This window comes from Lachnoclostridium sp. An118 (assembly GCF_002160985.1).
GTDB lineage: Bacteria > Bacillota > Clostridia > Lachnospirales > Lachnospiraceae > Claveliimonas > Claveliimonas stercoravium.
Map to the genome: position 1 here is coordinate 1 of NZ_NFLQ01000011.1, position 57671 is coordinate 57671.

Annotated in this window: 53 protein-coding genes and 5 pseudogenes (1 of these 58 running past the window's edge); 48 read left to right on the forward strand and 10 right to left on the reverse strand. The window is 53.3% G+C overall.

The window, feature by feature from the left end; all coding sequences use genetic code 11:
* Window positions 1-241 (forward strand): annotated as a pseudogene (tnpA, locus tag B5E62_RS10270) (IS200/IS605-like element ISEnfa200 family transposase); the annotation flags it as partial.
* A 141-nt stretch (window positions 242-382) separates the two neighbouring features.
* Here tnpA and B5E62_RS10275 read toward each other — a convergent pair.
* On the reverse strand, window positions 383-994 hold the full coding sequence (locus B5E62_RS10275; protein ID WP_087174487.1) for a DUF624 domain-containing protein: 612 nt from the start codon (window positions 992-994) through the stop codon (window positions 383-385).
* 307 nt (window positions 995-1301) lie between these two features.
* Between B5E62_RS10275 and B5E62_RS10280 the strand changes: the two genes are divergently transcribed.
* The 17 genes from B5E62_RS10280 to B5E62_RS10360 all read left to right on the forward strand — a co-directional run bounded on the left by B5E62_RS10280 (window position 1302) and on the right by B5E62_RS10360 (window position 18558).
* The gene (locus B5E62_RS10280; protein ID WP_087174488.1) at window positions 1302-2735 is read left to right on the forward strand and encodes an ABC transporter substrate-binding protein; all 1434 of its coding nucleotides are present in this window, start codon (window positions 1302-1304) and stop codon (window positions 2733-2735) included.
* Window positions 2736-2916: 181 nt separating this feature from the next.
* Window positions 2917-3852, forward strand: a complete 936-nt coding sequence (locus B5E62_RS10285; RefSeq protein ID WP_087174489.1) for a carbohydrate ABC transporter permease — start codon at window positions 2917-2919, stop codon at window positions 3850-3852.
* Window positions 3853-3901: 49 nt separating this feature from the next.
* Complete coding sequence (locus B5E62_RS10290) at window positions 3902-4726, forward strand: carbohydrate ABC transporter permease (protein ID WP_164488613.1); 825 nt, start codon at window positions 3902-3904, stop codon at window positions 4724-4726.
* Between the two features lie 10 nt (window positions 4727-4736).
* Window positions 4737-5894, forward strand: coding sequence for an ABC transporter ATP-binding protein (locus B5E62_RS10295; protein ID WP_087174491.1), 1158 nt, complete (start codon window positions 4737-4739; stop codon window positions 5892-5894).
* 4 nt (window positions 5895-5898) lie between these two features.
* Complete coding sequence (locus tag B5E62_RS10300; RefSeq protein WP_087174492.1) at window positions 5899-7020, forward strand: ABC transporter ATP-binding protein; 1122 nt, start codon at window positions 5899-5901, stop codon at window positions 7018-7020.
* Window positions 7021-7060: 40 nt separating this feature from the next.
* A complete protein-coding gene (locus tag B5E62_RS10305) occupies window positions 7061-8167 on the forward strand; it encodes an alcohol dehydrogenase catalytic domain-containing protein (RefSeq protein ID WP_087174493.1) in 1107 nt (368 codons plus the stop codon).
* 23 nt (window positions 8168-8190) lie between these two features.
* The gene (locus B5E62_RS10310) at window positions 8191-9186 is read left to right on the forward strand and encodes a dihydroxyacetone kinase subunit DhaK (RefSeq protein ID WP_087174494.1); all 996 of its coding nucleotides are present in this window, start codon (window positions 8191-8193) and stop codon (window positions 9184-9186) included.
* A gap of 14 nt (window positions 9187-9200) precedes the next feature.
* A complete protein-coding gene (gene dhaL / locus B5E62_RS10315; RefSeq protein WP_087174495.1) occupies window positions 9201-9839 on the forward strand; it encodes a dihydroxyacetone kinase subunit DhaL in 639 nt (212 codons plus the stop codon).
* 147 nt (window positions 9840-9986) lie between these two features.
* Window positions 9987-10928 carry a sugar-binding transcriptional regulator gene (locus B5E62_RS10320; RefSeq protein ID WP_087174496.1) on the forward strand — a complete coding sequence of 314 codons (942 nt, stop codon included), beginning with the start codon at window positions 9987-9989 and terminating at the stop codon, window positions 10926-10928.
* Window positions 10929-10948: 20 nt separating this feature from the next.
* Complete coding sequence (locus tag B5E62_RS10325; RefSeq protein WP_087174497.1) at window positions 10949-12481, forward strand: FGGY-family carbohydrate kinase; 1533 nt, start codon at window positions 10949-10951, stop codon at window positions 12479-12481.
* A gap of 2 nt (window positions 12482-12483) precedes the next feature.
* Entirely contained in the window at window positions 12484-13521 is a 1038-nt protein-coding gene (locus tag B5E62_RS10330; protein WP_087174498.1) for a 2-hydroxyacid dehydrogenase, read from the forward strand.
* Between the two features lie 52 nt (window positions 13522-13573).
* Window positions 13574-14227 carry a class II aldolase/adducin family protein gene (locus tag B5E62_RS10335; protein ID WP_087174574.1) on the forward strand — a complete coding sequence of 218 codons (654 nt, stop codon included), beginning with the start codon at window positions 13574-13576 and terminating at the stop codon, window positions 14225-14227.
* A 13-nt stretch (window positions 14228-14240) separates the two neighbouring features.
* On the forward strand, window positions 14241-15293 hold the full coding sequence (locus B5E62_RS10340) for a 2-hydroxyacid dehydrogenase (RefSeq protein ID WP_087174499.1): 1053 nt from the start codon (window positions 14241-14243) through the stop codon (window positions 15291-15293).
* Between the two features lie 18 nt (window positions 15294-15311).
* Window positions 15312-16817 carry a xylulokinase gene (locus B5E62_RS10345; RefSeq protein WP_087174500.1) on the forward strand — a complete coding sequence of 502 codons (1506 nt, stop codon included), beginning with the start codon at window positions 15312-15314 and terminating at the stop codon, window positions 16815-16817.
* A gap of 29 nt (window positions 16818-16846) precedes the next feature.
* Complete coding sequence (locus B5E62_RS10350) at window positions 16847-17488, forward strand: HAD family hydrolase (protein ID WP_087174501.1); 642 nt, start codon at window positions 16847-16849, stop codon at window positions 17486-17488.
* Between the two features lie 93 nt (window positions 17489-17581).
* Complete coding sequence (gene rpiB / locus B5E62_RS10355) at window positions 17582-18028, forward strand: ribose 5-phosphate isomerase B (RefSeq protein ID WP_087174502.1); 447 nt, start codon at window positions 17582-17584, stop codon at window positions 18026-18028.
* Window positions 18029-18117: 89 nt separating this feature from the next.
* On the forward strand, window positions 18118-18558 hold the full coding sequence (locus tag B5E62_RS10360) for an RpiB/LacA/LacB family sugar-phosphate isomerase (RefSeq protein WP_087174503.1): 441 nt from the start codon (window positions 18118-18120) through the stop codon (window positions 18556-18558).
* Between the two features lie 86 nt (window positions 18559-18644).
* Here the strand turns inward: B5E62_RS10360 and B5E62_RS10365 are convergent, their stop codons facing one another.
* Together B5E62_RS10365 and rd are read right to left on the reverse strand one after the other, a co-directional pair.
* On the reverse strand, window positions 18645-19493 hold the full coding sequence (locus B5E62_RS10365) for a putative manganese transporter (RefSeq protein WP_087174504.1): 849 nt from the start codon (window positions 19491-19493) through the stop codon (window positions 18645-18647).
* A 164-nt stretch (window positions 19494-19657) separates the two neighbouring features.
* Complete coding sequence (gene rd / locus B5E62_RS10370) at window positions 19658-19819, reverse strand: rubredoxin (RefSeq protein WP_087174505.1); 162 nt, start codon at window positions 19817-19819, stop codon at window positions 19658-19660.
* A gap of 197 nt (window positions 19820-20016) precedes the next feature.
* Here rd and B5E62_RS10375 point away from each other — a divergent pair, with 197 nt between their 5' ends.
* The 5 genes from B5E62_RS10375 (at window position 20017) to B5E62_RS10395 (ending at window position 26159) form a co-directional block, all read left to right on the forward strand.
* Window positions 20017-21126, forward strand: a complete 1110-nt coding sequence (locus B5E62_RS10375; RefSeq protein WP_087174506.1) for a GTP-binding protein — start codon at window positions 20017-20019, stop codon at window positions 21124-21126.
* Window positions 21127-21147: 21 nt separating this feature from the next.
* Entirely contained in the window at window positions 21148-22107 is a 960-nt protein-coding gene (locus B5E62_RS10380; protein WP_242957841.1) for a TIGR03943 family putative permease subunit, read from the forward strand.
* 20 nt (window positions 22108-22127) lie between these two features.
* Window positions 22128-22913 (forward strand): ZIP family metal transporter, encoded by a 786-nt coding sequence (locus B5E62_RS10385; protein WP_087174507.1) that lies wholly within the window; start codon window positions 22128-22130, stop codon window positions 22911-22913.
* A 58-nt stretch (window positions 22914-22971) separates the two neighbouring features.
* Entirely contained in the window at window positions 22972-23493 is a 522-nt protein-coding gene (locus B5E62_RS10390; RefSeq protein ID WP_087174508.1) for a nitroreductase family protein, read from the forward strand.
* 200 nt (window positions 23494-23693) lie between these two features.
* Entirely contained in the window at window positions 23694-26159 is a 2466-nt protein-coding gene (locus B5E62_RS10395; protein ID WP_087174509.1) for a cation-translocating P-type ATPase, read from the forward strand.
* Window positions 26160-26223: 64 nt separating this feature from the next.
* Here B5E62_RS10395 and B5E62_RS10400 read toward each other — a convergent pair whose 3' ends face one another.
* The 5 genes from B5E62_RS10400 to B5E62_RS10420 all read right to left on the reverse strand — a co-directional run bounded on the left by B5E62_RS10400 (window position 26224) and on the right by B5E62_RS10420 (window position 31820).
* Window positions 26224-27039: a Cof-type HAD-IIB family hydrolase gene (locus tag B5E62_RS10400; RefSeq protein WP_087174510.1), complete on the reverse strand. Its 816-nt coding sequence runs from the start codon at window positions 27037-27039 to the stop codon at window positions 26224-26226.
* Window positions 27040-27068: 29 nt separating this feature from the next.
* Window positions 27069-28439: a UDP-N-acetylmuramoyl-tripeptide--D-alanyl-D-alanine ligase gene (locus B5E62_RS10405; protein ID WP_087174511.1), complete on the reverse strand. Its 1371-nt coding sequence runs from the start codon at window positions 28437-28439 to the stop codon at window positions 27069-27071.
* A 9-nt stretch (window positions 28440-28448) separates the two neighbouring features.
* Window positions 28449-29510, reverse strand: a complete 1062-nt coding sequence (locus tag B5E62_RS10410; RefSeq protein ID WP_087174512.1) for a D-alanine--D-alanine ligase family protein — start codon at window positions 29508-29510, stop codon at window positions 28449-28451.
* A gap of 31 nt (window positions 29511-29541) precedes the next feature.
* Window positions 29542-30993: a nicotinate phosphoribosyltransferase gene (locus B5E62_RS10415; RefSeq protein WP_087174513.1), complete on the reverse strand. Its 1452-nt coding sequence runs from the start codon at window positions 30991-30993 to the stop codon at window positions 29542-29544.
* Between the two features lie 92 nt (window positions 30994-31085).
* A complete protein-coding gene (locus B5E62_RS10420) occupies window positions 31086-31820 on the reverse strand; it encodes a lysophospholipid acyltransferase family protein (protein ID WP_087174514.1) in 735 nt (244 codons plus the stop codon).
* Between the two features lie 125 nt (window positions 31821-31945).
* On the opposite strand from B5E62_RS10420, the gene B5E62_RS10425 reads away from it, so the two are divergent.
* The 12 genes from B5E62_RS10425 (at window position 31946) to B5E62_RS10480 (ending at window position 44537) form a co-directional block, all read left to right on the forward strand.
* A complete protein-coding gene (locus B5E62_RS10425) occupies window positions 31946-32356 on the forward strand; it encodes a protease complex subunit PrcB family protein (RefSeq protein WP_087174515.1) in 411 nt (136 codons plus the stop codon).
* Window positions 32357-32367: 11 nt separating this feature from the next.
* Window positions 32368-33927, forward strand: coding sequence for a DUF3794 and LysM peptidoglycan-binding domain-containing protein (locus tag B5E62_RS10430; protein ID WP_087174516.1), 1560 nt, complete (start codon window positions 32368-32370; stop codon window positions 33925-33927).
* Window positions 33928-33959: 32 nt separating this feature from the next.
* Window positions 33960-34835, forward strand: coding sequence for a 4-(cytidine 5'-diphospho)-2-C-methyl-D-erythritol kinase (gene ispE, locus B5E62_RS10435; RefSeq protein ID WP_087174517.1), 876 nt, complete (start codon window positions 33960-33962; stop codon window positions 34833-34835).
* Complete coding sequence (locus B5E62_RS10440; RefSeq protein WP_087174518.1) at window positions 34836-35513, forward strand: GntR family transcriptional regulator; 678 nt, start codon at window positions 34836-34838, stop codon at window positions 35511-35513.
* A gap of 88 nt (window positions 35514-35601) precedes the next feature.
* Window positions 35602-36252, forward strand: a complete 651-nt coding sequence (gene spoIIR / locus B5E62_RS10445; protein ID WP_087174519.1) for a stage II sporulation protein R — start codon at window positions 35602-35604, stop codon at window positions 36250-36252.
* A 40-nt stretch (window positions 36253-36292) separates the two neighbouring features.
* Window positions 36293-37480, forward strand: coding sequence for a cation diffusion facilitator family transporter (locus tag B5E62_RS10450; protein ID WP_087174520.1), 1188 nt, complete (start codon window positions 36293-36295; stop codon window positions 37478-37480).
* Between the two features lies 1 nt (window position 37481).
* Complete coding sequence (locus tag B5E62_RS10455) at window positions 37482-38198, forward strand: acyl-[acyl-carrier-protein] thioesterase (RefSeq protein WP_087174521.1); 717 nt, start codon at window positions 37482-37484, stop codon at window positions 38196-38198.
* Window positions 38192-39022 (forward strand): CvfB family protein, encoded by an 831-nt coding sequence (locus tag B5E62_RS10460; RefSeq protein WP_087174522.1) that lies wholly within the window; start codon window positions 38192-38194, stop codon window positions 39020-39022. The genes B5E62_RS10455 and B5E62_RS10460 overlap by 7 nt, the downstream gene beginning before the upstream one ends.
* Before the next feature lie 73 nt (window positions 39023-39095).
* Entirely contained in the window at window positions 39096-39329 is a 234-nt protein-coding gene (locus tag B5E62_RS10465) for a polya polymerase (protein ID WP_087174523.1), read from the forward strand.
* A 203-nt stretch (window positions 39330-39532) separates the two neighbouring features.
* Window positions 39533-43009 (forward strand): DNA polymerase III subunit alpha, encoded by a 3477-nt coding sequence (locus B5E62_RS10470; RefSeq protein WP_087174576.1) that lies wholly within the window; start codon window positions 39533-39535, stop codon window positions 43007-43009.
* 70 nt (window positions 43010-43079) lie between these two features.
* Window positions 43080-44060: a 6-phosphofructokinase gene (pfkA, locus tag B5E62_RS10475; RefSeq protein WP_087174577.1), complete on the forward strand. Its 981-nt coding sequence runs from the start codon at window positions 43080-43082 to the stop codon at window positions 44058-44060.
* A complete protein-coding gene (locus B5E62_RS10480) occupies window positions 44061-44537 on the forward strand; it encodes a DUF1934 domain-containing protein (RefSeq protein WP_087174524.1) in 477 nt (158 codons plus the stop codon). It abuts the gene before it with no gap.
* Between the two features lie 89 nt (window positions 44538-44626).
* Here B5E62_RS10480 and B5E62_RS10485 read toward each other — a convergent pair whose 3' ends face one another.
* A complete protein-coding gene (locus B5E62_RS10485) occupies window positions 44627-45070 on the reverse strand; it encodes a hypothetical protein (protein ID WP_087174525.1) in 444 nt (147 codons plus the stop codon).
* Window positions 45071-45295: 225 nt separating this feature from the next.
* On the opposite strand from B5E62_RS10485, the gene tig reads away from it, so the two are divergent.
* The 13 genes and pseudogenes from tig (at window position 45296) to B5E62_RS10550 (ending at window position 56870) form a co-directional block, all read left to right on the forward strand.
* The gene (gene tig, locus B5E62_RS10490) at window positions 45296-46351 is read left to right on the forward strand and encodes a trigger factor (RefSeq protein ID WP_087174526.1); all 1056 of its coding nucleotides are present in this window, start codon (window positions 45296-45298) and stop codon (window positions 46349-46351) included.
* Between the two features lie 156 nt (window positions 46352-46507).
* Window positions 46508-47146: a hypothetical protein gene (locus B5E62_RS10495; RefSeq protein WP_087174527.1), complete on the forward strand. Its 639-nt coding sequence runs from the start codon at window positions 46508-46510 to the stop codon at window positions 47144-47146.
* A 441-nt stretch (window positions 47147-47587) separates the two neighbouring features.
* Window positions 47588-49024 carry a sodium:proton antiporter gene (locus tag B5E62_RS10500; protein WP_164488614.1) on the forward strand — a complete coding sequence of 479 codons (1437 nt, stop codon included), beginning with the start codon at window positions 47588-47590 and terminating at the stop codon, window positions 49022-49024.
* A gap of 12 nt (window positions 49025-49036) precedes the next feature.
* Complete coding sequence (locus B5E62_RS10505) at window positions 49037-50050, forward strand: cytidylate kinase-like family protein (protein ID WP_087174528.1); 1014 nt, start codon at window positions 49037-49039, stop codon at window positions 50048-50050.
* Window positions 50051-50261: 211 nt separating this feature from the next.
* Entirely contained in the window at window positions 50262-50783 is a 522-nt protein-coding gene (locus tag B5E62_RS10510) for a hypothetical protein (protein ID WP_087174529.1), read from the forward strand.
* Window positions 50719-51156: a hypothetical protein gene (locus B5E62_RS10515; protein WP_143468850.1), complete on the forward strand. Its 438-nt coding sequence runs from the start codon at window positions 50719-50721 to the stop codon at window positions 51154-51156. The genes B5E62_RS10510 and B5E62_RS10515 overlap by 65 nt, the downstream gene beginning before the upstream one ends.
* A 99-nt stretch (window positions 51157-51255) precedes the next feature.
* Window positions 51256-51378 (forward strand): annotated as a pseudogene (locus tag B5E62_RS10520) (sporulation transcriptional regulator SpoIIID); the annotation flags it as partial.
* 165 nt (window positions 51379-51543) lie between these two features.
* Window positions 51544-51927, forward strand: a complete 384-nt coding sequence (locus tag B5E62_RS10525) for a hypothetical protein (RefSeq protein WP_242957843.1) — start codon at window positions 51544-51546, stop codon at window positions 51925-51927.
* 697 nt (window positions 51928-52624) lie between these two features.
* A pseudogene (locus B5E62_RS17655) lies at window positions 52625-53284 on the forward strand (DUF1186 domain-containing protein); the annotation flags it as partial.
* Window positions 53285-53446: 162 nt separating this feature from the next.
* A pseudogene (locus tag B5E62_RS17660) lies at window positions 53447-53527 on the forward strand (SEC-C metal-binding domain-containing protein); the annotation flags it as partial.
* A gap of 440 nt (window positions 53528-53967) precedes the next feature.
* Window positions 53968-55130 (forward strand): annotated as a pseudogene (locus B5E62_RS17750) (plasmid pRiA4b ORF-3 family protein).
* 38 nt (window positions 55131-55168) lie between these two features.
* Entirely contained in the window at window positions 55169-55702 is a 534-nt protein-coding gene (locus B5E62_RS10545) for a YkgJ family cysteine cluster protein (protein ID WP_224763869.1), read from the forward strand.
* 148 nt (window positions 55703-55850) lie between these two features.
* Complete coding sequence (locus tag B5E62_RS10550; RefSeq protein ID WP_242957845.1) at window positions 55851-56870, forward strand: helix-turn-helix transcriptional regulator; 1020 nt, start codon at window positions 55851-55853, stop codon at window positions 56868-56870.
* Between the two features lie 185 nt (window positions 56871-57055).
* Here the strand turns inward: B5E62_RS10550 and B5E62_RS10555 are convergent, their stop codons facing one another.
* On the reverse strand, window positions 57056-57671 hold the 3' portion of the coding sequence (locus B5E62_RS10555; RefSeq protein ID WP_087174534.1) for a hypothetical protein. The gene runs 461 nt beyond the window's last position; only the last 616 of its 1077 coding nucleotides appear in the window; the start codon falls outside the window, past its right edge; the stop codon is at window positions 57056-57058.

Genomic DNA, 57671 nt, shown 5'->3' on the forward strand with positions numbered 1-57671 from the left:
AGGGTATCTGAAAGGGAAAAGTACACTAATGATATTCGAGCGGCATGCCAATTTGAAATATAAATATGGGAACCGACATTTCTGGTGCAGAGGATACTACGTAGATACGGTAGGGAAAAATGCGAAGAAAATAGAGGAATATATAGCCAATCAGCTACAGGAAGATCTGGAATATGATCAAATGACACTGAAAGAGTATATAGACCCGTTCACGGGTGAGCCAGTAAAGCAAAACAGATAAGAAGAGCCCTTTAGGGCTCAAGTAAGAAAATGATGTTGCGATTGGCGAACCAAATCGATGAGTCTTTAGACTCCAGTGCCGGTAAAAGACCCTTATAGGGTCAAAGCAAGCCACCGGCTAAGCCGGTGGTCTTGACTATTTCTATTCCTTTTTCTTATACTTCTGAAATACCTTTTCAAACAGCACCAGCGTACAGTACACTACCACGGTCGGGCCGAAGAGGATAACCAGCAGCCGGGTGGCCAGGAACCGTAAGAACAGGAAAGCGGCGATGCCGTAGAACACAGCGGCGATCAGTGTCACCGGCGCATACATAAAGGCGAAGATAAATGAATTGAAAACGATTTCTGACAGCTTTCCGGAAAAATTGACCATCACAGGGTAGACCCACATGAGCACCAGGGCCATCGTCAGGAAGGCAATCCCTGCCATGATCATCAGTACGTTTTTGTAGGGCATGGAGCCCAGCTCCAGCATGTAGCAGGCCATGCCAAAGGCGGTCCCAAGCACGGCGGAGCAGATCCAGATCACGGTCCCCTTCTTCCAGTAAAGCCGGAGTCCTTCTTTGAAATTTCCTCCAATATGGATATCTCCTCTCATGAGACAGGCGGCGCAGTGGTGCTGAGCGGCTGTGGCGGCTCCGATCGTCACAAGGGGAATGCAGCACGCAAGCCAAAGCAGATTCAGCAGGGTGAGCCGGCTTAGAATTGTGGCAGTTCTCATGAAACCACCGTCATATTCAAAAAATTTCATTTTTTGTCCTCCTGCAGATGATAAATTAATCATACACTAAAAGAATGGCGGCCGCAAGATGAGAATTTTTTGTTAAATAAAAAATTAACAAAAAAATGAACAAAAAAATATTATTTTTATGCAAAAAGACAATAAAATTTTTGTGAATTTTTACAAATGTAACAATGCTTGACAAAAGTATAGGCTCGGATGTACAATGGATTTAAGAAATTTGCATAGAATATTCCGAAAGCTTCTGGCAGGTAAACGGAAGTCTGAATATTTTGTGCGGAGAGGGAAAATTATTGAAAAAGGGAGGCAAGAAAGAATGAAGAAAAGACTTATCAGTGCTCTTCTGTGTACAGCTATGGTAGCGTCCATGCTGGCCGGATGCGGCGGAGAAACAGTCAGCAGCGGTGGCGGCTCGGACGAAGAGGAATACGAGGCTGGCAGTGCAGAGGATTTTGACTGGAAGAACTATGATGGAACAACCATCAATGTTATGTTCAATGAGCATAACTATTCCAAGGCGGTAATCGAGAAGATCCCCGAGTTCGAGGAGCTGACAGGTATAACGGTTGAATATTCATCCACACCTGAGTCAAACTACTTCGACAAGCTGAACACATCACTGAGCAGCCGTTCCGGTACGCCCGATGTATATATGACCGGCGCTTATCAGGTTTGGGAGTACGCTCCTGCCGGATACATGGAGCCGCTGGATAACTACATCAACGACCCGGCCAAGACAGATCCGGATTACAACTTTGATGACTTTATCCCGGCCGTTGTTGACGGACTGAAATGGGATACGGTTCCCGGACATAAAGTAGGCGAGGGCTCACAGTGGGCACTTCCCATGGGCTGGGAGCTGAACTGTCTGGCTTACAACAAGAACGTGTTTGCAGAGAAGGGACTTGAGGTTCCAACAACTACAGATGAGCTGCTTGAGACAGCCACTGCCCTGAATGAGTTCGCAGGCTCCGGCTCCTACGGTATTGCTGTACGCGGTACCCGTGAGTGGGCCACCATCCATCCCGGATATATGTCCCTGTTCTCAACATGGGGCGCTCAGGACTTTGCGATCGAGGATGGCAAGCTTGTATGTCAGCTCGATTCTGAGGAAGCCATTGCGATGACAGATTACTGGGTAAATCTGATCAAGGCGGCAGGTCCTCCGCAGTGGACAAACTACACATGGTACGAGGCCAGCGCTGACCTCGGAGCAGGCAAAGCAGCTATGCTGTTTGACGCTACAAGTGCAGGCTACTTCCAGAACTTTGAAGGCGCATCTCAGGAGTCCGGAAATATTGCATGGTCTACCATTCCTCTTCCGGAAGGAAAATCTGAGGAAGATATGAAGGCAAACATCTGGATCTGGTCACTGGCTATGAATGCAGACTCCAAGAATAAGGATGCTGCATGGTACTTCATCCAGTACTTCACAAGCCCCGAGTATATGCTCTGGTCCGGAACAGAGGGAGCCAGCCCGGATACTCCGCGTACATCTGTAATGGAAAGCGACGAGTACAAAGCTGTTGTCGGTTCTGCGGACAACTATCTGGAGTCCATCGCGGCTCTGACAGAAAATGCTTCTATCCAGTTTACACCTCAGCCGTACTTCTTCGAGTGTACAACTACATGGGCTGAGACACTTCAGGACCTTGTGACGAGCGATACCTACTCGTCCACTGAGGAGGCTATGAAGGCTTTGAAGGAGGAGCTGGACAGCATTGTATCTGATCTGGAGATATCAGAATAACAAAAATCATACATTGCCCTGAACGGTACACATCACAGAATAATCTGTATGAGTCGATATATTCTTATTGAAAAGGGTTAGAGTCAAGGAGGGGTTACCTGACCCTCCTTGATTTTTTTGATAATAGATGTGTTTGTGAAGAGGCAGTGGCTGATCGTAATATATGAATGGAGGAACCAGGATGAAAGAGCAGAAAAAAAACAGCGCCGCGGTAAGTGAGCTGAATGTGCTCCCGTTTAAGACAAGGATGCTTCCGTATATGATCGTGGCGCCTGCGCTGATCATTACGATCGGTATCATGATACCGTTCATAATGGCTATATATTATTCATTGACAAACTATTCGTTCAGACTGCCTACATACAGCTTTGTCGGCCTGAAGAACTGGATCGAAATCCTGTCATCCACGGATTTCTGGAAGGCTGTGTGGGTTACTCTGAGGTACGCATTTTTCAGCACGGTGATCGAGATGGGACTTGGAATGGGCATTGCGATCCTGCTGAACAATCTGAACAACAAATTTTCCAAGATCATGCGTGTTGCGCTGATCTTCCCGCTTATGGTTGCGCCTGTTACGGCTACTATTGTGTGGCAGCTGATGCTGAACAACTCTGTGGGTATTCTGGAGAAATTCCTGAATATCTTCGGCGTGTATAATTTCCCGTGGGCGGCCAGCCCGTCGACGGCTATGCTGACAGCGGTCATGATCGATGTCTGGGTGAACACATCCTTCTGTATGCTGCTTGTGCTGGCTGGACTGCAGTCTCTTCCCAAGTCACCCTTTGAGTCTGCAAAGATTGATGGAGGAAGCGTGCTGTTCAACTTCTGGAACCTGACGCTTCCGATGCTGAAACCCAGCCTTTACATCGCTCTCCTGTTCCGCTTGATGGCGGCTCTGCAGGAATATGCGATCATCTTCGCTCTGACAAAGGGAGGCCCGGGCGACACCCTGATGAACCTGTCGCTGACCGCCTACCAGAACGGCTTCCAGTTCCAGAAATTCGGATATGCGCTTCCGTACATTCTGGTGCTGTGGGTATTTATCAACATTGTGGCAAAACAGATCGTAAAGAGACAGCGTGCGGCTCAGAAGCAGGCGGCAGGTCTGGAGGAATAGCGCGGTGTGCTCTAAACGGTAAATTTCAGATACAGAAAGGATGTTAAGCATGAATACAGCTTCAAAGAGACTTGGACGTATCGTCCAGAACGGACTGTTGATCATATATGCGATGTTTGCTCTGTTCCCGCTGATCTGGATGCTGATCCTGTCCATTAAATCGGACGCTGAGATGTACACAACTACATTTATATTCAGCCCGACACTGGACAACTATAAGGCAGTACTGCTTGAGTCGGATTACCTGCAGTACATGCTGGACAGCCTGATCGTGGCAGGCGGCGCTGTTATCGTTTCAGTTGTAGCCGGTGTCCCGGCAGCCTATGCGCTGGCCAGATATAATTTTAAGAAGAAGGAAGACATTGCGTTCCAGATCCTCTCGTTCAAATTTGCACCTGAGATCCTGGTAGTGCTTCCGCTGTTCATGATCTACCAGATGCTGGGGATCTATGACAGCTATTTTGGACTGATCTGGGTATACCAGCTCATTTCCATGCCGCTGCTGATCTGGGTTGTGCGGGGATACTTTGAGGATATCTCTGTGGAGATCGAGTATGCGGCACAGGTGGACGGCTACAGCTGGTATCAGATCTTCTTTAAAAACCTTATTCCGCTCATCAAGCCGGGACTCGTGTCCGCGGCGCTGCTGGCCTTCATCTTCGCATGGAACTGCTTCACATTCCCGCTGATGCTGGGTGGAACAAATGTACAGCCGATCACTGTTGCTATTACAAAGTTCCTTGGAACAGACAGTGCCCATTACGGACAGCTTGCGGTTGCGGCAACGATTTCGGCTCTGCCGGCGATTATATTCGCCCTCTGTATACAGAAACATCTTGTACGCGGCCTGAGCTTCGGTGCAGTCAAGGGATAGGAGTGAGAATATGGCAAGAATACAATTGGAAAATGTTACGAAACGGTTTGGGAAAGTGACCGCCCTGGACGGGGTTTCACTGGATATTAAAGATAAAGAATTCTTTGTATTATTCGGGCCCGCCGGTGCAGGGAAGACGACGATCCTCAACTGTATTGCGGGGATCCAGCTTCCCGAGGAGGGTGTGGTAAAATTTGACGGTGAAGTTGTGAACCTGGTGGACGCGGCTCACAGGGATACGGCCATGGTCTTCGAGAACTACGCTCTGTATCCGCAGATGACGGTCTACGACAATATGGCGTCTCCATTGAGGAGCAAGCTCTACAAAAAGGACGAGGAGTTCATCAAGAAGAAAGTGCATGAGGTGGCGGAGATGATGAAGATGGAGAATCTTCTGGAGCGTCTCCCCAGCCAGCTGTCCAACGGACAGAAGCAGCGCGTGGCCATGGGCCGTGCCCTTGTGCGTTCTCCCAGGGTGTATCTGATGGATGAGCCTCTGGCCCATCTGGACGCAAAGCTTCGGAACTCCATGCGTACTGAGCTGAAGTCTATACAGGCCAACTTTGGTACCACCAGTATCTATGTGACGCATGACTTTATGGAAGCGATGTCTCTTGGGGACAGGATCGCTATCGTTAATAAAGGAAAGATCGTGCAGATCGGCACGAGCGATGAGATTTACTACATGCCGTGCAACGAGTTTGTTGCTCAGCTTATGGGAGATCCCGAGATCAATATTGTGGGCGGCAGGCTGGAGAAGACGGGAGCCGGCTATGCGTTCTCGTTAAATGACGTGGAGGGAAGAACCTATCAGCTCCCGGAGGACAAGGATCTGTTTGCGGCTCTGGATGAGGCGGGGCTTACGGACGTGGAGCTTGGGATCAGACCGCAGAATGTGAAATATTCGTTCGATCCTGTTGAAGATTATACGAAATGTACTGTTTACAGCTATGAGAGTATCGGAAACAAATCTGTTATTGTCGCGGAGATCGGGAATCTGCAGCTGCGCATGATCGCGCCCAACGGACTGGCAGTAAAGATCGACCAGGATATCTACGTGAAGCTGGAGCTGGATCACGCCATCTTCTTTAACATGGAGACAAAGGAATATGTGAGCAGATACAATGAAGCGGCAGTGAAGGCTCTCGCGGCGGAACAGGAGGGATAAGTAAATGGCAGGATTAACCATAAAACATCTTTACAAGCGTTATGACAATAGCGGCAAGAAGAAAAAAGGCGCCAAACTGAATGATTACGCTGTACAGGATCTGAATCTTGAATGCGGGCAGGGAGAGTTTATTGCACTGCTCGGACCTTCCGGATGTGGCAAGACGACTACTCTGCGCATGACTGCAGGGCTGGAGACGATCACAAAGGGTGAGATCTATATCGGTGATACACTGGTAAACGACCTGCACCCGAAGGACAGGCATATCGGCCTGGCCTTTGAGGACTACGCTATGTATCCGCCTCTCACTGTGTATGACAATATTGCTTTTAATCTGAAGGCAAAGGGTGTTGACAAGGCGGAGATCGACAAGAGAGTGCGGGAGATCGCGCCTCTGATGCAGTGCGACGATCTGCTGGATAAGATGCCTGTGAAGCTTTCGGGTGGACAGAAGCAGCGTGTCAATATTGCCCGCGCTATTATCCGTCGCCCTGAGCTGCTCCTGATGGATGAACCTCTGTCCCATCTGGACGGCAAAGCGCGTCAGGCTATGCGTACAGAGATCAAGCGCCTGATCAACGATATTAAATGTACAACTGTATATGTAACACATGATCAGCTGGAGGCTATGTCTCTGGCGGATAAGATCGCCATCATCAATTTTGGCGTTCTGCAGCAGTTTGGAACTCCGGCGGAGGTGTATGATGATCCGGTCAATGAATTCGTGGCTTCCTTCATCGGCGAGCCGCCCATGAACATTCTGGAGACAACGATCATTGGCGACGGGGATCACTTCCTCTTTACCTTTGAGGGCAGTGATCTTCAGATCAAGGTTCCGGAGCGCTACAACAATGTAGTCAGCAACGGGTTTAAGTGTAAGATGGGCGTTCGCCCAATGGATGTGCTTGTGGGCGGCCCTGACTCTCACGGCATGCCGGAGAAGGTGGATACCTTTGAGAACCTGGGAGATGAGAGAAGGATCGGTATCCGGGTAGGAAACACGCTTATGATGCTGATCACGGACGATGAGACAAGATATAAAGCGGGCGATATTATCAAGCTGGAGGTTCGGGGTGAGAAGACCCATCTGTTTGATATTGAGACAGGAAACCGTATCCGCGAGTAGGCGGTAAAGTATATAAAAATCAAGTAGGAGGGATAGAACTATGAGCAACTTACCAGAAAAAATGAAAGCGATCGTTGCGTACGCGCCTGGTGACTACCGGTTTGAGATGGTAGACACTCCCAGGGCCGGAGAGGGAGAGATGATCCTGAAGGTAGAAGCGTGCGGTATCTGCGCCGGCGATACAAAGGCGTTTGCAGGTGCGGCCAGCTTCTGGGGCTTTGACGGACAGCCCAAGTATATCAAGGAGCCCATGATCCCGGGCCATGAGTTTGTTGGAAAGGTAGTGGAGATCGGACCCAATGTGAAGGGTGGATGGAAGCTGGGCGACAGGATCTGTCCGGAGCAGATCGTTCCCTGCGGAGAGTGTATGTTCTGTAAGACAGGGCGCTACTGGATGTGCGAGAAGCATGACCTCTACGGCTTCCAGAACAATGTAAACGGCGGAATGGCTGAGTATGTCAGAGTCACCAAGGAGTCTGTGCCCTACTGTCACCTTGTTCCGGATGACCTGCCTATTGAGCGAGCCGCTCTGATCGAGCCCTATGGGTGCTCCTTCCACTGTGTGCGCCGCGCGCAGGTTGCCAACACGGACGTTGTGGTACAGTCCGGTGTGGGCACACTGGGACTTGGCATGGTAGGTGCTCTGAAGCAGGCAAATCCGAAGCTCCTTGTAGTGCTGGATATGAATGATGCCCGCCTGGAGAAGGCAAAGGAATTCTGGGGCGACGGGGACAATATCCTGACCATGAACCCGGGTAAAGAGGATGTAGTGGCAAAGATCAAAGAGCTGACAGGCGGCTATGGCTGTGATATTTACATAGAGGCCAGCGGACATCCCTCCAGCGTTCAGCAGGGACTGGACTGCATCCGCAAGATGGGAAGATTTGTGGAGTTCTCTGTATTTGGCGCTCCGGTGACGGTTGACTGGAGTATCATCTCTGACAGAAAGGAGCTGGATCTTCTCGGCGTACATCTGAGTCCGTACTGCTTTGACACTGTGATCGACTGGATCGGAAACGGCAAGCTTCCGACAGACGGTGTTGTGACTCACAAATTCCCGCTTGAGAAGTGGGAGGAGGGATTCCACATTGCGAAGACAGGAGAGAACGGCGCGCTGAAGGTTGTTTTAGTGCCGGACATGGAGTAGTCCAGTAAGGAGGAGAAAAATATATGCAGCGTATAATGAATAACCCGGACAATATTGTTGACGAGATGCTGAAGGGTTTTCTGAAGGCACATTCTGATATTGTTGAAGCGACAGATAACGGCCGTGTTGTAAAGGCGAAGGATATACCTGAGGGAAAGGTAGGAGTTGTCACAGGAGGCGGCTCCGGACACAAGCCGGCCTTTATCGGATATGTGGGAAAAAATATGTGCGATGCAGCTGCAGTGGGGGAGATATGCTCCTCCCCCACCGCCGCAGCTTTTCTGGACGCCTGCAAGGTGGCGGACCAGGGCAAGGGAGTTGCGTGTCTGTACGGTAATTATTCAGGGGATAACATGAACGTGAAGATGGCGGTGAAGATGGCTAAAAAGGCCGGGATCACTGTCAAGACCGTGGTTGCCAATGACGATGTGGCATCAGCTCCCAAGGATCAGAGAGAGAAGCGCCGCGGCGTGGCCGGCGAGGTCCTGATGTGGAAGGTGGGCGGCGCCAAAGCGGCCCAGGGCGGAGACCTCGATGAGGTGATCGCGGCTGCCCAGAAAGCTATTGACAATACCAGATCTGTGGGTATTGGCCTGACACCCTGCACGCTGCCGGCAGTGGGACATCCGAACTTTGAGATCAAAGATGGAACCATGGAGGTGGGGATCGGACATCACGGAGAGCCCGGGATCGAAGTGTGCGAGCTTGAGACGGCTGACAAGATGGCTAAGAGGATGGTGGACATTGTAGTGCCGGATTATCCTTTTGTAGAGGGGGATGAGGTAGTAGTCCTCGTGTCCGGGCTTGGTGCTACGCCTGTCATGGAGCTTTATGTTCTCTATGATGAGATCGACAGGCTTCTTCAGGAGAAGGGCATTAAGACACACAAGGCATATGTGGGAAATTATTTCACATCTCTGGAAATGATGGGAGCAACGCTCACCATTATGAAACTGGATGATGAGCTGAAGGAGCTGATCGATATGCCGGCATATTCTATGGGGCTGAAGCAGGTATAGGAGGCAGAAGTTATATGGGTACATTAAAAAATGAAGCAGGAAAACCGGTTCTGATGCGCATGGTGAAGGGAATACAGGACAACAAGGCGTATCTGGGAGAGGTGGACGGCCTGATCGGCGACGGCGACCACGGTATGAATATGAATAAAGGCTTTACTGTATTTGAGGACAGGTTTAAGGATGAGGATATATCCTTTACCGAGGGGCTGGATGAGCTTGGCATGATCCTTCTGAATGAGATTGGCGGGTCCATGGGGCCTATTTATGGCACGATATTCATGGATATGGCCGAAGCGGGAGAGGATCTGGACGAGATATCGGCGGCGGATTTTGCGGAAATGCTGGAAGCAGGCCTGAACGGCCTTTATGGCATTGTGGATGCCAGAGTGGGAGACAAGACTCTGGTGGATACTCTGTCGCCTGCAGTGGACGTCATGAAAAAGGCGGGAGAGACCGGACAGGACTTTAAGGAGGCCCTGGCAGAGATGAAGGCGGCTGCGGAAGCGGGCCGGGATTCTACAAAGGATATGGTGGCCAAGTATGGGCGCTCCAGCCGGCTTGGTGAGCGCTCCAGAGGAGTGCTCGATGCGGGGGCTACTTCCTGCTGTATCATTCTGACCGCCATGGCGGACGGGATCATGGAACTGTTGTAAGGACAGGGAGGAGGAGACGGCGTATGTCCGTCTCCTTTTTTGTTTTCTGAGAATTTTGTGTGAAAAGTAATTGACAAAAAGGGATAAGATGCTATACTGAAATTACAAATGTAAATTTTTGTTACAATTGTAATTTGGAGGACACCTATGAGAGAAGATGTATATATAAAGATCGCGTACTGGTATCACACACTGGGGATGACGCAGGATGAGATTGCCAAGAGACTTTCCTTTACGCGTCAGAAGGTGAACCAGATCATCAATTCTCTTGTGGACCTGGGGATTGTCAATATAAGTATTCAGGGATACGAGAGAGATAACATAGAGCTGGAATGCCAGCTGGAAGACAGATTTGGCCTGAAGCAGGCTGTCATCGCCACGGATTACGGAGAGAGGGATACGGTTCTCTACAAGGTTGCAAACGTGGCTGCTCAGTATCTCAACGATACCATCCGCCAGGGAGATGTCATCGGCGTTTCCTGGGGGCGGACCCTGTCTGAGGTGGTCAATCAGATGGTGTACCACAAGAGGAGCGACTGCCGGGTGGTGCAGCTCATGGGCGCCCAGAACATTGAGCAGAAGGTGGAGAAGTCGGATGAGATTGCCCGTAACCTTGCCAACAAGCTGGACTGTCCAAGCAATATGCTGTATGCGCCGGTGGTGGTGGAGCATGAGATGACAAAGCAGATGCTGATGAAGGAGCGGAGCATACGGGCGTCCTTTGAGCTGATGCGGAAATGCAATGTGGCAGTCATCGGCGTAGGTGAGCTGACGGAGCGGTCCACCATGTGCACGAGAGGCCATATCACGAAGGAGGACATCGGGGTGCTCAGGGCAGCCGGATTTGTGGGAGATATCGCTATGAATCCTATAAGGGCGGACGGCTCCTGGGACAGCTGCCCGCTGACGGACCGGCTTCTCAACGCCAGCATGGAGGTCCTGAAGAATATAAACAACGTGATCCTGGTGGCCTGCGGGGATTCAAAGATAGATGCGATCCATGCAGCCATGCAGACAGGATGCATCGATATTTTGATCACGGATGAGACGACAGCCAGAAAGGTTCTATACAAAAATACAGAAGAATAAAAAGATTGGAGGGAGTCTGTATGGATTATATTCTGGGAATTGACGCCGGCACGTCCAATGTAAAGGCGGTTCTCTTTGACGAGGGCGGCAGAGAGGTCCGGGTGGCCAGCCGGGAGGCCGAGACGGTCAACAATGGCGGCAACTGGGAGGAGCAGGATATGCTTCTCGTCTGGGAGAAGGTAAAGGACTGTGTGAAGGAGCTGACAGCCTCCGGGGCGGCGGATGTCAGCCGGATCCGGGGGATCGGCGTGACTGGCCAGGGAGAGGGCTGCTGGCTTATCGATGAGGAAGGCCGCCCGGTGCAGAACGCTATTTTATGGTGCGATGGCCGGGCTGTCTCGGAGGTGAGAAAGATCACCCGGGATCACCCCGAGGTGGGACAGCTCTATCACACGACCACAGGCACGCCGCCGCTCCTCGGCAATCAGATGGTGCTGCTGCGCTGGATGAAGACCAACCGGAAGGAGGTCCTGGACCGGGCCAGCAAGCTGCTGTTCTGCAAGGACTGGATCCGCTATAAGATGACCGGACTCATCGGCACGGAGATCACCGACAGTTTTACATCCCTGATGGATGCCCAGACAGGAAAGATCGCGGATGAGCTGATGAAGGCCATGGATATCTACGAGTACCGGAGTTATCTGCCGGACCCGGTGAGCTCTGACACGGTGGTGGGGACGATCACGAAGGAGTTCGCACAGGAGACGGGGCTGCCGGAGGGGATTCCCGTGATCGCAGGGGCGTTGGACACATCGGCCACGGCTGTGGGCCTTGGGGCGATCCACGAGAAGGACGCCTGCGTGATCCTGGGAACTACCTGCGCCAGCGAGATCGTCATGCGGAAGGAGGACTGCCGCTTCGGGGCAGAGAATTCCCGCTATGAAAAGCATCCCATCGAGGAACTGTACGTGGAGCTGCAGCCCACCCTGAACGGGACTCCCAACATTGACTGGATGCTGGAAAATATCGCGAAGACAAAGGATTTTGACGAGATCGACAGGATCGTGGACAGCGTGCCCGTGGGATGCGGAGGAGTGGTCTATCACCCCTACATCAGCGTGGCGGGAGAGAGGGCGCCCTTCTATCACCCCTACGCCAGAGCCAGCTTCTTTGGCATCAGTCAGGTGACTACGAGGAACCAGCTCATCCGGGCCGTGTACGAGGGCATCAGCCTCTCCATACGGGACTGCCTTCAGAACATAGACAAGGACGCCAATATCCACCTGGCAGGGGGCGGCGCCAAGAGCCCGGTCTGGGCTCAGATGATCGCGGACGTCATGGGGAAAAAGGTGATGATCCCGGAGGGCAAGGAGCTGGGAGCCAAGGGCGTGGCCATCATCGCGGGTGTGAAGCTTGGCATTTACAGCTCCTATGAGGAGGCGGTGAAAAAGGCCTGCAACTTCCGCCGGACATATGAGCCAAACCTGCAGAGGACAAAGAAGTACGATCTGCTATATGAGCTGTTCCGCCAGGTGCGGGTGCACAACCAGCAGATCTGGGATTACCGTCATCAGATGAACAAGAAAATTCAGGCCATCAGTGAGGAGGAATAAGAATGAAGATATTTTTTACTGCCGAGTACAATGAAGAGGAGCTGAAGCCCTTATACGAGATGGGCGAGGTGGTGAAGGACGGATGGGCGCTTGGACTTCCCAAAATGGAGGAGGACGAGCTGGCCGAGAAGACAAAGGACGCGGATATCATCATCACAAGCTACGACGATATCACGAGAAAGGTCATTGAGGGAGCGCCGAACCTGAAGCTGATCGCCTGCACCAGAGCCACGCCGGTGAACGTGGACATGGCGGCGGCAAAGGAGAGGGGGATCCCTGTTCTCTACACCCCGGGCAGGAACTCCGACTCCACCGCCGAGATGACCATCGGTCTCATGCTCTCCATCGCCAGGAAGATCCCCATGGCCTACAAGGCCCTCAAGGAGGGGAAATATACCGGGAACCCGGACGCCCACAAGGAGACGAAGGCAGGTCTGAAGGCGGATGTGATCTGGGATATGAAGATGGACGCCCCCTACATGGTGTTCAAGGGGACGCAGCTCAAGGGCAAGAGCCTGGGGATCCTTGGCTATGGAAGTATCGGGAAGCGTGTGGGGCGGATCGCCAGGGCCTTTGGGATGCAGCTCCTCATCTACGATCCCTACCAGGGCGAGGTGGACATCGAGGAGATCGGCATACGCAAGGTCAACACACTGGCGGAGCTGATGAGAGAGTCGGATTTTGTGACCTGCCACATGAAGGTGACACCGGAGACGACAGGGATCGTCAGCCGGGAGATGATCTCTCTTATGAAGCCCACTGCATACTTTATCAACGCGTCCAGAGGGGCGATCCTGGACGAGCAGGCGCTTATCGACGCACTGCGGGAGAAGAGGATCGCGGGAGCAGCCTTTGACGTGTATGCGAGCGAGCCTATTGCCAGCAATCATCCCTACGTAACGGAGCTGGACAATGTGGTGATCACGCCCCACATCGCCGGGGCCACGGACGATGTGCTTGTGAACCATACAAAACAGATCGTGGCGGATATCAGGAGATTTTTAAATGGAGAGCATCTGCTGTATCAGTACAGATATTAATGCAGATACCAATACAGATAAAAGCTGTCAAGCAGGAAAAGGAGGAAACAAGATGAACAGAGACAAAGTGAAGGTGGCACAGATCGAGGTATGTGAGACTGCAAAGAAGATGTCCAGCAGCGGGCTGGTGGCAGGCACATGGGGCAATATCTCCGCCCGCGTGGACGATGAGTACATGGTGATCACTCCCTCCGGCATGGACTACGACCGGCTCTTCCCGGAGGACATGGTCCTTGTCAACATGAAGACCTTCGAGTACGAGGGAAAGCTGAAGCCCTCTGTGGAGGTGCCGGTGCATGCGGCGGTCTATCTTGACAGGGAGACGGTAAACGGCATCGTACATACTCATTCCACCTATGCCCTGACTATGGCCACGGCCAGAAAGCCGATTCCCCCGATCTGTGATGACCAGGTGCAGATCCTGGGCGGGGATGTCCGCCTGGCGGACTACACCATGCCCGGTTCCAAGGAGATGGCCGCATCTGTTGTGGAGGCGCTGAAGGACAGAGGCGGAGCGCTGATCGCCAACCACGGCGCCATCACGGTGGGACGGACTTTGCCGGAGGCATTTACAGCGTCCCAGGTGCTTGAGAAGACGGCCCTGATCTATATCAATACCCAGAGCATCGGCGGGCCGGTGGAGATTTCCCGGGCTGACGTGGAATTTTTCCATGATTTCTTTATGACAAAATACGGGCAGAAATAGGAGGCTGTGGAAGATGAAAACACTGATCACTGCCAGGTTTGACAGGAATTATACAGATCTGCTGGAGACGATCACGACAGATTACGAGTTCGCAGGGTACGGAGTGACAGGCGAAAAGATGCCTGTTCCCCAGATGAAGGAGAAGATCAAAGGGGTAGAGCTGCTGATCTCCGAGTTTGAGGACATTAACAGGGAGGTCATCGAGGCGGCGGACTGCCTGAAGATCATTGTGTGCTGCAGGAACGAGGCCTTTGCCAGTGTGGACATTGAAGCGGCGACAGAGAAGAGGATCCCTGTTCTGCGGGCCGGAGGAAGGAACGCCATCGCGGTGGCGGAGCACACCATCGCCCTGCTCATGTGCGTGTCCAAAAATATCAGCCTTACGGACCATCTCCTGAAGTATACAGACCAGCTCACCAATGTCCAGTACAACGACAATGAGGGGAAGCGGGCGGAGACCATGTCCGAGTGGTCTATGGATCCCACGGCTCCCTTTGCCCTCTATGGAGGGGGGCCGGAGATGTACGGAAAGACCTTCGGGCAGATCGGCTTTGGCATGATCGGACGGGAAGTGGCAAAGCGGGCCCGGGGGCTGGATATGGAGCTCCTTGTCTATGATCCCTACGTGTCCCAGGAGCAGATGGACTATCTGGGGGCGAAAAAGACGGATCTGGATACCCTCATGAAGACGGCGGATTTCATTAGCATCAACTGCAATGTGGTGCCGGAGACAGTGGGGCTGATCAGCCGGGAGAAAATCGCACTCATGAAGCCCACGGCGTATCTTGTGAATACAGCCAGGGCAAAGATCCTGGACTATGACGCCCTCTACGACGCACTGGCGGAGAAGAGGATAGCGGGGGCCGGGCTGGATGTGTATCCGGTGGAGCCGATCCCTGCAGGAAATAAATTCCTTTCCCTTAGAAATGTGGTCCTGACGCCTCACCTGGCCGGATCGGCGAGAGATATCGTGGGACACCAGACCAATATTGTGCTGACAGACGTGAAGAAGATACTGGCAGGCGAGAAGCCAAGATTTATCTGTAATCCGGAGGTCCTCGCCTGAAGGATGGAGGGATAGAAGTTGAGTTATTCCATTGGAATTGACATTGGTACCACCACGGTGAAGTGCATCCTCTTCGGTGAGAAGGCAAAGGTGGTGGCTGAGGCCGGGAAGGAGTACGGGACGCTCCTCCCGGAGCCCTCCTGGGCGCAGCAGAACCCGGATGACTGGTGGAGAGCTGTGGTGGAATGCATCCGCGTGATCCTGGCCAAAAGCTGGGTGAATGCGGAGGACATCAGAGTTATCTCCGTCAGCAGCCAGGCCCCTGCTGTCCTGCCTGTCACGAAGGAGGGAAAGCCCCTCCACGACGCTCTCATCTGGATGGACAGGAGAAGCGTGGAGGAGTACGAGATCATAAAAGAGACGGTGGGGGCAAGGCGAGTGTTCGAGATCACGGGAAACCGTCTGGACACGTATTTTACTCTCACGGAGCTGATGTGGTTTATCAGAAATCACCCGGAGATCATGGAGAAATGCTTCAAGGTGCTCCAGGTAAACGGGTATGTCAATTATAAGCTGACAGGAGAGTTTACCATCGATGACACCCACGCCTCCCTCACCCAGCTCTATGATGTCCACAGGGACTGCTGGAGCCGGGAGCTTCTGGACGCCATAGGGGCAGATGTGGATCTGATGCCGCAGGTGTACGACTGCATGGCCCCTATCGGTCACGTGTCTGCGGAGGCGGCGGAGCTGACTGGTCTTTCCACCGGTACGGTTGTCCTTGCTGGAGCTGTGGACGCGACGGCGGCGGGGCTTGAGATGGGGGTATACTCCGGCGGCCGGGTGGCGGAGATGACGGGGACCAGCTCTGTGGTGCTTATAGGCTTTGATGAGCTTGTCACCGGGGAGGAGCTCTCCTATCTGAAGGGGCGGGCAAAAAACAGTACCCTTTTGTACGGCGCCATGAACTCTGCCGGGGGCTCTCTGCGTTGGTTCAGAGATGCTCTCTACGGCGGGGAGACCATGAAGAAGGACGCCTACCCCCGGATGAACCGGGAGGTGGAGGAGAGGGCAAAGAGACCCTCCAGGATCATTTTCCTCCCCTATATGGCGGGGGAGAGAGCCCCTATATGGGATCCGGATGCCCGTGGTACATTTATCGGACTGAACCTGAATACCAGCAGGGCGGAGCTGATCCGGGCAATTATGGAGGGAGCCTGCTTTGCGCTGCAGGATAACCTGGACCAGGCGGCCAAAATGGGGCTGCCCATCAAGGATATCATCTGCTGCGGCGGATGCAGCAGGAGCGATATATGGCTGAAGATCAAGGCCTCTGTGATCGGGAAGGAGATCAAGCTGCCGGAGGTCAATCTGGGGGCTCCCGCCGGTCTGGCCTACATGAACGCGGCCTACATGGGCGAGTACAGCACCCCGGAGGAGGCGTCGGATGCCAATCTCCGTATCAAAAAGGTGGTGGAGCCTGTGCGGGAGTGGATTCCCATGTACAGAGAGCTGTATCAGGTCTATCTGGAATCCTATCAGTCTTTGAAGCGGCAGTTTAAAAACCTTGCCAGGATCCGTTGAGGATCAACTACTTTTAATGGAGAAGAAAAATGGACAGACAAGGCATAGAACTCTTGATTTTTGACATGGACGGCGTGGTGCTGGACAGCGAGCCGCTCCATGAAAACGCCAGGCAGTGGATGTTCCGGGAGCTGGCGATCAGCCCTGATGACAGGCTGCCGGACCCTGTGGGCAAGTCCTCCAGCGGCTTCTGGAGAAGGGTGCTGGAGGTATATCATATGGAGGGAGATCCGTATGAGCTGGAAAAACGGCAGTACAGCCTGGTGGCGCGGCAGATAGAGGAAAATCACCTGCAGCCGTCAGACGGCTTTTTGGATGTCGTAAAGAGAGCGAAGGAGCGTGGGATAAGGATAGGACTTGCGTCCTCCTCCACCCGTGTGCTGGTGGATGACGCTCTGCGCCTGCTTGACGTGGACCGGTATTTTGACATCACCGTCTCGGGAGATGAGGTAGCCCACAAGAAGCCGGAGCCGGATGTGTATCTGAAGGTGCTGGAGCTTGCGGGAGGAGAGCCTGGCAGGTCAGCGGCAGTGGAGGACTCGGAGGCGGGCGTCAGGGCGGCGCGGCGGGCCGGGATATTCTGCTACGGCTACGTGAACGAGACGTCAGGCGGACAGGATGTGTCCGGGGCGGACAAGGTGATCCGGCATCTGGGGGAGATCGAGGTCTGAATTACAGCTGTGAAACAAGGATCCCATCTTGCTATTCCTGTCGGCAGACTTTATAATGAAGAGAGATAAAATTAGCAAAGGCAGGAGTATGAAATGAAGATTGGAATAGGAAACGATCATTCAGCAGTTGAAATGAAGCGGGAAGTCATGAAATTTCTGCAGGATCTGGGATATGAGGTGGTCAATTACGGCACAGATTCTACAGAGAGCTGCAACTACCCCGTGTACGGGGAAAAGGTGGCCCGCGCTGTGGTGGCCAAGGAGGTAGATCTGGGAATAGTGATCTGCGGTACAGGCGTGGGGATTTCCCTTGCCGCTAATAAAGTGAAGGGGATACGCGCCGTGGTCTGCAGTGAGCCGTATTCCGCCCGTCTTTCCAGGCAGCACAACAACACCAACATCCTGGCATTTGGAGCCCGGGTTGTGGGGATTGAGCTTGCAAAGATGATCATAGAGGAGTGGCTCAATGCGGAATTTGAGGGGGGAAGGCATCAGGAGAGAGTCAATATGATCATGGATATTGAAAACAGAGAAAAATAGTCGAAACGAAAGTAAGCGAAAGTAGACAAAAGAAGAACGAAATGATAAAATAAAAGAAACGAAAATAAAAATGATAGGAGGAAAGACAAATGAAAATTGCAATTGGCTGTGATCCCAATGCGCAGGATGCAAAGGTGGCGCTGATCAAGTACATTGAGGCGAAGGGCTACGGTGAGGTGACGGACTTTGGAAGCGAAGATCCTATTTACGGACATACTGCATTTGCAGTTGCAGAGGCGGTAGCTGCAAAGAAGTATGACAGAGGCATCCTGCTGTGCGGAACAGGAATCGGTGTCTCCATTGCGGCTAACAAGGTAAAGGGAGCCTATGCGGCACTTATTTCAGACGTATACTCAGCGCAGAGAGCGCGTCTGAGCAATGATGCCAACATTGCATGTATGGGAGCGTTTACAACAGGAAACAAAGTGAGAGAGCTTCTTGTGGATGCCTTTCTGGGCAATGAATTTGAACCTGGCTGCGCTTCACAGCCCAAGGTTGATGCCTATGTAAAATACGACCAGGAGAGATAAGACAGGAGCGGGAAAGGCTGTAAAACGGTGCAAAGAAAAAAGCGATGCGGGTTCGTCCGGCATCGCTTTTTTTTGTCCTGCTCGCATTAAAGCCCGGCCAGGTGCAGGACCACCCCCGCGATCACCCCGCAGGCGTACAGAAGGCCGGTGAATTTGACACACTCCAGTTTGTCCGGATCGACCTTAAAAAGGACGATCAGTCCAACGCCTGCATTGGTGCACAGGCCGGCGATGACGGAGGCGAAGGAGAGGGCACCGCCAAGATAGAGCTCTGTGAGCAGCACGGAGGCGGCGCAGTTGGGGATGAACCCGAGGAGGGCCGCCAGGAAGGGCTGCAGGATACTCCCGCTTAAAAGGAAGGTGGAGACAGACTCAAGCCCTGCGCCTTCGATCACGGCGTTCAGGATGAGGGTGCAGATGAAAATGTAGCCGAAGAGCCGGACTGTGTGGTTCAGAGCCGGACGCAGGATGCCGTGATGGTCATGGCAGCCGCAGTGATGGCAGAGATCCTCGATCTCCTTTTTGGTGGAGATGAACCTTGCGAAGAACAGGTCGGCCAGGTATCCGGCCAGGATGGCTATGACAGCCTTGGCCACAAGGAGGGCGGCAATCTCGGCGCCGTTTCCGGGGTGGCCGATGAGGATCAGCACTGCCTCGTCGGAGGTGGCCAGAAAGACAGCCAGAAGCGTGCCCACAGAGATCACCCCTCCGGCGTACAGGTTGGCGGCCATGACAGAGAAGCCGCACTGTGGGATGCAGCCAAAGAGCGCACCTACCACGGGTCCCGCCTTCTCAAGCTTCGTCAGAGTCCTGCGGATCCAGGCGCTGGAATAGTGCTCCAGTCCCTCCAGGAGCAGGAAGGCGGCAAAAAGGAAGGGGAGCATGCGCACGCTGTCTTCTGCTGTATGAGATAAAATGTGTTCCAGAAATTCCATGTCCAGATCTTCTTTCTTTGTGCAAAATGAAAACGATTATCATGTTATCTTGAAAATAGTACCAATTTCCGGGCGGAATGTCAAGTAAAAGGAGCCCTGCCGCGGCAGAGCTCCCCGATCAAAATGTCCAGGCCGTTTCCGGGCCGGGCTGTGTGCGGAGAAAATTATTCCTCCACAGCAAACATATCCTTGCCTACTCCGCAGATGGGGCAAACCCAGTCCTCCGGGAGATCCTCAAACGCTGTGCCCGGTGCGATGCCGTTGTCTGGATCGCCGATCTCCGGGTCATACACATAGCCACAGGGCTCACATACATATTTCTGCATATTTTTTTCCTCCTGATATAGTAGTTGTAATGTCTGTTGCGATTACAAGGCTATTATAAGAGGTGCGGAGTGTTTATGCAAGGCATAGGAGAAAGATTATCCTGACTCCTTGAAATTTGTCCCGGGCTGTGACAAAATAGTTCTGGATATGCACAGATATCCTGAAAAATCGATCAGACAGAACAGGAGTGGATAAAATGACAAAGATAGATATTATCTCCGGCTTTCTGGGAGCCGGCAAGACAACGCTCATCCAGAAGCTTCTCAGGGAGGCGTTTAAGGGCGAACAGGTGGTCCTCATTGAAAATGAGTTCGGCGAGATCGGCATTGACAGCGGCTTTCTCAGGGAGGCGGGCGTAGAGATACGGGAGATGAATTCCGGATGCATCTGCTGCTCCCTCGTGGGAGATTTTGGCGCTTCCTTAAAGGAAGTCATTGAGACCTATCACCCGGACCGTATCCTCATCGAGCCGTCCGGCGTGGGCAAGCTCTCTGATGTGAAGCGGGCCGTGGAGAATGTGAAGACAGACGCGGATGTGGTGCTGAACAGTGCCACTACAGTGGTGGATGTAAAGAAGTGCAAAATGTATCTGAAGAATTTCGGCGAATTCTACAAGAACCAGGTGGAGTCAGCGGGTGCCATTATCCTGAGCCGCACGGACATCGCGGACGAGGACAAGGTGGAGCAGGCTGTGGCCCAGATACGGGCCCTCAACCCGGACGCCCCCATCATCACCACCCCGGAGGGGCAGATCGACGGAGCCAAGCTCTTTGAGATCATGGAGAAGCACGCTCCCTCCCTTGAGGAGGAGCTGATGGAGGAGGCGAGGTGTGACGTGTGCGGCGGCCACCACGGGCCCGGCGAGGAGCATCACCATCACGACCATGACGGATGCGGCGGGGAGCATCATCATCACGACCATGATGAGCATGGCTACGAGCACCATCATCACGACCATGACGGGTGCGGCCACGACCACCATCATGACCATGAGCATCACGGCCACCACCATCACCATGCGGACGAGGTGTTTGGAAGCTGGGGGATGGAGACGGTGAAAAAGTACAACGCCCGGGATCTGAAGGTGCGCCTGGATGCCCTTGGGGACGCGGACACATACGGCATGGTGCTCCGCGCCAAGGGAATGGTGGAAGGCGACAAGGGAACGTGGATCTACTTTGACATGGTGCCCGGCGAGGTGGAGCTCCGGGAGGGGCAGCCGGATTATACGGGACGCATCTGCGTGATCGGCTCCAGGCTGAAAGAGAGCGCCCTGAAGGACCTTTTTGCGGGCGCGTCAGAATAGAAAGGGCGGTGACAGAAGCTTATGCAGATGGTAGACAATGCCAGAGTGGTGGTGTACCTCATGGCGGGCTTCCTGGAGAGCGGGAAGACCAGCTTCCTTCGGTACACCCTGGGGCAGGAATATTTTGAGATTGACGGGAACACCCTGCTGATCCTCTGCGAGGAGGGAGAGGAGGAGTACGGTGAGGAGCTGCTGAAGCGGACTAACACAACGCTCCTCACTGTGGACGACCCGGAGGAGCTGACGCTGGAGTGGCTCCGGGAGGCGGACCGGAAATATCATCCGGAGAGGGTCATCATCGAGTGCAACGGCATGTATCCGGTGAGCCGGATCGAGGCTATGGACGTGCCCCCGGGATGGGGGCTTGTGCAGAAGCTGGTGACAGTGGACGCTTCCACCTTCGGGACTTATATTGCCAACATGAAGCCTCTTTTTATGGATATGGTGAGAAACGCGGAGCTGGTCATGTTCAACCGGTGCACAAAGGATATGCCTCTCGCCTCCTACCGGCGGAATGTGAAGGTGGTCAACCAGAGCGCCCAGAACATTTTCGAGGGGGAGGACGGGGAGATCGACAACATCTTTGAGGACACCATGCCCTATGACCTGGACGCCCCTGTGGTGCAGATCGATGACATGGACTACGGCATCTGGTATGTGGACATGATGGACCACCCGGAGAGATACCTGAAAAAGACTGTGGAATATAAGGCGAAGGTGCTGAAACCGAGAGGGTTTGCGGCGAAGGAGTTCGTGGCGGGCCGGATGGCAATGACCTGCTGCGCCGATGACACTACCTTCCTGGGCTATATATGCCGAAGCCCCTACGCCCCCAAGCTGACACCCGGACAGTGGGTGAAGGTCCGGGGCACCGTGGGCTATGAATTTACCCGCGCCTACGGGCGGAAGGGCCCGGTGATCCGGGCGGAGTATGTGGAGGAGGCGAAGGCTCCTCAGGACGAGATGGTCTATTTTAACTAGGGGGACATGAGGAGGACTGTATGAGCAATGTAATGATCGGTATCCTGATACCATTTTTCGGGACCACGCTGGGAGCGGCCTGTGTCTTCCTGATGCGCGGGGAGACCATGCCGCCACTGGTCCAGAAGCTGCTGCTGGGGTTTGCCTCGGGCGTCATGGTGGCGGCGTCGGTCTGGTCCCTTCTCATCCCGGCCATGGATATGTCGGCGGATATGGGAAGGCTGGCCTTTATCCCTGCCGCCGCGGGCGTGGCGGTGGGCATGCTCTTTCTGCTCCTGCTGGATAAGAGGGTGCCTCACCAGCACATGGACCACAGGGAGCCGGAGGGGCCAAAGAGCAGCTGGCGCCGCTCTACCATGCTGGTCATGGCAGTGACCCTCCACAATATCCCGGAGGGAATGGCGGTGGGAGTGGTGTTTGCCGGGCTTCTGGCGGACAACGCCCAGATTTCTCTCATGGGGGCCTTTGCGCTCTCCATCGGCATCGCCATCCAGAATTTTCCCGAGGGGGCCATTATCTCCATGCCCCTGAGAAGTGAGGGCGGGGCAGGCAGAGGCAGAGCCTTTCTGTACGGCACTCTGTCCGGCGTCGTGGAGCCGGCAGCGGCTCTTGTCACCATCCTGCTCTCGGAGCTCCTTACCCCGGTGCTTCCCCTTCTCCTGGCCTTTGCGGCGGGAGCCATGCTGTACGTGGTGGTGGAGGAGCTCATCCCGGAGGCAAATGAGGGAGAGCACAGCAACATCGGCACGATGGGGTTTGCGGTGGGATTTATCCTCATGATGATCCTGGACGTGGCCCTGGGCTGATGCGGGAACGGAACGCGGCAACGAGTGAAAAGACAAGCAGCAAAGGAGGAACAAGGACATGAAAGAGACACTGAAGGACTTAAAGGAGAGAAGGAGCGTCCGGGCCTATAAGGCGGAGCAGATCAAAGACGAGGAGCTTGAGCAGGTCCTGGAGGCCGGGCTGTGGGCGCCCAGCGGCATGGGACAGCAGCCGGTTGTCTTTGTGGCTGTGCAGGACCCGGAGACGAGAGAGCAGCTCCGGAAAATGAACGCCTCCATCATGGGCGATCCGGATATGGACCCCTTCTATGGAGCGCCAACCATCGTGGTGGTGCTGGCGGACACAGGGCGTCCCACCTATGTGGAGGACGGAAGCCTGGCCATGGGCAACCTGATGAACGCGGCCCAGGCGGTGGGACTTGGCTCCTGCTGGATCCACAGGGCAAAGGAAGAGTTTGAGAGCGAGGAGGGCAAAAAGCTCCTCGAAAAATGGGGGCTTGGAGAGAACTATGCCGGCGTCGGACACTGCGCGCTGGGCTATGCGGACGGGGAGAAGCCGGCCGCCAAAGAGCGCAGGGAGGGCCGCATCATCCGGGTCTGAGCTGCCTGAGAAAAACAGCACCGGGGCGGGGGCATCCAGCAGGAGGAGGGCTCCCGCCCCGGTGCTGTTCTGCGCGGCCGGGCAGGCTGGCAGAGTCGGAGCAGGGGACGCAGGCTTAAGAGAATTTTTAGAGAACCTTTATAGAAATCTTAAGGGGAGAGGTATATAATAGGATAGATATAGAGGAGACGTAAATATACATGAAGAAAAGACAGAGAAATGTTAAGAAAAGAGTAGAGGAACAGAGTGAGAGAAGGAGCAGACGGATCCCCACGACCCGCTACGACCCGGACCCGGAAGCCGGGCTTACCTCCCAGCAGGTGCAGGAGCACCGGATGCACGGGTGGACCAATATCGCGGTAGACCCGCCGGCAAAGACCACGAAGGAAATCGTACATGAAAATGTGTTTACCTACTTCAACCTGATCTTTATCGTGCTGGGCGTGCTGCTCTGCCTGGTGGGGTCCTTCCGCAACCTGACCTTCCTCCCGGTGGTCATCATCAACACCCTGATCGGTATCGTGCAGGAGGTGCGCTCCAAGAATGTGCTGGAGAAGATGAGCATGCTGAACGCGCCCCACGCCAGAGTGGTCAGAGACGGGAAGGTGAGAAAAGTAAATTCTGAGGAGCTGGTGATGGACGATATCGTCATCTTCAGCGCCGGGAACCAGATATGTGCGGATGCGGTGGTGTCCGCGGGGGAAATCCAGGTCAATGAATCGCTGCTGACAGGTGAGTCCGACGAGATCACAAAGAGGCGGGGGGACAAGCTCATGTCCGGAAGCTTTGTGGTGTCCGGGGAATGCAGGGCCCGGCTGGACAAGGTGGGTGAGGACTCCTACATCTCCCGGCTGACTATGGAGGCCAAGGCCATGGACGACCAGGAGCAGTCGGAGATGATCCGCTCTCTGGACAAGCTTGTGAAGTGGGTGGGCATTATCATCATCCCCATCGGCCTCATTCTCTTTTCCCAGAGCTTTTTCTTTAACCATGAGGGATTTTCGCAGAGCGTCACCTCCATGGTGGCGGCGGTCATCGGCATGATCCCCGAGGGACTGTACCTTCTGGCCAGCGTGGCCCTGGCGGTGAGCGCCATGCGCCTGGCAAGCCAGAAAGTGCTGCTCCACGACATGAAGAGCATCGAGACACTGGCCAGAGTCAATGTGCTCTGCGTGGACAAGACCGGGACTATCACAGAAAATACGATGACGGTAAACCGGGTGGAGCCCACACTGGATTACCGGGAGAAGAGCGAGGAGTATCCTCCTCTGGAGAAAATGCTGGGCGATTTCGCGGCGGCCATGAGCGAGGACAATATCACTATGGCGGCTTTGAAGGAATATTTCCAGGAGAACACGGGAAAGCGGCCGGTAAGCATTACCTCCTTCTCCTCGGCGGTGAAATACAGCAGCGTTACCTACAAGGACGGCGCCTACGTGCTGGGAGCGCCGGAGATGGTCCTGCGGGATGACTACGTGCTCTATGAGGCGGAGATCGGACAGTTTACAAGGAAAGGCTACCGAGTCCTCGTGTTTGGCCAATATGCGGGGAAGATAGACGGGAAGCCTCTCACGGAGAAGGTCACGCCCCTGGGCTATGTGATGCTCTCCAACCCCATCCGGCAGAACGCGCCGGAGACCTTTGCCTACTTTGCGGAGCAGGGCGTGGACATCAAGGTCATCTCCGGGGACAACCCGGTGACTGTGTCCGAGGTGGCATCCCGGGCCGGCATTGCGGGAGCGGAGAACTACGTGGACGCAGGCACGCTGAAGACAGACCAGGATGTGGCGGCGGCTATGAAAAAGTACACGGTCTTCGGCCGCGTGACGCCAAACCAGAAGCGCCAGTTTGTAAATGTGCTGAAGGAGCAGGGAAACACGGTGGCCATGACAGGGGACGGAGTCAACGATATCCTGGCCCTGAAGGATGCGGATTGCAGCATTGCCATGGCATCGGGCAGCGAGGCGGCCTCCCAGGCTGCGCAGGTGGTGCTGTTGGAGTCAGATTTTTCCTGTATGCCCTCCGTGGTAATGGAGGGGCGCCGGGTAGTCAACAACATCCAGAGGTCGGCCAGCCTGTTCCTCGTGAAGAATATATTTTCCCTCCTCCTGTCCGTGTTCTCGGCGGTGTTCATGATCACCTATCCGCTGGAGCCATCCCAGATCTCACTGATCAGCATGTTTACTATCGGCGTGCCCGCCTTCTTTCTGGCTCTTGAGCCGAACAAGAACCGGATACAGGGGCATTTTCTTCCCAATGTGTTCCTGAAGGCGCTGCCCGGGGGACTGACCGATCTGCTGATCGTTGGGGCGCTGGTCATCTTCGGACAGACCTTTGAGGTGGGACAGTCAGATATTGCCACGGCGGCAACCATCCTACTGGCCATCGTGGGTTTTATGGTGCTCTGGAAGATCAGCCAGCCCATGAACCCCATCCGCATCACCGTGCTGGCAGGATGCGGCGTTGCCCTTGTGCTCTCCAGTATCTACCTGGGGGATCTGTTTGCCATCACGGCCATGTCCACCAAGTGCATCATGCTCTTCGTCGTATTTTCCATAGCGGCGGAGCCGGTGTTCCGCTACCTCAGCTTTGTGGTGGAGGCCCTTGGAAAATTCGGGAAACGGCTCCTCCTGTGGCATGAGAAAAATAAGGGGAAGACGGCGTAGGATACACAAAGATAAAAAAAGAGTTCCATTTGAGGAACTCTTTTTTGGTGGACAGGATAGCGCCCTATCTCATGAATTTGTTGATCACATGCAGGACCCCGTTCTCGTCGTTGGATTTCGTGATGTAGTCCGCGCTGTCCAGCACAGGGGGCTGTGCGTTTGCCATGGCCACTCCCAGTCCAGCGGTCTCTATCATGGTGATGTCATTGTACCCGTCCCCGCAGCAGATCATCTGCTCTGTGGAGAGGCCGATGCTGCCGAGCAGCTTTACGAGGGCGTGGGCCTTGTCCACGCCCCTTGGCATGATCTCCAGGAAGAAGGGGTCTGAACAGTAGATGTTCAGGTAGGAGCGGAAATGAGCGGTCATGGCATCCTTCATCCGGCTGATGACCTCCGGCTCCCCGGTGGCCAGGAGCTTGTTGACCTCATGCGGGATATCTGCCGTGAAATCCCGGCTCTCAAGGACGGGCATGTGGTTGATCCTGGATTCCAGCAGGGTATAGCGGTTGGGCTGTATCCCGGAGATGATGTGGTCGTCTGTGTAGGTGAGGATGTCCGCCCCCTCCCGGGAAAAGGACGAGGCCAGCCGAAAGGCGGGCAGAGCGGCGTCCCGGGGAAGGAGCCGGTTGTACATGATCTGCCTGCTGCGGCAGTCCGTGATGCGCGCCCCGTTAAAAGAAAGGATATAGCTCCCGTAGTCGGACAGGCGGAGCTGCTCGGCCAGGGGAAGCACGCCTTTTGTGGGGCGTCCGCTTGCCAGTACCACCTTTTTCCCCATTTCCTGTATGTCGATCAGCGCCTCCTTAGTCTCCGGCGTGACCTCCTTTTTTGAGTTTGTCAGTGTGCCGTCCAGATCGAGGACGAGAACCTGATAATCCATGGCCTGTTTGTTCTCCTTTGTGAAATCACCTACAGCTCCTGCAGTGCCTGCACGATCCCGCTGAAGCCGAGACTGTTGGATGCTTTTACAAGGACATTGTCCCCCTCGTGTATCAGCTCTCCCAGGTGAGGGATCAGCTCATCTCGTGTGGCGAACCAGTGGGTCTCTATGTGTGAGCCCGCATCCCCGATGCCCCGGATGATCTCCCGGGCCAGTTCGTCCACAGCGATCACCATGTCTGTTCCGGAGGCGGCAAGGTAAGCGCCGACCTCATAGTGGAGTTCCTTCTCGTTATTTCCCAGCTCGCCCATCTTCCCCAGGATGGCCACTTTGCGCCCGATGCCCAGGTCCAGCACGTCGATGGCGGCCTTCATGGAAACCGGATTGGCGTTGTAGCAGTCGTCCAGGATGATGATCCGGCCGGTCTGGATGATATTGTTCCTGCCGGCCATGAAGGGGAGTTTTTCAATGCCCTCCCTGATCTGTTCGCTGGTAAGGCCCAGCACATAGCCCACTGCCGCCCCTGCAAGGGCGTTGGACACCATGTGTGAGCCGGGGGTGGGAACCAGGCAGGCGAACTCTCCTTCCGGCGTGTGGATGACGCAGGAGGAGCCCTTCAGGCCCCGGGACTGTATGTCTGTGGCGTACACACCACAGTCCGGCGATGTGCCGTAAAAGAGGGGAGTCACGCCTTTCACAGGCCCTATGGAGGAGAGGAGAGGATCGTCCCCGTTGAGGACGATGGAGCCGCCCGGTTTCATGTCCTGGAACATCTGGGTCTTCTCCTGCATGATGCCCTCCCGGGTCTTGAGGAATTCCAGGTGGGCCACACCGATGTTTGTGAGCACGCACACATCGGGCTGGGCCACGGTGGAGAGCTTTCGCATTTCACCGAAGTGGTTGATGCCCATCTCCAGGACGGACACCTCATGCTCCTCCTGCAGGTCAAAGACAGTTAAGGGGAGTCCGGACTCGCTGTTTAAGTTTCCCTGGGTCTTGTGGACATGGTACTTCTGAGACAGGACGGAGGCAATCATCTCCTTTGTGCTCGTCTTTCCCACGCTACCCGAGATGCCCACTACCTTTATGTCAAAGGAGTCCCGGTACAGCTTTGCAATGTCCAGAAGGGCCTGGGCGGTTGACTCCACCTGGATATAGGGGAAGGAGGTCTCTCCGAGGTCCTGCTCGGACACAGCGCACAGGGCACCCTTCTCCATGACAGAGGGGATGAAGGAGTGGCCGTCCACCCGCTCGCCTTTGATGGCCACGAACACATCGTCCCGGCCGGCCCTGCGGCTGTCGATGACAACGTGGGCAGCTTCTCTGCCGAGAAGGCTGTCGCTGCCGTGATAGGTGCCGCGGCAGGCCTTTGTCATATTTTCTATCGTGAGATTTTTCATGTTCTTCTCCTATCTGTATCTGGCGTCCAGCGATTTCTCAATGATGCGCTCGCAGAATTCACCGTACTCATATCCTGCCGCCTTTGCCGCCTTGGGCAGCAGGCTGGCGCTGGTCATGCCGGGGAGGGAGTTGACCTCCAGGCAGTAGAACTGTCCCGTGTGAGCATCCACGATGAAATCCGCCCTGCAGTACACATTCAGGCGCAGAGCCTGAGCGGCAAGCACGCCTGTCTTCTGGATCGCCTCTGTGGTCTCCTGGTCCACGGAGGTGGCGGGGCAGATTTCAGAAGCGCCTCCGCTCTGGTACTTGTGCACATAGTCGAACACGCCTCCGTCGGGAATGATCTCCACCAGAGGGAGGGCCTGGCCGTCAAAGATGCCGCAGGCGTACTCCCGCCCGTCGATGAAGGGCTCAATGACCACTTCGTCCTCCTTCTCAAAAGAAAGGCGCATGGCCTCCCGGAATTCCTCCTCTGTGTGCACAAAATGGACGCCAATGCTGGAGCCTCCCGAGCATGGCTTCACCACAAGGGGGAGCGGGATCTGAAGGGACTCGAGCGAGATGTCCTTGTTTTTTCTGGAAATATGTGTGCCGTAGGGAGTGGGGACTCCCGCGGAGTGAAAGAGATCCTTTGTCACGCCCTTATCCATGGAAAGGGCGCAGCCCAGAGAGTCTGGCCCTGTGTAGCGTATTCCCAGTGTGTCAAAGGCAGCCTGCAGCTTGCCGTTCTCGCCCAGTCCCCCGTGGAGGGCCAGGAAGGTGATGTCAGCCAGACTGCACAGCTCCAGCACGTTGGGGCCCAGGTAGCTGGGGGAATCCCCGGGGCGGGATGCCCAGAGGGCGTCAAGGTCCGGCTCGGATGTCTGGATACCCGTGGCGATCTCAAGGCCGCCTCCCGGGAGAGTGAACACATCCACCAGGTTTTCGGGGGCCTTCTCAAGACCAAGGAAAGCGTCCAGAAGATAGGCGTTGTGTCCCCTCTCCCGGAGCGCCCGGCAGATACTGCCTCCGGAGCTCAGGGATACATCCCGCTCGTTGCTGTAGCCGCCTGCCAGTACAATAATATTCATAGAAATAAATCCTCCTTAAAAATAAAACCTGTTAATCCATATCCATCTGATCCAGCAGGGATTTCTTCACCTCGTAGAGGCTGTCAGACAGGTCCACGTAGACCTGATGGGGGTAGAAGAGACGCTTTGTCTCCTCCCACAGGGTCTTTTTTTCCTGCCTGCAGTATTCCGCTATCTCCATGACAGAGGGTGACTGGTACACGCACTCTCCATTCCGGAAAATGGGTACAAGGATCTCCCGCATGGTGTAGGAGCCGCCCGGCAGCTTTGTCTTCTTCCACGTGTCGATGGGGTCAAATATGAGCAGGTCCTTCTCGGTGTCGTAGGTCTCATCCGCAAAGCAGATGAGGTCCGCTCTGACCTTTCCCGTGGGCTTGTCGTAGATGCGGAAGACAGTCTTGTTCCCCGGGTTCGTGATCTTCTCCGTATTCTCGGAAATCTTGATCTTGGGCACAAACTGTCCCGACTCATCCTGGATGGCCGCCAGCTTGTAGACGCCGCCGAAGGATGGGCAGTCCTTTGAGGTGATCAGGTTGGTGCCCACACCCCAGGAGGTGATAGCCGCCTGCTGCATCTTCAGGTCGTGGAGCAGGTACTCATCCAGATCGTTTGACGCGGAGATCACCGCGTCTGTAAAGCCCGCCTCGTCCAGCATGGTCCTGGCCTTCTTGGACAGGTAGGCCAGATCGCCGCTGTCCAGGCGGATACCGTACTTTTTCATGGAAACCCCTGCGGCCCGCATCTCACTGAAGACGCGGATGGCGTTGGGAACTCCGGATTTCAGTGTGTCGTAGGTGTCCACAAGGAGGATGCAGTTGTCCGGGTAGAGCTGGGCGTAGGCCTTGAAGGCGGTGTACTCATCCGGAAAGCTCATGATCCAGCTGTGGGCGTGAGTGCCGAGAACAGGCACGTCAAAGCGCTGGCCGGCCAGCACGTTGGAGGTGCCGATACAGCCGCCGATGATGGCGGCCCGGGCGCCGTAGAGCCCTGCGTCAGGGCCCTGGGCCCGGCGCAGGCCGAACTCCATGATACCGTCGCCGCCCGCCGCAAACACGACCCGGGAGGCCTTTGTGGCGATGAGGCACTGGTGGTTGATGATGTTGAGGATGGCAGTCTCCACAAGCTGGGCCTCCATGATGGGCGCGATCACTTTAAGGATGGGCTCCTTGGGGAAGATGACCGTCCCCTCGGGGATGGCGTAGATATCTCCCGTAAAGTGGAAGCCGCTCAAATAGTGGAGGAAATCCTCGCTGAACATGCCAAGGCTGCGCAGATAGTCCACATCCTCGTATGTGAAATTCAGATTTTTTACGTACTCAATGACCTGGTCCAGGCCCGCGCAGATGGAGTAGCCTCCGTTGTTGGGGTTCTGGCGGAAGAACACATCGAAGATGACGGTCTCGTTCTGCCCTTTTTCGTAATATCCCTGCATCATGGTGAGCTCGTAGAAGTCCGTCAGCAGGGTTAGATCGTGTCTGCTCATTGTTCTCTTTTTTAAACTCCTTTGCATTTGTATCTGAAAAAGTTATTCCAATTATAGCACCCTGGGCATAAAAAGTAAAAACAAAGTAAAAATTAAACGAGGGACTGGTTTTTTATGATGGTCTCCTGAATGATATTCTGGCAGTAGTCCCCCAGATGCCGCCGCGTCTGTTTATCGAGCTGGTCCGGGTAGATGGGCTTCCCGTACTCCAGTACCACGTGGGTCTTTCTCACGAACGGCAGATGTCCCTCAAAGATGGCCTGGGTGTTGTTCATGGACATGGGGATGATGGCACAGCCGGTCTTCTCCGCGATCTTCAGGGCTCCGTCCCGGAAGGGGAGCATGGACAGCTCCTCCCCCTTGTTCCTGGTGCCCTCAGGAAAAATGCAGATGGAGATGCCGCTCTTTACATAGTCTATGGCCTGAAGGATGGTCTTGAGCCCCTCTCTGGGAGTGCTGCGGTCCAGGAACAGGCAGTACAGATTTTTCATCCAGTCCCGCAGCAGAGGATAGCGGAGCATCTCCTTCTTCGCCACATATCCGGTCAGCCGTCTGCACCTGGAGTAGGTCAGGAGGATGTCAAAATAGCTCCTGTGGTTTCCTATATAAAGGACCGGTTCGTCGGGCACGTTCTCCTCCCCGATGACGGTCACCCTCACTCCCGCGATCTTCAGCATCAGGCGGAAGGTCCACTGCACCATCCGCAGGCAGGAGTAGTCCTTTGCTTTCCGGTCCGCCAGACCTACAAAGTGTTCCACGATGAGGACCGGCATGCCGACTATGAGATAAACAAAAAGTACGATCACGATGGCGATAAATCTTAACATATTCCAGAAGCCTTTCTTTATATATTCTTTCTTTTGTATATACCATAAGCATCTTACCATAAAACTGTCATTTTTCAAAGGGGTGGCGTGTATGATAATAGAGAGAATATCCATGTGGTGAATATATGAAGGGACGGAGGATACTGTGCATGCTCACCGCAGCCGCCCTTCTGTCCTCCGGGTGCAGCGCCCGGCGGGCAGACAGGGAGAAGACAGGAGAGCTGGAGTACGAGACGGTGGATGGCCCGGAGCTGCCGGAGACCCTGAGACAGAAGATAGAGAAGGAAAAGGATGAGCCCTTTCTTCTGGCGTACGGGGACGGCGGGAGGCTGTACATAGCTCTGGGATACGGGGAGCAGGAGAGCGGCGGCTACAGTGTCCGGATAGAGGAGGCGTATGAGACGGAGGATGCGGTCTGCATCCGGACCTGCCTGACAGGTCCGGATGAGGGGGAGGAGGTGCTGCGGGAGGCAGACTATCCCTGGGCGGCGTTGGAGGCGGACTATACGGAAAAAAGAATTCTGTGGGAGATGTAAGGAGGAGCAAAATGGAGCAGATAAGAAAGACGGTCCGGGCGGGCCGGATCGGGTCCGGTGTGACGGACCAGTTTTATGTAGATGAGGATATCAACATACCGGAGGCCAAGTACGATGCCTCCCGGGTGGTGTACAGCAGCGGAAGAGTCCATGTGGAGGAGATACGTCCGGCGGAGCATTACGCAAGAGTGACAGGGAAGCTGTCCTACCAGATCCTCTACGAGACGGAGGAGGGTGCGGGCCGGCTTTCCTCCCTGGCGGGCAGGCTGCCCTTTGAGGAGATGGTCTATATGGAGGAGGAGCCCCTGGCCCAGCTCTTTGCCAGGGGAGCCGCGGCGGAGGTGAGCGCGGCCCTGATCAATTCCCGGAAGCTGAACCTGAAGGCTTCGGTGGAGCTGGAAATCGGGTCCGAGGGTGCATCTGAGGAGCAGCTCACGACAGATATGGAGGATGAGTACCCGCTCTACAAAAAGTACTCGGAAAAGGAAATCCTGGAACTGTGCACCGTGCAGAAGGATGTGTACCGTGTCAAGGAGGAGATACATCTGCCGGCAGCCAGGGAAAATATCGGCGCCCTCCTCCTGGGAGAGACTGCCCTTCGCAGGCTGGATACCAGGCTGGAGGAGGGAGGACTCCTGCTGCGGGGAGAGCTGCAGGTCTTCTGTCTCTATGAGTCCCAGAATATGAAGACTGAGTGGGTGGAGCAGACCGTGCCTTTTGAGGGCCGGCTGTCCTGCGACGGGGCCGGGGAGGAAATGTACCACTGCGTGTATGCTTCTCTGGGGGAGGACAGCATTGAGGCCAGGCTGGATGAGGACGGCGAGGTCCGTGTCATCGGGGTGGAGGCGTCCCTGGAGGTGCGCTGCACGGTCTACCGGGAGGAAAAGCTCCGGCTACTGGAGGATCTGTATGCGCCTGGAAGAAGACTGACACCTGTGCGGGAGGAGGCGGTGCTGGAGAGCCTTGTCATGCAGAACCATTCCAAGTGCAGGCTTACAGAGCGGCTGAGCCTGCCGGAAATCCGGGAGGGGACTCTTCAGATCTGCCACAGCAGCGGTTTCCTTCAGATGGAGCCGGCCCGGATCAAGGACGGGGAAATCCAGGCGGAGGGAGTGCTGAACGTCTCCTTCCTCTATGTGCGTGCGGACGATGAACAGCCCTTCGGCATCTGGCAGGGCATGGTGCCCTTCTCCCACTCCATTGAGTGCGGCGGTGCGTCAGACGCTATGCGCTGTGACATAGAGGGAAGCCTGGAGCAGCTCTCTGTCAGCCTGCTGGGAAGCGGGGAGGCGGAGGTGAAGGCGGGACTGTCCTTCCAGGTGTTCCTGCGAAGACCGGAGGCTGTGGAGAATATCCTGGATGTGAGTGAGCAGCCGGCAGACCCGAAGGAGCTGGAAAACGCTCCCGGCATCGTGGGATATATTGTGAAGGAGCATGATACGCTGTGGGATATCGCCCGCAGATACAATACGACGGAGGAGAGCATCAGGGAGGACAACGGCATGAAGGACGGGATGCCGCGGCCGGGAGAGAGGTTATTGATTTTTAAGGCAAACATGGGTATACTGTAAGTACACTGTATACAAGATACAAGGAGAGTACAATGGATAAACTGGAGTTGAAGGCACTGGGGAAGATCAATCTGGGACTTGACATCCTGGGCCGGAGGGAAAACGGCTACCACGATGTCAGGATGGTCATGCAGACGGTCTATCTCTACGACCGTGTGATCCTGGAAAAGACGAGGGAGCCGGGCATCGAGATTTCCACAAACCTGCCCTACCTCCCGGTCAATGAGAACAATATTGCCTACAAGGCGGCGGAGCTTTTGCAGCGCGAGTTCGGGATCCGGGAGGGTATCCGCATCAGCCTGGAGAAGCACATCCCGGTGGCAGCGGGAATGGCGGGGGGAAGCTCCAACGCGGCGGCAGTGCTTTTCGGCATGAACCGGATGTTTGACCTGGGGCTTTCCGAGGAGGGCCTGAAGGAGAGAGGCGTGACGCTGGGAGCGGATGTGCCCTACTGTATCATGAGGGGGACTGTCCTGGCGGAGGGGATCGGAGAGATACTGACGCCTCTTCCTCCGCTGCCCAAATGCTATGTGCTGATCGCCAAGCCGCCCCTTTCTGCGTCCACAAAGACCGTGTATGAGAAGATAGACAGGGAGGGCATCAAGGGCCATCCGGACATTGACGGAATCCTTGCTGGACTTAGAGAGGGAGACCTGGACCAGGTGGCAGGCAGCATGGGGAATGTGCTGGAGCAGGTCATGCTGGAGGAGCACCCGGTACTGCAGAGGATCAAGGACGTGATGGTCGGCTCCGGAGCGCTGAACGCCATGATGAGCGGAAGCGGCCCCACTGTGTTCGGGATCTTCACCTCCCGGGGCAGAGCCAGGGCTGCGGCGGCCAGGCTGAAGAGACAGACGCCTGTGAAGCAGGCATATGTCACAAACGTACACAATGTCAGGAGGAAATAAATGAAGGAACCGAATTTTGAAGTCAGTATGAATGAGTACCTGCCCCTCCGGGATGTGGTATTCAACACACTGCGCCAGGCTATCCTGAGAGGGGAACTCAAGCCCGGGGAGAGGCTCATGGAAATACAGCTGGCCAACAAGCTGGGGGTCAGCAGGACCCCCATCCGGGAGGCCATCCGGAAGCTGGAGCTGGAGGGGCTCGTGCTGATGATCCCCAGAAAGGGAGCTGAGGTGGCCGAGATCACGGAGAAGAGCCTGCGGGACGTGCTGGAGGTGCGCCGGGCTTTGGAGGAGCTGGCCGTAGAGCTGGTGTGCGAGAAGATCACAGAGGAGCAGATACAGGACCTCAAAGACGCGGCGGAGGAGTTTAAGGAATCGCTGGAGAGCGGGGATATCACCCGCATTGCGGAGGCGGATGTGAAATTCCACGATGTCATCTACATGGCTACGGACAACCAGAAGCTGATCCAGCTCCTCAACAATCTGAGAGAGCAGATGTACCGGTACAGAGTGGAATATCTGAAGCGCTCGGATTTCCATCAGCAGCTCATTGACGAGCACGAGGAGATCATCGAGACTATTGAGAGCGGACAGAAGGACCGGGCCGTGCAGGTCGTGTGCCAGCATGTGGATAATCAGGTGGAGGCCGTGATGGATACGATCCGGATGAAAAAGTAAAAACTGCGGCAGCTTTGCATAAAGACCTGAAAAACTGTGAAGACTCCTGATAGATCCCCCGGGAGGGGACGGTCAGGAGGTACATAGTATGAGAAGAAATATCGGTAAGAGAAAGAAGGAAGCCATCTGTCTTGGCATTGCCCTCCTGTGCGGGGCGCTGCTGACGGGGCTCCTTCTTGTGCAGAGAGGGATGCTGGTGGAGGCCCGGGCCAGGAGGGCCGGCCAGGAGCTGAGCCGGGAGGTGCTCCGCTTCCATGTGCTGGCTGACAGTGACAGCCGGCAGGACCAGCAGAGGAAGATGGAGGTAAAGGAGGCTGTCCTTGCTTACATGGGCGAGGCTATGCCGCAGGATGCGGACCTGGAGGAGACCTGCTCCTGGGTGCGGGAGCATCTGGAGGCTTTGGAGCAGACCGCGGGGGAGACGCTCCGGGAAGCGGGCTGCAGTGACCCGGTCAGGGCAGAGCTCGTGCGGGACTATTTTCCGGAGAAGACCTACGGGGATGTCACATTTCCGGAGGGAGAGTACACGGCCCTTCGCATCTGTATCGGAGAAGGGCAGGGACATAACTGGTGGTGCTGTCTCTACCCATCCCTTTGCTTTACAGACGCGGTGACCGCCCGCGTGCCCGAGGAGGAGAAGGAGCAGATGGGCCGGGTCCTGGGGGAGGACGAATACGAGATGATCACAGCGTACTCGGATTTTAAGCTCAGATGGTTCTTCTTCGGGGGCAGGGATTAGCGCGGCAGTGGAGAGAGAGCATACTTGAGAGGAAAAGGACATGACAGAATTTTTGATCAGACATTTCGTAAAGGACTATGAGCACACAGAGGAGGTGTCCGTCCGCACCCGGTATGGAACGCTGGCGTCGGTGGTGGGCATCTTCTGCAATGTGCTGCTCTTTGCGGCCAAGGCTGTGATCGGCCTCCTGATGCACAGTATATCCATGACGGCGGACGCATTCAACAATCTGTCCGACGCGGCCTCCTCGGTCATCGGCCTGATCGGGGTGAAGATGGCGGGAAAGCCGGCGGACAGGGAGCATCCCTTCGGACACGGAAGGATGGAGTACATAACGGCCCTTGTGGTCTCCTTCCTTGTCATCGAGGTGGGCTTTACCTTTTTCAAGGACGCCATAGGCCGGATACGGGAGCCCCAGCCCATGGAGTTCAGCGTGGTTTCGGTGCTGATCCTGCTGTTGTCGGTCTGTGTCAAGCTGTGGATGAGCTTTTTCAACAGGAGGCTGGGAAAACGCATCGACTCCAAGGTCATGCTGGCCACGGCGGCGGACGCCATCGGGGATGTCATCACGACGGCGGCCACGGTGTTTTCCCTTCTGTTTTTCTATTTTACAGGCTGGAACATTGACGGCTTTATCGGGCTGTGCGTGTCCCTGGTAGTCATGTGGGCCGGGATAGGCATTGTCCGGGATACGCTGAAGCCCCTCCTGGGGGAAGCCATCGACCCGGCGGATTACAAGAAGATATCCGGCTTCGTGGAGAGCTACGACGGTATCGTGGGGAGCCACGACCTGATCGTACATAACTATGGCCCGGGCAGGAACATGGCTTCCATCCACGCCGAGGTGCCCAACGATGTGGACATCGAGAGCTCCCACGAGATCATTGACCGGATCGAGAGGGACGCGGTGGGACAGCTGGGTGTCTTCCTTGTCATCCACATGGATCCGGTGGAGACAAAGGATGAAGAGATCCTGGCCGTGAAGAGGCAGGTCCAGGAGACAGTGAGCGGCATTGACCCCGAGGTCTCCATCCACGACCTGCGCGTGGTGGAGGGAAGGGAGAGGATCAATGTGATCTTCGACATGGTGGTCCCCTACCGCTACACGGAGGAAGAAGAAAAAGAACTGGCAAAAACGGTGCGAAAAAAGCTCCGGCAGGTGGACCACAGATACCAGTGCGTGATCACCACGGAGAAGAGCTACATAGCACAGGGAGAGGAAGAGTAATATGTACGCATTTGACAGCAGGGTGAGGTTCAGCGAGGCGGACCATCACGAAACCATCACCCTTCCGGGGATCATCAACTATTTTCAGGATTGCAGCATTTTTCATTCGGAGGATATCGGTCTTGGGATCGACTACCTGAAGGAGAGGAAGAGGGCCTGGGTGCTGACCTCCTGGCAGATCGTCGTGGACCGGTATCCAAGGATAGGGGAGCGCATCAGGGTAGCCACCTGGGCCACCGAGTTCAACGGCCTTTACGGCCACAGGAATTTCTGCATGTGGGATGAGAGGGGGGAGCGGGCGGCCTGCGCCAACTCCATCTGGGCCTTCATGGACCTGGAGCGGGGGCGCCCGGCAAAGCCCCTGCCTGAGGACATAGAAAAGTACGGCACGGAGCCGCCTCTGGAGATGGAGTACGCATCGAGAAAGATACGCCTTCCCCGGGACCAGGAGGCGGGAAGGCCGTTCCCGGTGCGCAAATATCACATTGACACCAACGAGCATGTCAACAACTGCCAGTATGTGCAGATGGCCCTGGAGGCACTCAGGGAAGAGATGCCTGTGAGAAAGGTAAGGGTAGAGTACAAGAAGTCTGCCGTGCTGGGGGACATGATCTGTCCCAGGACGGCAAGGGAAGAAGAAAGGACAGTTGTGGAGCTGTGCAATGCGGAGGGAAAACCGTACGCAGTTGTGGAACTGACAGGAGAGAAGAGATGTTAGAACAGGGATTAGGAAAAAGACAGACGCTGACCGTGGTGAAGCAGACAGAGTTCGGCGTGTATCTGGGGACAGAGGAAGAGAGGGTGCTGCTTCCGAGAAAGCAGGTGCCGCCAGATGCGCGGGTGGGGGACGAGATAGAGGTCTTCCTCTACCGGGACTCCCGGGACCGGCTGATCGCCACCACCAATGAGCCCAAAATACAGCTCGGTGAGGTGAAGCTGCTGACCGTCAAGGATACCGCTCCCATCGGGGCCTTCCTGGACTGGGGGCTGGAGAAGGATCTCTTCCTCCCCTTTAAGCAGCAGACCACAAGGGTGAAGAAGGGAGACGAATGCCTGGTCAGCCTCTACGTGGATAAGAGCGGGAGGCTGTGCGCCACCATGAAGGTGTACGACAAGCTGGAGAAAAAGTCCCCCTACAAAAAGGATGACAGGGTCACCGGCATCATCTACGAGAGGAGCATGAACTTCGGCCTTTTCGTGGCTGTGGACGACCGGTACTGCGCGCTGATCCCCAAGAGGGAGGCCGCGGGCGGATATAAGGTGGGAGACCGGATAGAGGCCCGGGTGACAGATGTGAAGCCCGACGGCAAGCTGGACTTAAGCCTGCGGGAGAAGGCCTTTATCCAGATGGACAGGGATGCGGAGGCTGTCATGGAGAAGCTTATGGCAAACGGAGGGGAGCTGCCCTTCACGGACAAGGCGGACCCGGAGCTGATCCGGGCGGAGTTCGGCTTTGGAAAGAACGCTTTTAAGCGCGCGGTGGGACGTCTTCTCAAAGAGGGGAAGATCGAGATCCGGGAAAAAAGCATTGCAATCCGGTAAAATGTGATTATAATGAGAGGTAGATGGGGGAAACCTCATCTCTGAGCAAATTTGCAGAAAGGAATGTAGAACTATGAAAGTACAGAACATTACAGATATCGACAAGTTTTTCAAGGTTATTGATGACTGCAAGGGAAAAGTGGAGCTGGTGACCGGCGAGGGAGACAGACTGAACCTGAAGTCCAAGCTGTCCCAGTACGTGTCCATGGCCAACATCTTCTCAGGCGGCGAGATCCCGGAGCTGGAGATCATCGCATACGAGAAAGAGGACATTGACAGACTGCTCAGCTTCATGATCAACGGGTAATCGGGAACGAAAAGCGACAGCCGTTTAAAAATGTGGAATTCTTGCGCCTCCCTTTCAAACGTAGTACAATACTTCCAAGTACCACGTCTGGAAGGGAGGCTTTTTTGCGGAGCGGCCCTTTGCGGAAGGGATATATGGTCAAAATGCTCCGGACGCGGAGCGGGAGCAATAGATATACAGTAATTACAGAAAGCAGGGAAAATATGAGTTTTGCACATCTGCACGTCCACACAGAGTACAGTCTGCTGGACGGGTCCAATAAAATAAAAGAATGTATCTCCCGGGTGAAGGAGCTGGGCATGGACAGCGTGGCCATCACCGACCACGGCGTCATGTACGGCGTCATTGACTTCTACAGGGCGGCAAAGGCCGCGGGGATCAAGCCGGTGCTCGGGTGCGAGGTGTACGTGGCTCCGGGCTCCCGGTTTGACAAGGAGGCCAGGGGAAACAGCGAGAGCCGGTACTACCACCTTGTGCTGCTGGCAGAGAACGATACAGGATACCACAATCTGATGAAGCTGGTCTCCCGGGGATTTACGGAGGGCTACTACTACAAGCCACGGGTGGACATGGAGCTCCTGGAGGAATTCCACGAGGGGATCATAGCCCTCAGCGCCTGCCTGGCGGGAGAAGTGGCGAGAAATATCGGCCAGGGCCTCTACGAGGAGGCAAAGGAAGCGGCCCTGCGCTATGAGAAGATCTTCGGGAAGGGAAACTTCTTCCTGGAGCTCCAGGACCACGGCATGTCCCAGCAGCAGATGGTGAACCAGGCCCTGGTGCGGATGAGCCGGGAGACAGGCATCGAGCTGGTGGCCACCAACGACGTCCACTACACTTACGAGGACGACGTGAAGCCCCACGACATCCTCCTCTGCCTCCAGACAGGGAAAAAGCTGGCGGACGAGGACCGGATGCGCTACGAGGGAGGACAGTACTATATCAAATCAGAAGAGGAGATGCGGGAGCTCTTCCCCTACGCCCCGGAGGCTCTGGAGAACACCCAGAAGATCGCGGACAGGTGCAATGTGGAGATCGAGTTCGGCGTGACCAAGCTGCCCAAGTACGATGTGCCTGAGGGCTACACCTCCTGGGAATATTTAAATGAACTCTGCCACAAGGGGCTGGAGGAGCGGTACAGCCCTGTCACCGAGGAGCTGAAGGAGCGGCTGAAGTACGAGCTGTCCGTCATCCACGACATGGGCTACGTGGACTATTTCCTCATTGTGTGGGACTTTATCAAATACGCCAGGGACAACGGTATCATGGTGGGACCCGGGCGGGGCTCCGCCGCCGGCAGCATTGTGGCCTACTGCCTGGGCATCACCAGCATTGACCCCATCCGGTACCAGCTCCTCTTTGAGCGGTTCCTCAACCCGGAGCGTGTGTCCATGCCGGATATTGACGTGGACTTCTGCTTTGAGAGGAGGCAGGAAGTCATCGACTATGTGGTGCGCAAGTACGGCTCTGACCGGGTGGTGCAGATCGTCACCTTCGGTACCCTGGCAGCCAGGGGCGTCCTGCGGGACGTGGGGAGGGTCATGGACCTGCCCTACGCCTTTGTGGACACTATCGCAAAGATGGTCCCCACAGAGCTGAACATCACCCTGGACAAGGCACTGGCCATGAACCCGGAGTTGAAAAAACTGTACCAGGAAGATGACCAGGTGCGGGAGCTCATTGACATGTCCAAGAGGCTGGAGGGACTGCCCAGGCACACCTCCATGCACGCCGCCGGCGTGGTCATCAGCCAGAAGGCGGTGGACGAGTACGTGCCGCTCTCCCTCGGGTCTGACGGCTCTGTGACCACCCAGTTCACCATGACTACCCTGGAGGAACTGGGGCTTCTGAAGATGGATTTCCTGGGTCTTCGGACCCTGACTGTGATCCAGAACGCGGTGGAGCTGGCCCGCAGGAGCACGGGGAAGGAAATCGACATACACAGCATTGATTATAATGACAAAGCGGTGCTGGATTCCATCGGGACCGGAAAGACGGACGGCGTCTTCCAGCTTGAGAGTTCCGGGATGAAGAGCTTCATGAAGGAGCTGAAGCCTCAGAGCCTGGAGGACATCATTGCCGGGATCTCCCTGTACCGCCCGGGCCCTATGGACTTTATCCCCCAGTACATCAAGGGGAAAAACAACCCGGAGCTCATCACCTACGACTGCCCTCAGCTGGAGCCCATCCTGGCTCCCACATACGGGTGCATCGTCTACCAGGAGCAGGTCATGCAGATCGTCCGGGACCTGGCCGGCTACACGCTGGGGCGCAGCGACCTTCTGCGCCGCGCCATGTCCAAGAAAAAGGGCGATGTGATGCAGAGGGAGCGGCAGAATTTTGTCTACGGCAACCCGGAGGAGGGCGTGCCGGGCTGCGTGAACAACGGCATAGACGAGAAGACGGCCAACAAGATCTACGACGAGATGATCGATTTTGCAAAATATGCTTTTAATAAGTCCCACGCAGCGGCCTACGCGGTAGTGTCCTATCAGACGGCTTATCTGAAATACTACTATCCGGTGGAATTTATGGCGGCCCTCATGACATCCGTGATAGAAAATCCATCGAAGGTGGCAGAATATATTTACAGCTGCCGTCAGATGGGGATTGCCATCCTGCCTCCCGACATCAACAAGGGAGAGGGAAATTTCTCCGTGGACGGAGGCGATATCCGGTACGGCCTGGCAGCCATCAAGAGCATCGGGAAGCCGGTGATCCACTCCATTATCGAGGAGAGAGGACAAAACGGACTCTTCCGCAGCCTGAAGGATTTCATCGAGAGGATGTCCGGAAAGGATGTGAACAGGCGCACCATCGAGAACTTTATCAAGGCGGGAGCCTTTGACGGCCTGGGCGGCACGAGAAGGCAGTTCATGGCCATCTACGTGCAGATCCTGGACCAGGTGAACCAGGAGAAAAAATACTCTATGACCGGACAGATGTCCCTCTTTGACCTTGTGGATGAGGAGCAGAAAAAGGAATTTGACATTCCCCTGCCGGATGTGGGAGAGTATGACAAGGAGACGAAGCTGGCCTTTGAAAAAGAGGTCATCGGTGTGTATCTGACCGGCCATCCCCTGGAGGACTACGAGGAGAAGTGGAAGAAAAATATCACAAGGACCACCCTCGACTTCCAGATCGACGACGAGACCGGGCGGTCCAAGGTGCGGGACGGCATCAAGGAGACGGTGGGCGGGATGATCACGGCGAAGACCATCAAGCACACGAAGAACAACAAGATGATGGCTTTTCTGACACTGGAAGACCTGGCCGGCACGGTGGAGATCGTGGTGTTTCCCAGAGACTACGAGAAATACCAGCGGATGCTGGGGCAGGACGACAAGGTGTTTATCCGGGGCAGGGTCTCGGAGGAGGACGACGCTCCCAGCAAGCTGATCTGTGAGAGTGTGGTGCCCTTTGAGCAGACAAGGAAGGAGCTGTGGATCCAGTACGAGGACAAGGCCGCCTATCTGGCGGATGAGGAGCACCTCTTTGACATGCTCAGGGCCTCCGACGGGGATGACTCTGTCGTCATCTACTGCCGTGCGGAGAAGGCGGTGAAGAGGCTTCCGGCCGGGAAAAATATTTATATTGAACCGGGAATACTGAGCAGATTGACGAATTATTTCGGAGAAAGTTGTGTAAAAGTTGTAGAAAAATCCATTGAAAGCATAAGGTAGATAATGTAGAATGTAGGAGAATAAGGGAAAGATACCAGACTATGAATACATGACAAATGGAGGAAAAATCATGGCAGAGAATAAGGTGATTCGCACGATCGGAGTTCTGACAAGCGGCGGTGACGCGCCGGGAATGAACGCTGCTATCCGTGCGGTGGTGAGGACAGCATTAGGGAAAGGCATTAAGGTAAGAGGTATCCGCAAAGGATATCAGGGACTTCTGGATGAAGAAATCATTGACCTGACTGCAAGAGATGTATCCGACACGATCCAGAGAGGAGGTACCATTCTGCAGACAGCCCGCTGTGAGGAGATGCGTACAGAGGAGGGCCAGCAGAAGGCGGCAGCGATCTGTAAAAAATATGGCATTGACGGACTGGTAGTCATCGGAGGAGACGGCTCCTTTGCGGGTGCGCAGAAGCTGGCAAACCTGGGAGTAAATACCGTGGGAATTCCGGGTACCATCGATCTGGACATTGCCTGTACAGAATATACAATTGGATTTGACACGGCTGTAAACACAGCTATGGAGGCTATTGACAAGGTAAGAGACACTTCCACATCCCATGAGAGATGTTCCATCATCGAGGTTATGGGAAGAGATGCCGGCTGGCTGGCTCTGTGGTGCGGTATTGCCAACGGTGCGGAGAGGATACTCCTTCCGGAGGAGCACGATTATGACGAGGCCGCCATCATCGAGGACATCCAGGAGTGCAGAAAGCGCGGGAAGAAGAACTATATCATCATCAATGCAGAGGGGATCGGAGGCTCTATCGAGCTGGCCAAGAGGATCGAGGCAGCCACAGGCATGGAGACAAGAGCCACGATCCTGGGCCACATGCAGCGCGGCGGAAGTCCCACATGCAAGGACCGCGTGTACGCATCCATCATGGGAGCAAAGGCAGTGGACCTTCTTCTTGAAGGCAAGAGCAACCGGGTAGTCGGATACCGCCACGGCGAGTATGTGGACTTTGATATCAACGAGGCGCTGAACATGCAGAAAGAGATTCCTGCTTATCAGTATGAGATCGCAAGAGAGCTGGCACTGTAAATGACAAAGGACGTATTGATCAGCATTTCCGGGCTCCACTTTGGAGCGGGGGAGGATAATGCGGAGGGCGAGCCGGTGGAGATCATCACTCCGGCCGCCTACTATCTGAAAAATGACAGGCACTACGTACTCTACGACGAGGTTGTGGAGGGCGTGCCCGGCACGGTCAAAAATACGATCAAGATCATTGGCGACAGCCTGTTTGAGGTGCGCAAGAGCGGCATTGCCAACGCGCGGATGGTATTCGAGAAGGGCAGGATGAACATGACTGCCTATCAGACACCCTACGGGGAGATGATGGTGGGGATCCATACAAGAGATATCACTACCGAGGTGGCGGAGGAAAGCATCCATGTGCATATCAGCTATGCCCTGGATATCAACAGCGAGCCTCTGTCGGACTGCGAGATAGACGTGAGCATCCGGCCGGTGCACGGCGCCGTGCAGGAACGGCTGTCACAGATTTCAGAGAGCTGAGAAAAGTGCGGATGGTAAAAGGATCAAAACAAAAGCTCCAGGCTTTCAGCCTGGAGCTTTGCTTTTCCTTATACCTGGTACAATACGTATTATATTTTGTCCCGAAGCCTGGCGAGGAAGCCCTTCTTCTTCTGGGGCACCTCCAGAGGGCCGCGCAGGCCTCTCACCGCTGTGATATAGATGCCGCTCACAGTTGCCTTGACTTCCTTCTTCACAGGGATAAGAGGAAACACCTTTGAGTCGCACATCAGCGTCATGATCTTCGGACCTACCTTTGCCTTCACAACCGGAACCTTGGACCGGCGCAGATACTTGGGTGTGTTTTCCAGCACAATGGAAGGAAAGCCTGCGTCCTTCAGGCGCATGGTGCGCTTGTCAATGATGAGCATGGTAACTGTCTGTGCCGCGGCGTCCAGCTGCTCCTGCTGCGCAGCCTGCCTTTTCTCAGCTCTTTTGCCGAGGAAGTACAGCACGATACACGCAATGATCAGAACGACCAGGATTATTGTCAAAACAATCGTTAATGTAGTCACGGGGAAACCTCCTCACTATGTAATAATCGCACAGTATATTTTAACATTGTTTAGGGGCTTGCGCAATGTTTTTCTTGAAGGGATTTGGTTTTTTGGATGAAATGGCAGTGAAAAAATATAAAGCTACTTTTCTTCAAAAGAGGGATGTGCTATACTGATACGAGTACCCGGCAAAGAAGAATAGCAGGGTGACAAGAAATCCAAAAGAGTCAAGAGGTGTAGATAATGAAGAGAAAAGCAGCGCTTTTACTGGCCGGCATGCTGGTCTGCTCCGCCGCACTGGCAGGCTGCTCCGGCGGTAACCAGGCGTCTAATGACTATGTGACGGTCGGCGGTTACAAAGGAATAGAAGTGGACAAGGTAGAGGACCAGGAGGAAGTGACAGACGAGGACATCGACAATTACATTGCTTCCGTTCAGCAGCAGAACGCACAGGAGGTGACAGACCGCCCTGTCCAGGAGGGAGACATTGCCAATATCGACTTTGTTGGAAAGATGGACGGACAGGAGTTTGACGGCGGTTCCGGACAGGGGTATGATCTGACTATCGGTTCCGGGCAGTTTATCGACGGCTTCGAGGACAGTGTCATCGGCCATAGTGTGGGCGAGACCTTTGACTGGAACGGCCAGTTTCCGGACCCCTACACAGGAAATCCCGATTATTCCGGCAAGCCGGTGACATTTACCATCACAGTCAACTCTATCAGCACCCTCCCGGAGGTGAACGATGATTTTGTAAAGACTGTGTCAGAAGAGTCAAGTACAGTGGACGAGTACAGGGAGGAGGTCAAGAAGACCCTGGAGGAGTCCGCTGAGGAAAATTATAGCTACAGCCTGCAGGCAGAAGCCTGGGATGCAGTCCTTGAGAAGGCGGAGGTAGAGAAGTACCCCGAGGACGAGGTGAATGCGATCAAGGATCAGCTCATCCAGCAGTATAAGGATGCGGCAGAATCCTACGGCATGACCTATGAGGACTTTATCACAAGCCAGATGAACACGGATGTGTCCAGCTTTGAGAAGCAGGCTGAGGAGGCTGCGCAGCAGTCCATCAAGCAGAAGTATGTTGCCCGTGCTATCGCAGATGAAGAGGACCTGACGCCTACGGACGAGGAGTATGAGGAGCATTTCCAGGATCTGGCAGAGTCCTACGGCTTTGAGGATGTGGATGCGCTTAAGCAGGCGGCCTCCGAGGACGATCTGAAGGACATGGTGCTCCAGCAGGTCGTGCAGGAGTGGCTGGCAGACAACTGCATACAGGTAGTCAATGACTCGGCGGAGTAGGAGGCAAAACGTATAGGGAGGCAGCGCTGTGAGGGCGCTGCCTTTTTTATGTCCGAAGCGGAGGCGTGTTTCTGTATGATGGTGTTTTTATTGGACAGCTTGCCATTTATTCTGATTACAAGAACAAGATCCACAAAAAGGAGAGGAGGAATCAGAATGAATGTAATTGTCAGTATGATATCGGTGGAAGGGAAAAAGGTGTATCACCGGCCGGACTGTGTGTATGTGAAGCGGATGAAGCCCCAGAACCGGATGAGCCTTTCCCGAAAGCAGGCGGTGGAACAGGGATGCCGCTGCTGCCGCTGCTGCGGCGGCCTGCGGGGAGAGATGAGGGAGACTGCTCAGATCCTGGCATGGCAGAGGGATTACCGGGTGTCTCTGGATTATGTGAAAAAGACAGACACTCTGTATGTGCGGACACGCATTGGCTGCTGGAAAATTTTTTGTCAGAGGGACGGAGCCTTGTATCTACTCTTCCACAGAAATACCTACAGTAATTCTATGCCGCTTGAGCAGGCTATCCAGGGAGATTACCATCGGCAGGGAGATGTAAAGCCTGCGGAATCTCTTTTGAAGCTGATCCGGTATATTGCGGATCATGACAAGGCGATACTGATCATCAGGGATGATTACCGGAAACTGCCCCAGTCCACAAAACGGCAGAAGAAATATTACCGGCAGGCAGAGCGGAGAGTGAAAAGATTGGAACAAAGGCAGTCCCGGCAGCGGATGGAAGATCTGTTTCGGGAGATTGAGGAGAAGGATCCGGAGATGCGAAGGCTGGCATTTTGTTAATGACGCAGGGATTACGAAAAGAATGTCTGCAAAGTGAAGAAGGGGAAGACGGATATTGGGGAGAGTTAGCATTGACTCGGGTAAAATAGGAAGTGTGATTTCAAAGAGTGATAAAATAGTGGGGGCGGATGTGGTAAAGTCTTTTTTACTTGCGTTGATAGATGAGTATAAAGATGGAAAAGCCCTGTGGATTTAAATCCTCGGATTTGGTTTGACTAACTGGAAGCAATGTATAAGAATTCCCGGTATCCAGAGCATGATGGAAAATCTCCCGCCCCATAGTTGATTTCACATGTCTGTAGAGTTATAATCCAACTACCGATGTTCATGGCTGGCGGGAGCTGGGGACTGAAGCCGTGCGCATGTGTGCGGCGGCACTGGCGTGGCATCCTGGTTTTGCCAATAGAGGCGGATTTTTTGTCCATTGCGGAGGTAGCAATCGTGAAACAAAAGATAATTTTACCAGGCATTCTTTTGGGCCTTCTTCTCTTCTGCCCGCTCTGCGTGCAGGCGGCGGATACTGCCCGGGAGTCGGCGGTCCCTATATGGCTCTGCATTCCATTTGCCGGACTGCTCCTGTGCATTGCCGTCATGCCCCTTATTAAGGGAGAGTGGTGGGAGACACACCAGCCCCATGCGGTGATCTTCTGGATCCTGGCTATGGTCATCCCCTTTGCAGTCTGCTACGGGGCGGGTCGGGCAGTGGAAACGGTGCTGGAGTGTGCCGTGAATGATTACCTGACTTTTATTATCCTTCTGTTCGGCCTGTTCTGCGTGTCGGGCAATATTACCATGGAGGGGGATTTTGCGGGATCCCCGCGGGTCAATGTGGGGCTTCTTGTCCTTGGCACGCTCCTTTCCAGCTGTATCGGCACCACCGGAGCCAGCATGCTCATGGTGCGCCCGGTGCTGAAAATGAATTCATGGAGAAAGCGGAAGGCGCACCTTATGGTCTTCTTTATCTTTCTTGTCTCCAATATGGGCGGCATCCTTACGCCGATCGGAGATCCGCCGCTGCTCATGGGCTTCATGAGGGACGTTCCTTTCTTCTGGAGTCTCCGTCTGTTCCCTGTCCTTATTTTTAATATGGTCCTCCTTCTGTTTATCTTTTACCATGTGGATAAGAGAATGTACCGCAAGGATATTTCCGAGGGGCGCAAGCCGGATATCAGCAGGCCGGGGACACAGTTTTGTATTGACGGCCTCCACAATCTGCTCTTCCTTGCGATGATCGTAGGCGCCGTCATCTTAAGCGGCGTGCTGCCGGGGCTTCCTGTCTTCCAGGACAGTGCGGGGAATGTGCTCGGCCTGCAGATTTTCGGCGGCGTTACGCTGAGTTACCCATCCCTGATCGAGATTGTGATCATTCTCGCGGCGGCCTTTCTCTCCTTTAGGACAACGCCAAAAGATGTCCGGACGAGGAACCACTTTACCTGGGGAGCGATCCAGGAGGTGGCGGTGCTTTTTATCGGCATCTTCATTACCATGCAGCCGGCTCTGATGCTGCTGCGGCAGGTGGGCCCGGATCTCGGCCTAAATCAGCCCTGGCAGCTCTTCTGGGCCACCGGCGCCCTGTCGAGCTTCCTGGATAACACGCCCACGTACCTTGTCTTCCTCACAACCGCGGGCACGCTGGGCTTCACAAGCGGGATCGGGACCAGTCTCGGCACGATCCCGGCGTCCTTTCTGTCGGCGATCTCCTGCGGCGCTGTGTTCATGGGGGCCAATACCTACATAGGAAACGCACCGAACTTTATGGTGAAATCCATCTCGGATGAAAACGGCGTCAATATGCCTTCGTTCTTCGGATACATGCTGTGGTCCGTCGGGATTTTGGTCCCGGTCTTTCTTGTGGACACATTGATTTTCTTCTTATAAGGGGGGACAGATATGCAGGAAAACAGAGAAAAATGTATGGAACTTGCCAACCGCGTTTATGATCTGGACGGAGAAGTCTACAGCTGCGTCGGGTCTTCCCTTGGAAGGACTTTTACCGGAAACAGGGAGAGCACAGTGCAGAACCTGTGCGGCCTGATGCTGACCAGACCGGGGGGACACCTCTTGAGGAGCGAGCTGGCTCTGATCAGCAATATGGCAAGAACCATCAAAGATAAAGAAAAACGGGCACAGATGATGGCGGAATACGATGCGCTTCTGAAAGAGATCGAGGCGCTCCCGGACAGCTTCGGGAAGGTAGACATTGTAGATCTCTCCCGCGTGGAGTTAAATCTCACCGCCCGGAAAAAGCTGTCGGAAAAAGATCCCCTGGTGATCTGCATCAGCCGCACGCAGGGGAGCGCCGGCAACGACATCGGATTTGAGCTGGCGGATGACCTGCATATTAACTATTATGATGTGGAAATCTTCAATCAGGTCTTAAACCGGATGGAGGTGGAAAAAGGATCAGTCGGAGATGCGGAGACAGAGCATTTTGAGGAGTTTGACAAATACCGCAAAAGCAGATTTAATCTGAAAAAATGGCTGCATGAGTTTAACCGCTATCACGGACTTTCCAAACAGGACGCCGTATTTTTCAATATGAGCGATCTGATCTGCGATCTGGCCAGGACAGAGGACTGCGTGATCATGGGGCGCTGTGCGGATTCCATTCTCACTAACAACCATATCCCTCATCTCAGCATTTTTATCAGCGCGCCGTTTCCGCTGCGGGTTCAGAGAATCATGGCCTCCAAAAATATGGATCTGCGCCATGCGAGCCGCTTCCTGAAGCAGATGGACCGGCAGCATCAGAAATATTATGATTTCTACACATACGGCCGGTGGGGACATCCGGAAAACTATGATCTGTGCATCAACAGCGCCAATTACGGGATCAGGGAAACCATTGATCTGATTGAGCGTCTGATTGACACCCCCGGGAAGACGGGGAATGAGGGCGCATGATTCTAACGGAAATGTTATTTGTTAGACAATCATTCTTAATTTCCCGTCCTGCATCTGCCAGACTTAGCGACAAGACAAAGACGCCTGACGGCGAGACGGGCGACAAAGCAGTTTGGAGGTATGTGGGACTGCAATAATGGCGGGATTTACCCAGATTTAACAATCTCCCACCTTTTTACTTGTTATAATAAGAGCGAACGGGAGGGGTATTATGCGTGGAGATGGCAGCAGATTTATAAGAGAACATCCGGTGATCCTGATCCTGCTGATCGCGGTGCCTGTGTGCCTGGCGGCAGGACTGGCCACAGGCATCTCTGGGCTCCTGGGCGGGAAAGAGGGGCTTCCCGGGTATATTTCCAGCTGGGTCTGGAGACTGGCAGTATCCCTTGGGATCCTGGCCACAGTGCTGTACATGGTCATCCGGGGCATAAATGCAGGCAGACGTAAGGGAGCGAGCGCAGTCCGCACCGCTCTCATGGCTCTGGGAGTGGCGGTATGCCTGCTTCTGGTGATCTGGCTGCTCCAGGCGCCTATACGGGACATTCCTTATCTGATGGCGCCGGAAGACACCTATGTGCGTCAGTCCAGCTATGATGTGAGCTCCGGCGAAAGCCCGGGCTGCTACTGTGTGGAGGGCATCAGCGCAGAGGGAGAAGGGGTGGGATTTTGTGAGCCAGGAAGAGGCCAATACGATGGTCGCCTCTGTGTTCGCATCCGGGGAGAGCCGCTTTGAGGATCATCCCCTGATCCACCTTGTCAACAAAAGAGGACAGAGTATCACGGTATTTGTGCGCAATACGACAGAGCACGATGCCCCTGTGCAGGACTGCATGGCTGATGTCATTTCCTTGAGCAACGACAATCTGGAATATGAGGGGATAGATGTGTTCCTGCCGGGAGAACTGATCCTGTCCTGGTCCGGAAGAGAAAAGATGGCAGAGCAATATGGGGAACCAGATGAGACAAACAAGATGGGAGACCATCAGACAGAATATACCTATCATCTTTTTGGGGAAGAGTACGGACACAGGATACGGCTGGGCTACGGCCCCAACAATCTCCTGCACTCCATCTGGATAGAAAACTGGATAGAGACAGATCAGTGAAAGCTGGGACAGGACCTGTAACGGGACAGATTTTGAAAGGAAAGCATGACTTTTTGTTCCCCTGCATACATTGTAAAAAGAATGTATGCAGGGGTTTTTATGAAGGAGTATATTGAGGAGAGGGCAGTGGAGATCGCATGCTATATCATTGAACATAAGGCGACCGTAAGGCAGACGGCAAAAAGATTCGGGGTAAGTAAATCTACCATACATATGGAAGTGATAATATAGAGCGATTTGTGTGGATGGTGAGATAAAGAAATAATGCCGGTCAGCAGACCGGCTGTTTTTGCGAAAAGAAAACTTGCTAAATCAGAGATAATATTAAATAATAGAAATTAGAAACGGCCAGACTTTATGGCAGGAGAAATTGTGACTGAATAATAGATGATTGGAAATCAAAAGGAAAGGAAAAGAACGATGTCTGAATGGAAGAATGTTACTGATACATTTTCAGAGGAGGAAAGACATTATAACGGTAAATATCTGGAAATTGATGAAGTGTATGATGATGTGGTTGAAGTCAGTGTGTTTTCAGCGTTGGATGAGCCATATGAAATATATTTCACTTATGATATATTTTTTGGAATTGTATATGCTGAAAAAGAAAATGTTTATGAAATCAGGGACGAGATGAAGCGAGAGCTTCAGACAGAATACGAAAAGCATAAACAAGTAACAGATGAGTTTATAAATAAGTTTTCCGAAAAATATGGTGTATGTATGCCGGGAGATATTTTCTCTAATTTTGATATTTCAACATTTTTTTAATGGAGAGTCTGAGAGTTGGAGCAGAGGGGCAGTGAATGAAATAAATGGAGGAATTTTAAGAATGATCACAACGGAAGAAGCTGAAAGAATAGATGGGGAATTTACGAATGCTTTTGAAATGGAAACTGTAAGTTGCAGACAGGCCGCTGAGAAAATGTATGACGCGTGGCAGGATCTGTATTCTATAATGGAGCGGGAAAATAATTATTCGGATAAACTGGGGAGCGATATCCTGGACTGGCAGATCGGAAACTGGGCGAATGACGTTACTATGGCGCTTCATAATGCCGGATTATATAAAAAGTGCATTGAAGTAAACAGGCAGATACTTAAAATTTCATGGGGGAATGGCGGAGAGTTGTTTCATGAAAATGCCAGACGCGATATTGCCGATGAATACAGTGGCAGCGGCAACATACAGAAGTGTTATCAGCTGTATGAAGAATATTTGAATGCTGATCCCCTGTGGGGATGGGGATGGATCGGGTATTTCCGGCAGTTAAATGACCATGATGATACCAAATATGAGCAGGTTCTAAACGAACTGTATGAGAAAGTAAGATCAGGTGTGGAGTTCCGTGATAAGGAGGATCTGTATCGGGAACTTGGTGATGAATATAATACGCTGGGTAATCAGGAGCGGGCAGATTTCTTTTATGGTCTGGAAGATAACGAGAAAGCGATAAGACAGAAAAATATGTTTGCGAATACAGTTTCTACGAGTGAAACAGAGAAAGCAATCGAAAAGATTACACACAGAAGTCAGAATTTTCCCAAAGAGGCATTCCAGGTGTTAACAGAGAATGAAGAAGAGGCGAAACCGTATCTGAGAGAATCATTGGAAAAAGCGATACGAGAAAAAACGGATCTGGACAGTGACTATCAGCTGCATTTTTATGCATTGTTTCTGCTGGGGCAGTTTCAGGACAAAGAAGCATTTCCCAAAATTACAGAACTTGTATCCCTCCCGCCGGAGGTTGTGAGCTATCTGATCGGAGATGCTGTTACATCAGGATTGTCGGATATCCTGTACAATACATACGATGGGGATCTGAATCGGTTAAAACAGATGATTGCGGATATAAAAATCGATGAGTATGTCCGGGCGGATGTGCTGGATGTAATGGGACAGTTATATCTGGATGGAGAAATCCCGGAAACAGACTGGAAAAGTTTCCTTTTACAGAAAATTCACGGGGCACAGGGATATGACCACATTTATAACAGAATAGCAGATCTGATCTGCAGATGTCATTTTGTCGATATGCTTCCGGAGATCCGTTATATGCTTGACCATGATCTGATGGATGAGGGATATCTGGGAAAATATGATTCGTGTGTGGATCTTATGTTTGATTACGGCGAGGAAGAAGAAACGTTTTGTGCGAAATCAATGGATGCTGCTGAATGCCTTAAGTCATGGGCGATGTTTGCAGACAGCAGTACGAAAAATCCGGATATGAGTGAGAAAGACCTGGAAAAAATGTTCAGGGCAATGGAAAGAGCCGTGAATCCTCTGATCCGAAAAAAGAAGATCGGGAGAAATGATCCCTGTCCCTGCGGAAGTGGGAAGAAGTACAAATTCTGTTGTATGAATAAGCCAAAAGAGCCTCTTGATGAGATTGAAACGCCTGAAGAACGGCGCAGATGGCTGGAGCGGTATCCGGCTGTGGGCGACGAGCGGAAACATGGAAGGGTCTATCTGAATGATTATTATGACAGAGAAAGCATCGAAACAGATAAAATCCTGTATCTTGGTTTGATGCACCGCCCGGGGCCGATCTGGAACCGGGATGAGCAAAAAGAAAACCGCCGTACAAAAGAATATCTCTATCTGGCATTTCAGAGGACAGTTGAAATGGCGAACAGGGAAAGAGTGACATCACTGGCAGAGTTTGATAAAAAGCACAGTATCCATTACCGGTGTGAAGAGTGGATCGGCAGACTTCTAGAACTGTTGAAAGATGCCGGCGATCAGGCGATGTATAAAGAAGTTGATAACTGGACAAAAACGATGAAGAAGTAAGGCGGTGGAAAGAGATGTATCTTCAATGTACAAAAAAGATGCTCGATAAAATGGATATACAAAGAATCGAAATGCTTCCGGCGGGTGACTGTAATGACGGGGCAGGCGGATTCTATTCATGGCATGTAAATTATATTACGGTCAATCGGCGGAAAGCAATCGTGTGTATGAATAATCTGACAAGGTACCCGCTCGTCCTGTACCGGCCAAAAGCAAAGGATATCACGCATCTGGAAGAACGGATTAAGGAAGGAATCCGGGCAGCGTTCCGGGAAGAAGGGGTGCCGGAGATCGTTACGGAGGAATATCTGCGAAATTGCGGCAATGTGATATACTCTAAAACGGCGGGGAGAAGTCTTGTGGCGAATCTGAACAAGACGTGCGAGACAGTGGGGTACTATATTGAACTCATGGATGAAGAGTCTGTGATACAGAGAAGGATCAGCCTGGCGCTCGGACGCTATATTGTAAAGTTTGGAGAGGAGTATGACTATCCTTCGGAGAGATTATTCCGGGGGCTTTGCCTGATGAAAGGAATGCCGGAAGAGAACTGGGAACAGATACTTCAGATCGAGAATTATCAGTTGAAAATTAAACTTATGCTTGCCGGGTATGATATCTGGCGCCGTATTCTGATTCCGTCCAGATGCACATTCAAACAGCTTCACCGGGTTATACAGGAAACTTTCGGCTGTTTGATTATCATCTCCATGAGTTTACTGTACTAGACGAAACGTATATTCCGGAAGAGCATACCCCATTATATGCATGGCCGATAAAAATCAGGATTGTCGATGGAGAAGACCCGGAAGCGGAAGAGTATCTGGAACCGGATCAGTATGAAGTGAAATACGATAACCGGACAAGTCTGAGAGAAATTTTCAGTGATATGGAACGATGTCTCTATACATATGATTTTGGAGACAACTGGGAACATGAGATTCTGCTGGAAAAAGTGATAAAGGACAGCCATAACCGTTTTCCGGTCCTGCTGGAACGTGAAGGAGAAAGACCGCCGGAAGATGTAGGGGGACCGACTGGATTCAAGGAGTATCTACGTGTCATTTCTGATCCTGAATCTCCGGAATATGAGTCCATGGCTGCATGGTCGGAAATAACAAAAGCAAAAAAGAGAACCGTAGAGGAGATCAACCGAAGTCTGCGGTATTATCACTGAGACGAGGATAGAGATCACGGAAAAATCTTGAAAAATAGATGTATGAGGAAAAGGAGAATAACATGATCGCACCGAGGAAGATAAAATTTGAAGCGAAGAAAAAAAGAGATGAAAATTATGAATTTCGCATTTTCTTAAAAGGGAATGCAGATGATAAGGAACTGGATGAGCAGTTCCACAGACTGCATAGAGAGCTCTTTGCCGGATATGACTGCAGCCGATGCAGAAACTGCTGCAAGATGTATCGCGGGAGTATTCCGGAAGAAGATCTTGCACGGGATGCAGAGCATATGAGGCTTACAAATGAGCAGTTTATTGAAAGATATCTGGGAAAAAAGGATGGAGAAAACAGATACCAGACAAAAAACATTCCTTGTGATTTCCTCGGTGAGGATGGAAACTGCCGATTGGGCGACTGCAGGCCGGAAAGCTGTAAGAAATATCCATATACGGATCAGCCGGACAGATGGGCGAGCCTTTACAGTGTGCTGGATGTGATCGAAGTTTGTCCGGTTGCATTCGAAATCTACGAGAGACTGAAAAAAGAATATGGGTGGAGATACAGGAGATGACCTTTCCTCGCAAGGAAAGAATGAGATAATCTTTTTATAAATACAACAAAGGTGTTGAAGGATAATCATGTATGCAAAACAGCCTAAAAAACTTTTGATCTTGAATATCCTGGATATTCTGCGTAAATATACTGACGAAGATCATCGTTTGAGTCAGAAGGAAATAGCGGATATTCTGAAAAATGAATACGACATGAAAGCAGATCGGAAAGCAATCCGCCGGAATCTGCTGAATCTGATGGACTGCGGCTATAATATCGAATACAGTGAGACAATCAGAAATGTACCGGTGAGAGATAAACAGACCGGCGAAGTCCTCAGAGACAGCAAGACGGGCAAACCGATCATGGAGGAAAATGAACTATGGTCGGATTTTTACCTGAAAAGAGAATTTACAGATGGAGAACTGAGGCTGCTCATTGACGGACTTCTTTTTTCAAAACATATTCCTTACAGTCAGTGTAAAGAGCTGGTAGAAAAACTTGAGGGCCTTTCCAATATTTATTTCAAATCCAGAGTCAGATATATCGCCACGCTTCCGGAAGACAAAACGGATAATAAACAGCTTTTTTATAATATTGATGTACTGGATGAGGCAATCAATAAGAACCGCAAAGTATCCTTTGAATATGTGGAATACCTGACAGATAAGAAACTTCATTCAAAAAAGAGGGAAGATGGAAGTGTCAGAGAATATATGATTACACCTTATCAGATGGTGGCAAAGGAAGGAAAATATTATCTGATCTGTAACTATGACAAATATGATGATGTCTCCAATTATCGGATCGACCGCATACGGAACATAAAAATCCTGGATGAAAAGGGAAAACCTTTCCGGGAATTAAAGTGGTCCGGTCATCAGAATCTGGATCTGGCAGAATACATGAAGGAGCATGTATATATGTATTCCAGTGAGAATGTTCATGTAAAATTTCGGATTGTAAAGCCCATGATCACGGATGTGATCGATATGTTTGGAAAAGATGTGGTATTCTCGGATGAAGATGAGACTCATGTGACGGTCACGACAAAGACAAATGAGCGGGCGATGGAGCAGTTTGCAAAGAACTTTGCGCCGGATGTAGAAGTGCTGAAGCCGGAGAGCATGAGAGAAAAATTGAGAGAAGAGCTGGAAAGGGCAGTGGAAGTGTATAGAAATATATAATATATATCAGACAAGAAAAAAACGAAGATTATCAAATTAATAAATTAGAGAATACACTGCAAAATAAATTGCATATTGTAAAAAATATTATGGATTCATAATATGAAATCTCTTTACCCCAAATTTGGTAGGAATATTCTCTTGTAAGTCCGCAATCAGTTTTCAGGCTGATTGCGGACTTTTCTCTATTCTTCGTCATTTTCCATTAGATCAATAAATTCTTCAAGACTCATTCCTTCTGGAACTTTTGCAACTTCAACGGAAAGAAAAGGACCATTTTTTCCGGTATCTGCTTCATCATCTTCGGGCTCAGCAGGAGGAAGCAAAAGGTCATGGTAGTCATTGATGAATTTTGTAAAAGTCAACGGATCCAAGGCTGCATGGTTTCTTTTTAAGAATTTGCTTATCAGAGGAAAAATCCGATATGACTCAGACAGAGCATCCGTCGGATAATACTCGCAGTCTAATAGACGTGGATAAAGAGCCGCTATTGTGTCCGGTTTATCATCACACAGAAAATATCCACATGCATCGTGAGATTCTGTCTCTGCGAGAACAAAGACTCCACCACAGAACATCCCTTCTGGCATATTTGGATTGTAAAGAACATCTCCGGAGTGAAAAGGCAAGGAAAAATTTTTCTTCATAGAAATAGAAGTTGGATTTGGGCGATAAAGCACACCGGTATACAAAGCCCATTGGTCTTTATCCATATTAACAGCATACATGGAACCTGGACGCACATCCACAAATGCAAGTCTGTAATCCGGGAGAAATCTGGCAGCCATCAGAAAATCCCCG

Coding starts and splice junctions, on each gene's coding strand:
- B5E62_RS10320 (WP_087174496.1), top strand. CDS start 9,987: ATGAGAGAAGATGTATATATAAAGATCGCGTACTGGTATCACACACTG.
- pfkA (WP_087174577.1), top strand. CDS start 43,080: ATGGCAGAGAATAAGGTGATTCGCACGATCGGAGTTCTGACAAGCGGC.
- B5E62_RS10290 (WP_164488613.1), top strand. CDS start 3,902: ATGAATACAGCTTCAAAGAGACTTGGACGTATCGTCCAGAACGGACTG.
- B5E62_RS10340 (WP_087174499.1), top strand. CDS start 14,241: ATGAAAACACTGATCACTGCCAGGTTTGACAGGAATTATACAGATCTG.
- B5E62_RS10415 (WP_087174513.1), bottom strand. CDS start 30,993: ATGAGCAGACACGATCTAACCCTGCTGACGGACTTCTACGAGCTCACC.
- B5E62_RS10395 (WP_087174509.1), top strand. CDS start 23,694: ATGAAGAAAAGACAGAGAAATGTTAAGAAAAGAGTAGAGGAACAGAGT.
- B5E62_RS10285 (WP_087174489.1), top strand. CDS start 2,917: ATGAAAGAGCAGAAAAAAAACAGCGCCGCGGTAAGTGAGCTGAATGTG.
- tig (WP_087174526.1), top strand. CDS start 45,296: ATGAAGAGAAAAGCAGCGCTTTTACTGGCCGGCATGCTGGTCTGCTCC.
- B5E62_RS10425 (WP_087174515.1), top strand. CDS start 31,946: ATGAAGGGACGGAGGATACTGTGCATGCTCACCGCAGCCGCCCTTCTG.
- B5E62_RS10470 (WP_087174576.1), top strand. CDS start 39,533: ATGAGTTTTGCACATCTGCACGTCCACACAGAGTACAGTCTGCTGGAC.
- B5E62_RS10440 (WP_087174518.1), top strand. CDS start 34,836: ATGAAGGAACCGAATTTTGAAGTCAGTATGAATGAGTACCTGCCCCTC.
- B5E62_RS10380 (WP_242957841.1), top strand. CDS start 21,148: ATGCAGATGGTAGACAATGCCAGAGTGGTGGTGTACCTCATGGCGGGC.
- B5E62_RS10305 (WP_087174493.1), top strand. CDS start 7,061: ATGAGCAACTTACCAGAAAAAATGAAAGCGATCGTTGCGTACGCGCCT.
- B5E62_RS10385 (WP_087174507.1), top strand. CDS start 22,128: ATGAGCAATGTAATGATCGGTATCCTGATACCATTTTTCGGGACCACG.
- B5E62_RS10360 (WP_087174503.1), top strand. CDS start 18,118: ATGAAAATTGCAATTGGCTGTGATCCCAATGCGCAGGATGCAAAGGTG.
- B5E62_RS10525 (WP_242957843.1), top strand. CDS start 51,544: ATGATTGGAAATCAAAAGGAAAGGAAAAGAACGATGTCTGAATGGAAG.
- B5E62_RS10505 (WP_087174528.1), top strand. CDS start 49,037: ATGCAGGAAAACAGAGAAAAATGTATGGAACTTGCCAACCGCGTTTAT.
- B5E62_RS10410 (WP_087174512.1), bottom strand. CDS start 29,510: ATGAATATTATTGTACTGGCAGGCGGCTACAGCAACGAGCGGGATGTA.
- spoIIR (WP_087174519.1), top strand. CDS start 35,602: ATGAGAAGAAATATCGGTAAGAGAAAGAAGGAAGCCATCTGTCTTGGC.
- B5E62_RS10325 (WP_087174497.1), top strand. CDS start 10,949: ATGGATTATATTCTGGGAATTGACGCCGGCACGTCCAATGTAAAGGCG.
- B5E62_RS10275 (WP_087174487.1), bottom strand. CDS start 994: ATGAAATTTTTTGAATATGACGGTGGTTTCATGAGAACTGCCACAATT.
- B5E62_RS10350 (WP_087174501.1), top strand. CDS start 16,847: ATGGACAGACAAGGCATAGAACTCTTGATTTTTGACATGGACGGCGTG.
- B5E62_RS10465 (WP_087174523.1), top strand. CDS start 39,096: ATGAAAGTACAGAACATTACAGATATCGACAAGTTTTTCAAGGTTATT.
- B5E62_RS10390 (WP_087174508.1), top strand. CDS start 22,972: ATGAAAGAGACACTGAAGGACTTAAAGGAGAGAAGGAGCGTCCGGGCC.
- B5E62_RS10430 (WP_087174516.1), top strand. CDS start 32,368: ATGGAGCAGATAAGAAAGACGGTCCGGGCGGGCCGGATCGGGTCCGGT.
- B5E62_RS10450 (WP_087174520.1), top strand. CDS start 36,293: ATGACAGAATTTTTGATCAGACATTTCGTAAAGGACTATGAGCACACA.
- B5E62_RS10335 (WP_087174574.1), top strand. CDS start 13,574: ATGAACAGAGACAAAGTGAAGGTGGCACAGATCGAGGTATGTGAGACT.
- rpiB (WP_087174502.1), top strand. CDS start 17,582: ATGAAGATTGGAATAGGAAACGATCATTCAGCAGTTGAAATGAAGCGG.
- B5E62_RS10365 (WP_087174504.1), bottom strand. CDS start 19,493: ATGGAATTTCTGGAACACATTTTATCTCATACAGCAGAAGACAGCGTG.
- rd (WP_087174505.1), bottom strand. CDS start 19,819: ATGCAGAAATATGTATGTGAGCCCTGTGGCTATGTGTATGACCCGGAG.
- B5E62_RS10510 (WP_087174529.1), top strand. CDS start 50,262: ATGCGTGGAGATGGCAGCAGATTTATAAGAGAACATCCGGTGATCCTG.
- B5E62_RS10420 (WP_087174514.1), bottom strand. CDS start 31,820: ATGTTAAGATTTATCGCCATCGTGATCGTACTTTTTGTTTATCTCATA.
- B5E62_RS10400 (WP_087174510.1), bottom strand. CDS start 27,039: ATGGATTATCAGGTTCTCGTCCTCGATCTGGACGGCACACTGACAAAC.
- B5E62_RS10300 (WP_087174492.1), top strand. CDS start 5,899: ATGGCAGGATTAACCATAAAACATCTTTACAAGCGTTATGACAATAGC.
- B5E62_RS10480 (WP_087174524.1), top strand. CDS start 44,061: ATGACAAAGGACGTATTGATCAGCATTTCCGGGCTCCACTTTGGAGCG.
- B5E62_RS10405 (WP_087174511.1), bottom strand. CDS start 28,439: ATGAAAAATCTCACGATAGAAAATATGACAAAGGCCTGCCGCGGCACC.
- B5E62_RS10495 (WP_087174527.1), top strand. CDS start 46,508: ATGAATGTAATTGTCAGTATGATATCGGTGGAAGGGAAAAAGGTGTAT.
- B5E62_RS10310 (WP_087174494.1), top strand. CDS start 8,191: ATGCAGCGTATAATGAATAACCCGGACAATATTGTTGACGAGATGCTG.
- B5E62_RS10460 (WP_087174522.1), top strand. CDS start 38,192: ATGTTAGAACAGGGATTAGGAAAAAGACAGACGCTGACCGTGGTGAAG.
- B5E62_RS10280 (WP_087174488.1), top strand. CDS start 1,302: ATGAAGAAAAGACTTATCAGTGCTCTTCTGTGTACAGCTATGGTAGCG.
- B5E62_RS10375 (WP_087174506.1), top strand. CDS start 20,017: ATGACAAAGATAGATATTATCTCCGGCTTTCTGGGAGCCGGCAAGACA.
- B5E62_RS10455 (WP_087174521.1), top strand. CDS start 37,482: ATGTACGCATTTGACAGCAGGGTGAGGTTCAGCGAGGCGGACCATCAC.
- B5E62_RS10330 (WP_087174498.1), top strand. CDS start 12,484: ATGAAGATATTTTTTACTGCCGAGTACAATGAAGAGGAGCTGAAGCCC.
- ispE (WP_087174517.1), top strand. CDS start 33,960: ATGGATAAACTGGAGTTGAAGGCACTGGGGAAGATCAATCTGGGACTT.
- B5E62_RS10545 (WP_224763869.1), top strand. CDS start 55,169: ATGTATGAGGAAAAGGAGAATAACATGATCGCACCGAGGAAGATAAAA.
- B5E62_RS10295 (WP_087174491.1), top strand. CDS start 4,737: ATGGCAAGAATACAATTGGAAAATGTTACGAAACGGTTTGGGAAAGTG.
- dhaL (WP_087174495.1), top strand. CDS start 9,201: ATGGGTACATTAAAAAATGAAGCAGGAAAACCGGTTCTGATGCGCATG.